Annotated in this window: 48 protein-coding genes (2 of these 48 running past the window's edge); 33 read left to right on the top strand and 15 right to left on the bottom strand. The window is 62.2% G+C overall.

The features are described from left to right. The 5 genes from gor to V1286_RS18625 all read left to right on the top strand — a co-directional run. Positions 1 to 1,119, top strand: partial view of a glutathione-disulfide reductase gene (gor, locus tag V1286_RS18645; RefSeq protein ID WP_334481583.1) — the 3' portion only. Its footprint begins 267 nt before the window's first position; only the last 1,119 of its 1,386 coding nucleotides appear in the window; the start codon falls outside the window, past its left edge; the stop codon is at positions 1,117 to 1,119. 311 nt (positions 1,120 to 1,430) lie between these two features. Beyond that, the gene (locus V1286_RS18640; RefSeq protein ID WP_334481582.1) at positions 1,431 to 2,690 is read left to right on the top strand and encodes an IS110 family RNA-guided transposase; all 1,260 of its coding nucleotides are present in this window, start codon (positions 1,431 to 1,433) and stop codon (positions 2,688 to 2,690) included. A 226-nt stretch (positions 2,691 to 2,916) separates the two neighbouring features. Beyond that, positions 2,917 to 3,231 carry a hypothetical protein gene (locus V1286_RS18635; protein WP_334481580.1) on the top strand — a complete coding sequence of 105 codons (315 nt, stop codon included), beginning with the start codon at positions 2,917 to 2,919 and terminating at the stop codon, positions 3,229 to 3,231. Positions 3,232 to 3,281: 50 nt separating this feature from the next. Further along, positions 3,282 to 3,809 (top strand): hypothetical protein, encoded by a 528-nt coding sequence (locus tag V1286_RS18630; RefSeq protein WP_334481579.1) that lies wholly within the window; start codon positions 3,282 to 3,284, stop codon positions 3,807 to 3,809. A 118-nt stretch (positions 3,810 to 3,927) separates the two neighbouring features. Continuing rightward, positions 3,928 to 4,779 carry a 3-hydroxybutyryl-CoA dehydrogenase gene (locus V1286_RS18625; protein ID WP_334481577.1) on the top strand — a complete coding sequence of 284 codons (852 nt, stop codon included), beginning with the start codon at positions 3,928 to 3,930 and terminating at the stop codon, positions 4,777 to 4,779. Positions 4,780 to 4,874: 95 nt separating this feature from the next. Here V1286_RS18625 and V1286_RS18620 read toward each other — a convergent pair whose 3' ends face one another. Both V1286_RS18620 and V1286_RS18615 read right to left on the bottom strand, forming a co-directional pair. Next, complete coding sequence (locus tag V1286_RS18620; RefSeq protein ID WP_334481575.1) at positions 4,875 to 5,951, bottom strand: flavodoxin family protein; 1,077 nt, start codon at positions 5,949 to 5,951, stop codon at positions 4,875 to 4,877. 81 nt (positions 5,952 to 6,032) lie between these two features. Further along, positions 6,033 to 6,623 carry a cysteine hydrolase family protein gene (locus V1286_RS18615; RefSeq protein ID WP_334481573.1) on the bottom strand — a complete coding sequence of 197 codons (591 nt, stop codon included), beginning with the start codon at positions 6,621 to 6,623 and terminating at the stop codon, positions 6,033 to 6,035. Positions 6,624 to 6,807: 184 nt separating this feature from the next. Here V1286_RS18615 and V1286_RS18610 point away from each other — a divergent pair, with 184 nt between their 5' ends. Beyond that, positions 6,808 to 7,158 carry a C40 family peptidase gene (locus tag V1286_RS18610; RefSeq protein WP_334481571.1) on the top strand — a complete coding sequence of 117 codons (351 nt, stop codon included), beginning with the start codon at positions 6,808 to 6,810 and terminating at the stop codon, positions 7,156 to 7,158. Positions 7,159 to 7,393: 235 nt separating this feature from the next. Here the strand turns inward: V1286_RS18610 and V1286_RS18605 are convergent, their stop codons facing one another. After that, positions 7,394 to 8,299, bottom strand: coding sequence for an alpha/beta hydrolase family protein (locus V1286_RS18605; RefSeq protein WP_334481570.1), 906 nt, complete (start codon positions 8,297 to 8,299; stop codon positions 7,394 to 7,396). Between the two features lie 171 nt (positions 8,300 to 8,470). On the opposite strand from V1286_RS18605, the gene V1286_RS18600 reads away from it, so the two are divergent. From V1286_RS18600 to V1286_RS18590, 3 genes are all read left to right on the top strand, one after another. Next, positions 8,471 to 9,859 carry a class II 3-deoxy-7-phosphoheptulonate synthase gene (locus V1286_RS18600; protein WP_334481569.1) on the top strand — a complete coding sequence of 463 codons (1,389 nt, stop codon included), beginning with the start codon at positions 8,471 to 8,473 and terminating at the stop codon, positions 9,857 to 9,859. A gap of 1 nt (position 9,860) precedes the next feature. Beyond that, the gene (locus V1286_RS18595; protein WP_108513741.1) at positions 9,861 to 10,214 is read left to right on the top strand and encodes a diacylglycerol kinase; all 354 of its coding nucleotides are present in this window, start codon (positions 9,861 to 9,863) and stop codon (positions 10,212 to 10,214) included. Positions 10,215 to 10,359: 145 nt separating this feature from the next. Continuing rightward, positions 10,360 to 12,111 carry an NAD+ synthase gene (locus tag V1286_RS18590; RefSeq protein ID WP_334489729.1) on the top strand — a complete coding sequence of 584 codons (1,752 nt, stop codon included), beginning with the start codon at positions 10,360 to 10,362 and terminating at the stop codon, positions 12,109 to 12,111. A 10-nt stretch (positions 12,112 to 12,121) separates the two neighbouring features. Here V1286_RS18590 and V1286_RS18585 read toward each other — a convergent pair whose 3' ends face one another. Both V1286_RS18585 and V1286_RS18580 read right to left on the bottom strand, forming a co-directional pair. Continuing rightward, positions 12,122 to 13,291: a DUF2865 domain-containing protein gene (locus V1286_RS18585; protein WP_334489726.1), complete on the bottom strand. Its 1,170-nt coding sequence runs from the start codon at positions 13,289 to 13,291 to the stop codon at positions 12,122 to 12,124. Positions 13,292 to 13,531: 240 nt separating this feature from the next. Beyond that, positions 13,532 to 13,855: a hypothetical protein gene (locus tag V1286_RS18580; protein ID WP_334481567.1), complete on the bottom strand. Its 324-nt coding sequence runs from the start codon at positions 13,853 to 13,855 to the stop codon at positions 13,532 to 13,534. 300 nt (positions 13,856 to 14,155) lie between these two features. Here V1286_RS18580 and cysS point away from each other — a divergent pair, with 300 nt between their 5' ends. The 4 genes from cysS to V1286_RS18560 all read left to right on the top strand — a co-directional run bounded on the left by cysS (position 14,156) and on the right by V1286_RS18560 (position 18,324). Further along, positions 14,156 to 15,571: a cysteine--tRNA ligase gene (gene cysS / locus V1286_RS18575; protein ID WP_334481565.1), complete on the top strand. Its 1,416-nt coding sequence runs from the start codon at positions 14,156 to 14,158 to the stop codon at positions 15,569 to 15,571. Positions 15,572 to 15,688: 117 nt separating this feature from the next. Then, positions 15,689 to 16,201 carry a GNAT family N-acetyltransferase gene (locus V1286_RS18570; RefSeq protein ID WP_334481564.1) on the top strand — a complete coding sequence of 171 codons (513 nt, stop codon included), beginning with the start codon at positions 15,689 to 15,691 and terminating at the stop codon, positions 16,199 to 16,201. After that, the gene (cimA, locus tag V1286_RS18565; protein ID WP_334481562.1) at positions 16,198 to 17,796 is read left to right on the top strand and encodes a citramalate synthase; all 1,599 of its coding nucleotides are present in this window, start codon (positions 16,198 to 16,200) and stop codon (positions 17,794 to 17,796) included. Before V1286_RS18570 ends, cimA begins: the two co-directional genes overlap by 4 nt. A 150-nt stretch (positions 17,797 to 17,946) precedes the next feature. After that, the gene (locus tag V1286_RS18560) at positions 17,947 to 18,324 is read left to right on the top strand and encodes a VOC family protein (RefSeq protein ID WP_334481561.1); all 378 of its coding nucleotides are present in this window, start codon (positions 17,947 to 17,949) and stop codon (positions 18,322 to 18,324) included. An 11-nt stretch (positions 18,325 to 18,335) separates the two neighbouring features. Here the strand turns inward: V1286_RS18560 and V1286_RS18555 are convergent, their stop codons facing one another. Further along, positions 18,336 to 18,956, bottom strand: coding sequence for an LOG family protein (locus V1286_RS18555; protein ID WP_334489724.1), 621 nt, complete (start codon positions 18,954 to 18,956; stop codon positions 18,336 to 18,338). Positions 18,957 to 19,168: 212 nt separating this feature from the next. Here V1286_RS18555 and V1286_RS18550 point away from each other — a divergent pair, with 212 nt between their 5' ends. The 3 genes from V1286_RS18550 to V1286_RS18540 all read left to right on the top strand — a co-directional run bounded on the left by V1286_RS18550 (position 19,169) and on the right by V1286_RS18540 (position 22,888). Beyond that, entirely contained in the window at positions 19,169 to 21,172 is a 2,004-nt protein-coding gene (locus V1286_RS18550; protein ID WP_334481559.1) for an ABCB family ABC transporter ATP-binding protein/permease, read from the top strand. A 56-nt stretch (positions 21,173 to 21,228) separates the two neighbouring features. Next, positions 21,229 to 21,927, top strand: coding sequence for a phosphatidylserine decarboxylase (locus tag V1286_RS18545; protein ID WP_334481557.1), 699 nt, complete (start codon positions 21,229 to 21,231; stop codon positions 21,925 to 21,927). A 76-nt stretch (positions 21,928 to 22,003) separates the two neighbouring features. Further along, positions 22,004 to 22,888 carry a CDP-alcohol phosphatidyltransferase family protein gene (locus V1286_RS18540; RefSeq protein ID WP_334481556.1) on the top strand — a complete coding sequence of 295 codons (885 nt, stop codon included), beginning with the start codon at positions 22,004 to 22,006 and terminating at the stop codon, positions 22,886 to 22,888. A 4-nt stretch (positions 22,889 to 22,892) separates the two neighbouring features. Here the strand turns inward: V1286_RS18540 and V1286_RS18535 are convergent, their stop codons facing one another. Genes V1286_RS18535 through V1286_RS18525 form a run of 3 tightly spaced genes read right to left on the bottom strand, consistent with a single transcriptional unit; the run spans position 22,893 to position 27,198 of the window. Further along, complete coding sequence (locus V1286_RS18535; protein WP_334481555.1) at positions 22,893 to 23,897, bottom strand: HupE/UreJ family protein; 1,005 nt, start codon at positions 23,895 to 23,897, stop codon at positions 22,893 to 22,895. Between the two features lie 15 nt (positions 23,898 to 23,912). Further along, positions 23,913 to 24,839 carry a peptidylprolyl isomerase gene (locus V1286_RS18530; protein ID WP_334481553.1) on the bottom strand — a complete coding sequence of 309 codons (927 nt, stop codon included), beginning with the start codon at positions 24,837 to 24,839 and terminating at the stop codon, positions 23,913 to 23,915. A gap of 34 nt (positions 24,840 to 24,873) precedes the next feature. Continuing rightward, positions 24,874 to 27,198 carry a DUF3604 domain-containing protein gene (locus V1286_RS18525; protein ID WP_334481551.1) on the bottom strand — a complete coding sequence of 775 codons (2,325 nt, stop codon included), beginning with the start codon at positions 27,196 to 27,198 and terminating at the stop codon, positions 24,874 to 24,876. Between the two features lie 817 nt (positions 27,199 to 28,015). Between V1286_RS18525 and V1286_RS18520 the strand changes: the two genes are divergently transcribed. The 13 genes from V1286_RS18520 to V1286_RS18460 all read left to right on the top strand — a co-directional run bounded on the left by V1286_RS18520 (position 28,016) and on the right by V1286_RS18460 (position 44,828). Continuing rightward, positions 28,016 to 29,677: a DUF1254 domain-containing protein gene (locus V1286_RS18520; protein WP_334481549.1), complete on the top strand. Its 1,662-nt coding sequence runs from the start codon at positions 28,016 to 28,018 to the stop codon at positions 29,675 to 29,677. Positions 29,678 to 29,916: 239 nt separating this feature from the next. After that, entirely contained in the window at positions 29,917 to 31,026 is a 1,110-nt protein-coding gene (locus tag V1286_RS18515) for an HlyD family secretion protein (protein WP_334481548.1), read from the top strand. 201 nt (positions 31,027 to 31,227) lie between these two features. After that, positions 31,228 to 31,947: an RraA family protein gene (locus V1286_RS18510; protein ID WP_334481546.1), complete on the top strand. Its 720-nt coding sequence runs from the start codon at positions 31,228 to 31,230 to the stop codon at positions 31,945 to 31,947. Positions 31,948 to 31,984: 37 nt separating this feature from the next. After that, positions 31,985 to 32,953, top strand: coding sequence for a Bug family tripartite tricarboxylate transporter substrate binding protein (locus V1286_RS18505; RefSeq protein ID WP_334481544.1), 969 nt, complete (start codon positions 31,985 to 31,987; stop codon positions 32,951 to 32,953). Between the two features lie 191 nt (positions 32,954 to 33,144). Continuing rightward, positions 33,145 to 33,918, top strand: coding sequence for a motility protein A (locus V1286_RS18500; RefSeq protein WP_108513729.1), 774 nt, complete (start codon positions 33,145 to 33,147; stop codon positions 33,916 to 33,918). A 50-nt stretch (positions 33,919 to 33,968) separates the two neighbouring features. Continuing rightward, positions 33,969 to 34,796: an OmpA/MotB family protein gene (locus V1286_RS18495; RefSeq protein WP_334481542.1), complete on the top strand. Its 828-nt coding sequence runs from the start codon at positions 33,969 to 33,971 to the stop codon at positions 34,794 to 34,796. Between the two features lie 158 nt (positions 34,797 to 34,954). After that, positions 34,955 to 36,853 carry a potassium transporter Kup gene (locus V1286_RS18490; RefSeq protein ID WP_334481540.1) on the top strand — a complete coding sequence of 633 codons (1,899 nt, stop codon included), beginning with the start codon at positions 34,955 to 34,957 and terminating at the stop codon, positions 36,851 to 36,853. A 154-nt stretch (positions 36,854 to 37,007) separates the two neighbouring features. Further along, the gene (locus V1286_RS18485) at positions 37,008 to 38,933 is read left to right on the top strand and encodes a potassium transporter Kup (protein ID WP_334481538.1); all 1,926 of its coding nucleotides are present in this window, start codon (positions 37,008 to 37,010) and stop codon (positions 38,931 to 38,933) included. A gap of 260 nt (positions 38,934 to 39,193) precedes the next feature. After that, the gene (locus V1286_RS18480) at positions 39,194 to 39,760 is read left to right on the top strand and encodes a hypothetical protein (protein ID WP_334481536.1); all 567 of its coding nucleotides are present in this window, start codon (positions 39,194 to 39,196) and stop codon (positions 39,758 to 39,760) included. Between the two features lie 390 nt (positions 39,761 to 40,150). Then, positions 40,151 to 41,215: a zinc metalloprotease HtpX gene (locus V1286_RS18475; protein ID WP_334481535.1), complete on the top strand. Its 1,065-nt coding sequence runs from the start codon at positions 40,151 to 40,153 to the stop codon at positions 41,213 to 41,215. Positions 41,216 to 41,695: 480 nt separating this feature from the next. Next, positions 41,696 to 42,430 carry a hypothetical protein gene (locus V1286_RS18470; protein WP_334481533.1) on the top strand — a complete coding sequence of 245 codons (735 nt, stop codon included), beginning with the start codon at positions 41,696 to 41,698 and terminating at the stop codon, positions 42,428 to 42,430. A gap of 98 nt (positions 42,431 to 42,528) precedes the next feature. Beyond that, a complete protein-coding gene (locus V1286_RS18465) occupies positions 42,529 to 42,987 on the top strand; it encodes a hypothetical protein (protein WP_334481531.1) in 459 nt (152 codons plus the stop codon). 17 nt (positions 42,988 to 43,004) lie between these two features. Further along, a complete protein-coding gene (locus V1286_RS18460) occupies positions 43,005 to 44,828 on the top strand; it encodes a S8 family serine peptidase (protein WP_334481529.1) in 1,824 nt (607 codons plus the stop codon). A 149-nt stretch (positions 44,829 to 44,977) separates the two neighbouring features. On the opposite strand, the gene V1286_RS18455 is transcribed toward V1286_RS18460, so the two are convergent. The 5 genes from V1286_RS18455 to V1286_RS18435 form a co-directional block, all read right to left on the bottom strand. Continuing rightward, a complete protein-coding gene (locus V1286_RS18455; RefSeq protein ID WP_334481527.1) occupies positions 44,978 to 45,451 on the bottom strand; it encodes a VOC family protein in 474 nt (157 codons plus the stop codon). A gap of 207 nt (positions 45,452 to 45,658) precedes the next feature. After that, positions 45,659 to 47,443, bottom strand: a complete 1,785-nt coding sequence (locus tag V1286_RS18450; protein WP_334481526.1) for an alpha-amylase family glycosyl hydrolase — start codon at positions 47,441 to 47,443, stop codon at positions 45,659 to 45,661. 379 nt (positions 47,444 to 47,822) lie between these two features. Continuing rightward, entirely contained in the window at positions 47,823 to 48,620 is a 798-nt protein-coding gene (locus V1286_RS18445) for a substrate-binding periplasmic protein (protein ID WP_334481524.1), read from the bottom strand. Further along, positions 48,613 to 48,972: a c-type cytochrome gene (locus V1286_RS18440; RefSeq protein ID WP_334481523.1), complete on the bottom strand. Its 360-nt coding sequence runs from the start codon at positions 48,970 to 48,972 to the stop codon at positions 48,613 to 48,615. Before V1286_RS18440 ends, V1286_RS18445 begins: the two co-directional genes overlap by 8 nt. An 85-nt stretch (positions 48,973 to 49,057) precedes the next feature. Further along, positions 49,058 to 50,797, bottom strand: a complete 1,740-nt coding sequence (locus V1286_RS18435) for a pyrroloquinoline quinone-dependent dehydrogenase (RefSeq protein ID WP_334481521.1) — start codon at positions 50,795 to 50,797, stop codon at positions 49,058 to 49,060. Positions 50,798 to 51,614: 817 nt separating this feature from the next. Between V1286_RS18435 and V1286_RS18430 the strand changes: the two genes are divergently transcribed. The 3 genes from V1286_RS18430 to V1286_RS18420 all read left to right on the top strand — a co-directional run bounded on the left by V1286_RS18430 (position 51,615) and on the right by V1286_RS18420 (position 54,676). Continuing rightward, entirely contained in the window at positions 51,615 to 53,123 is a 1,509-nt protein-coding gene (locus V1286_RS18430; protein WP_334481520.1) for an amidohydrolase family protein, read from the top strand. Between the two features lie 191 nt (positions 53,124 to 53,314). Next, positions 53,315 to 53,842: a nucleotide-binding protein gene (locus tag V1286_RS18425; protein WP_334481519.1), complete on the top strand. Its 528-nt coding sequence runs from the start codon at positions 53,315 to 53,317 to the stop codon at positions 53,840 to 53,842. Positions 53,843 to 53,923: 81 nt separating this feature from the next. Beyond that, complete coding sequence (locus V1286_RS18420; protein ID WP_334481517.1) at positions 53,924 to 54,676, top strand: ThuA domain-containing protein; 753 nt, start codon at positions 53,924 to 53,926, stop codon at positions 54,674 to 54,676. A gap of 46 nt (positions 54,677 to 54,722) precedes the next feature. Here V1286_RS18420 and V1286_RS18415 read toward each other — a convergent pair whose 3' ends face one another. Then, the gene (locus tag V1286_RS18415) at positions 54,723 to 56,111 is read right to left on the bottom strand and encodes an ABC transporter substrate-binding protein (protein WP_334481515.1); all 1,389 of its coding nucleotides are present in this window, start codon (positions 56,109 to 56,111) and stop codon (positions 54,723 to 54,725) included. 220 nt (positions 56,112 to 56,331) lie between these two features. Between V1286_RS18415 and V1286_RS18410 the strand changes: the two genes are divergently transcribed. Beyond that, positions 56,332 to 57,671, top strand: the 5' portion of a protein-coding gene (locus tag V1286_RS18410) for a PAS domain S-box protein (protein ID WP_334481513.1). The gene runs 940 nt beyond the window's last position; only the first 1,340 of its 2,280 coding nucleotides appear in the window; its start codon is at positions 56,332 to 56,334; its stop codon lies beyond the right edge, outside the window.

The raw sequence follows: 57,671 nt of genomic DNA, 5'->3' as shown, positions 1-57,671 counted from the left end.
AAGGAGATTGCCCGGCTGGAAGCCGCCTACGCCGCCAATGTTGAGAAATCAGGCGCGCGCATCGCAAAGACCCGCGCGGTGCTCGAAGACGCCCACACGCTGCAGCTGATGACCGGCGAGAAGGTCACTGCGAAATACATCCTGATCGCGACCGGCGGCGCGCCCAACCACGGGCGGGAAATCCCCGGCATCGAGCACGTCATCTCCTCGAACGAGGCGTTTCATCTCACCGAATTGCCGAAGCGTATCGTGATCCAGGGCGGCGGCTATATCGCGCTGGAATTCGCCGGCATTTTTGCCGGCTACGGTTCCGACGTGACCGTGATCTATCGCGGCGACAACATTTTGCGCGGTTTCGACGAGGATGTCCGCAAGCACGTGCGCGCCGAAATGGAGAAGCAGGGCATCACCATCATCACCGGCTGCACCATCGATAAAGTGGACAGGCACGGCAACGAATTGACGACCCATTTGTCGAGCGGTTCGAGCATTGCGTCCGACAAGGTGATGTTCGCCATCGGCCGGCACCCGAACGTCGCCAATCTCGGGCTCGAGAAGGCCGGCGTCGCCATCAATCCGGCGAATGGTGGCATCGCCGTCGATGAATGGTCCAAAACCTCGGTCGACAACATCTATGCGATCGGCGACGTCACCCATCGTCTCAATTTGACGCCGGTGGCGATCCGCGAGGGCCATGCCTTCGCCGACACCGTGTTCGGCAAGCGTCCCGTCCAGGTCGATCACGCGACTATCCCGACGGCTGTATTCTCGCAGCCCGAGGTCGGCACCGTCGGCCTGACCGAAGCCGAGGCCCGGGCGCAATTCAGTCACGTCGATATCTACAAGGCCGATTTCCGCCCGATCAAGGCGACGATGTCCGGCCGCGACACCCGCGTGCTGATGAAGCTCGTGGTCGATGGCATGACGGACCGCGTGCTCGGCTGCCACATCGTCGGCGACACGGCGGCTGAAATCGTCCAGGCGGTTGCAATCGCGGTGAAGATGAAAGCGACGAAAGCCGATTTCGACGCGACGATCGCGCTGCATCCGACAGCGGCGGAAGAGCTGGTGACGATGCGGACGCCGACGGCAAGGCATGTACGCCAGGCGGCGGAGTAGGCGGGGCCGTAGGATGGGTGGAGCGAAGCGATGCCCATCAATGGCGGCGTAGAACGATGATGGGTTTCGCTGCGCTCCACCCATCCTGTACCCTTTTGAGCGTTCGGCACTAGTCTGGAGATGTAGACTGGTCGCACGGGCCGATCCGCCGGGAGCCGCCTGACCCATCTGTGCCATGAGCACCTGCGTAGGACCCGCGCCCCGGTGGAGCGGCTGCGATCGAGATCCACTAGGAGGTTTGCGCCAAGAGCGCCAGTACAGGGATCGATCGGGATCGCAGTGGCCCGCTTCGCAAGCGAGGAGGTCGAGCAATGGTCGAGGATGTGCATTGGTTTGTCGGGATCGACTGGGCAACGCAGAACCATCGCGTTTGCCTGTTGGATGCCGAAGGAAGACGCGTGGGCGAGCGGGAGTTCGTCCATGGCGGAGCCGGCTTGACGGAGCTGCGAGACTGGCTGCTTGAGAAGACCAAGGCCGCGCCGGGGCGGATCGCCGTCGCGATCGAGATGCCGCACGGTCCCGTGGTGGAGATGCTGCTCGAGCACGGGTTTACGGTCTTTGCCATCAATCCCAAGCAACTCGATCGCTTCCGTGATCGCTTCACGGTCGCAGGCGCCAAGGATGACAGCCGTGACGCTCTTGTCCTCGGCGACTCGTTGCGCACCGATCGGAAAGCCTTCCGGCAGCTTGCCACCGACGATCCGACGGTGATCGAACTGCGCGAGTGGTCGCGCCTTATGGATGAACTGCTGCAGGAACGGACGCGTCTGGCCAATCGCCTGCGCCAGCAGCTATGGCGTTATTATCCGCAAGCGGCCGAACTGACCGACGATGTCGCAGATGATTGGTTCCTGGCGCTGTGGCAGAAGGTGCCGACCCCCGCTGCGGCCGCCAAGGTATCGGAGAAGGCGATTGCGCGCATCCTCAAGGAGCATCGCATCCGCCGTCTCGACGCCACCACCGTGCTGCAGACCTTGCGCAAGGCGGCCTTGTTCGTCGCACCAGGTACCAGGGAGGCCGCGTGCGTCCATATCCGCAGTCTTGTGGCGCGCATGCACCTGATCAATCAGCAGATCAAGGAAGCCGGCGCCGCCCTGGACGGCCTTTGCGACAGCCTCGCAGCACAGGATGAGGAGAACTCGTCGGGGCAGAGCCATGAGCAGTGTGACGTGGCAATCCTGCGCTCCTGGCCGGGAATCGGCAGGATTGTTCTCGCCACACTGCTCACCGAAGCAGCGCAACCGCTGCAGGCACGAGATTATCACGCCTTGCGTGCTCTGGCAGGGGTTGCTCCGGTAACACGGCAAAGCGGCAAGCAACGCTTCGTGATCCGGCGCCTCGCCTGCAACAAGCGGCTGCAGACTGCGGTCCATCACTGGTCACGCGTCGCCATCCAGCGCGACGCAGCCGCTCGGCGACGCTACGACGCCTTGCGGCAGCGCGGCCATGGCCATGCGCGTGCTTTGCGTGGTGTGGCTGATCGCTTGCTTTCCGCCCTGTGCGCGACGCTCACCCACCGGATCCTGTATGAGGCAGACCAGAGGAGTGCTCAGACCGTCGCCACGCCGTAAAGCCTCATTCCTTTGTTCGGCCGCTTGCGACCATTCCTTCGTCCCGACCTGCCGAACCCAACAGCGCCGCGCACAGCCGCTGTCCAGGATGCCATCGGCACCGGCGTAGCCGGCGCGAAGCGTCCTGGACGGCGGCGAGCACGGCGCTACGCTTGTCACCCAAAGAACGAAAGCCCCTTGACCAAGCCCTAGGAGGTCCTACGCCTTTGGCAGAACGGCAGGTCCAATGTCGCGTGAGTTCGAAATTTCCGAGGTAAAAAATCGGCTCGCAGCAGATATGCAATCGCTGCACAGCAACCATCGAACAGCACTCGAACGCGCGTTGATCGATCCGCGCATAGTGGGCGTGAACGACCGGCCTCAAGGATTTGTCGTTGCCGTGGCGGTTCTGGACGGGAAGTTGCTTTATTGGTCAGACATCGAGGAAGGGTGGGAGCTTGAGGCTCCCGACAATCGGGGCAACATCGCGTCGCGTGGCTGCAACCAGTTTGAACTTCGGCATGTTCTCTATCGCGCGCTCGGCGATCCCAATGCCGCCTGAGACCGGGCACTTCATGCGGGCTGCACGCTCGCCAGTTGCTGGGTGAAGCCATGGAAGATCGATTGCTTGGCGCCGGACGGCTGTTTGCAAGCCATTACCAGATCGTTGTGTGCGATGATCCCTCCGCCACGGTCAGCGATGATGCAAACTGGAGTAAAGAGAAGTCCTCCAGAGGCTTTGCCGGCACGCCGACATTTCGAATGATTGGCACGGAGGCAGACCTGAACGATCATTGGGTCGAACTCGTCGCGACCAGCCAGCCGCCCTCATCCGATGAGTGGCAGCGGATTACATGTGTACACTTTTCGTCCAGAGGTGGAAAGATTCACGTGATGTCCGTGGTGGATGACCAGCCGTTGTTGTCCGTGGAAATCGAGCCAGGCGATTATGGGATCTACGCCGCGGCGCAAAATCTCGGCATTGACCAGCTAAGCCTTGGCGAAGATGGCAAGCTGACCGATGCCGAAATTTCGGTGCGCAAGGACTTCGAGTGGTATCGGCTGTTTATTGTGCCCGGCAAGCCGGAAACGGAAGGCCGTCTCATAGATCGCTCGGCCCCATTGAGTCCGAGCGTGTAGGAGTACAGTCCGCCATCAAACAAGCATTGCCGGATGATGCGGGCTAATTGCTGCGGGCTACCGATCGACGCTGCACTCTGCTAACGGTACGACCAGCATCAATAACGGAGTTATCCCCATGATCGAATCAATCGGTATCGTCGGCGCAGGCACCATGGGCAACGGCATCGCGCAGGTGTGCGCCGCCGCCGGTCTTCCCGTCGTCATGACCGACATCTCGGATGCCGCGCTGACGCGCGGCATGTCGGTCGTGTCCAACAGCCTGGAGCGCCTGGTCAACAAGCAGAAGATGACCGATGCCGACCGGCAGGCCGCGCTGGCGCGGATCACGACGAGCACGGACACCGCGAAGTTCTCCACCTGCGATCTCGTGATCGAGGCTGCGACCGAAAACGAAGATTTGAAGGTGAAGATCCTGAAGGATCTCTGCGCAAAACTGCAGCCGCGCGCGCTGCTCGCCACCAACACCTCCTCGATCTCGATTACCAAGCTCGCCGCCGCGACCGACCGGCCGGATCGCTTCATCGGCCTGCACTTCTTCAATCCGGTGCCGCTGATGGCGCTGTTGGAGTTGATCCGTGGTTTGCAGACGTCGGACGATACCCATGCCAAGGCGGAAGCGTTTTCAAAACGGATCGGCAAGGTATCCATCACGGCGAAGAACAGCCCGGGCTTTGCGGTCAACCGCATCCTGTGCCCGATGATCAACGAGGCGATCTTTGCGCTTCAGGAAGGCATCGCCACGGCAGAAGATCTCGATGCCGGCATGAAGCTCGGCTGCAACCACCCGATCGGCCCGCTGGCGCTCGCCGATATGATCGGCCTCGACACCATGCTGTCGGTGATGGAAGTCTTCTATGAGGGATTCAACGATCCGAAATATCGCCCGGCGCCGCTGCTGAAGGAAATGGTCGCCGCCGGCCATCTCGGCCGCAAGACCGGGCAGGGGTTTTATAGTTACGGGAAGTAAACGTCGCGGACGGCGTGTAGGATGGGTGTGCGCAGCGAAACCCATCATTTCTTGCGCGGAGAGGTGACGGGTATCGCTCCACCCATCCTGCGAAGCTACTTTGGCTTGGGCTCCGCAAGACCCTTCGCCGGATTCTCCAATTTCCCCGCGCGCGCGAGCTTCACCGCATTACCAAGCGCGCGGGCGACGTTGATCGTCTCTTCCTGAAACTCGCGGTCCTCGTCGAGCGCCTGGTGCGAGGTGGCGTAGGGCTCCATGTAGCCGACATAGCCGTCGGCTTCGCCGGTCCGCCCGGCCGAGATCAGCGCCATGTCGGTCAGCCAGTCCGAAAGCGAGCGGCGCAATGTCTCCGCGCCTGCGCTGTCGCCGTGCACGACGAGCCCGAAATGCCGCCCGGCCAGATGGCGCGGATAGGGCCAGCCTTTCAGCTCCAGCGCCTTGGCCTGGTCGGCGTGCTTGCCGTGCGTCGACGTCGGGTCGGGATTGCCGCCGTCGGCGCACACCAGCCGGTCCATCATCGCCTTCAGCGCGGTCGGAGCGTGATACCAGTTCACCGGCGCGACGATCAGGATGCCGTGCGCGGCGACCCAGAGCGGATAGATCTCGTTCATCCAGTCGTCGGTCTGGCCCAGCGAGTGGTTCGGATAGCAACTGCAGGGCCAGTGACAGAGCGGCATCGCGGTGGAGACGCAGGACTTGCAGGGATGAATCTGCCGGCCGTATTCCGACGTCAGCCGCGACAGGTCAAGGATGTCGACTGCGAATCCCATTCCGGCAAGCACCGGCTCGGCGATCTTCACCAGCCGCCAGCTCTTCGACATCTCGCCGGGGCAGGTGTGCTCGCTGCGCGCCGAGCCGTTGATGATGAGTATGCGCGGCTGCGTGGCCGCATCGTCGTGCCGCCGCTGCGCTTCAAGAATGGCCTCGCGCGCAGCGAGCCAGTCCACCGAAATCTCGTAGTCCGGATCGCTGAACCCTGGACCCGCCTTGCGGGTGTGCGGCGCCTTTCGCGAATGGCTATAGGCATCCCACGCGGCCGCGACGATGGCGTCGAGTTCGCGCTGCAGCGGCCGGAAGGCCGGATCGACGAAGCGACTGCGATAGCGCTTTTCGAATTCCTCGCGCGACAATTTGACGGCCGGCATTCCCTTGCGAATGTCCGGCTCCGCCATAGGTTTGATCCTCTCGTGCGACCACTGCAATAAAGTCAACGTCGGACGAGCAGCCACAGTTCCCACCGCTCGTCAGAGCGGCTAATCCGGATGCCACATCTCGACCAGCTCCTCGGCGCTGACGAGATCGATCTGTTCGTGAAACCTGGTCCTGTACATGGTCATCAGCGCATCGTGACCGGTGTCCGAGGAGCTGCACAGGGCGTCCTGCACGATCACCACGCGAAAACCGAGATCGACCGCGCCGAGCGCGGTGGACAGCACGCAGACGTCGGTCTCCGCGCCCGACACCACCACCGTCCCAACGTGCCGCTCGACCAGCAAATGACCGAGCCGCGAGCCGAAGAACGCCGAATAGGCGGGCTTGTCGACGATGAGCGCCGGCGGTGAATAGCGCGCAAGCTCAGGCACAATGTCGAGCGCACGGGGGGCGAGATTGCTGCGTGTCGCGCGCTGCCATTTCGTGAAATAGGTCTGCCATTGACCGCGCCGGTCCTGCGGCCGCTCGGGCGTGATGAAGCGTGTGAATACCGTCCGCTCTCTGTAGCGCGCGCAGAGATCCGAGATGACCGGCAATACCCTTTCCATCCAGGGCGTTTCCCACACACCGCCTTTGGCGAAGATGTTCTGCATATCGATGCACAGATGCGCCGCGTCGCGAATGGCTTCCATGAACGGCCTCTCACCTTGCTGGAAGGGCTAATTCGACAAGCAGGAACTGGTTTCAACGGCGTCTCAAGGCCGCCGTGGCGCTCAATCTGCGGCGGACGAATAGCAGTCATGCCGGAACCACCCCGGATCAATCGCGGTTGGCGGCGCGCTTGTCCTCCAGCCATCAACGTTTGTGGAGTAACCCATGTTGAAGCCTCTCGCGGCCGCTTCTGTTCTGCTGTTCGTCTTTTCCGTCGAGGCGAATGCGCGTCCCACCCACCGGCATCACGGTCACCGGGGCTGGTGCGGTAGTTATCTGAGCAAATATCTCGGAAAACCGGATCGCCGTCTTGCGCTTGCGCGCTCCTGGGCGAGCGAAGGCATGAATGCCGGCGGCCCCGGAATCGGCGTGGTAGTGGTCTGGGCGCATCACGTCGGCATCATTACCGGGCAAACACCTGATGGTCAGTGGATCGTTCATAGCGGCAATGATGGCGGCGCGGTCCGCACGCGAGCCCGATCGCTTGCTCGCGCGATAGCGTTCAGGCGGGTGTAATCCGGAAGTTTCGGCTGCACGATCCAGGCATCGGCGATATTTAGCCGGCAGCATTGCAAAAGCCCGACAGTCGATCCGAACTGTCGGGCGGGAGCAAATATTATTTGAAGAGGAATGAGCCATTGTCGAATTTTGATTCGGCGTGGTCTATCCGGAAAACCACGGTTCTGTTGCAGTTCCGTCAGGAGGAACCGCGCGCCCGGCTTCGCTGTTTCGAAAATTGAATCGGAAGAACTTAGTCTGCCGCCTCGATCCATTCCGCTGCGCCAAGCCATAGCGTGCCGCGATGTTCGGGCCGGAAGAATCCCATATGGCCGATCCTGCTCGCGCCGGTGTCGGCGGGCGTCACCGTGATGATCTCGGGCTTGATCGAGGTAAATCCCGCGCACAGCAATTCGACCGCGGGCCGCGTTGCCCAGGGATCGTCGGAGATGCAGAGCGCGCGCAACGCGCCCTGGTACTTCGGAAAATTCTGCAAGGCTTCGAGCCTCGTATCGTCGAACAGATAGCGCGGGCTCATCACCCAGCCGACCCATTGCAGGAACGCGTCCTTCGGCAGGTCCATGCCGAGGCCGGCCTTGCCGGGCATGTAGCCGAGCGCGCGGGTTAAGGGGGCGCCGACAAAATTCAGCATCGCATAAACGCGGTAGCGCTCCGGCGCCGTCATCAATTTCCAGTAGCCGGCCTGGGCTGCAATGAACAGCGCGCGGGAAATCTCCGAATTGTTCGGCAGCAGGCCGAGCGCCTGGCCGCCGAACGAATGTCCGACATAGGCGAAGGGGAGCGCCTTGTAGCGCTCGCGCATCCAGGCGACCGCCGCCGTAATATCCTGTGCGGCCCAGTCCGACATCGAGGCCTTGAAGCCGACCAGCGATTTCGGCTCGTTGTAGCCAGTCAGCGCCTGCTGCCTGCTATCGCCGGTGCCGCGGTAGTCGTAGGTCAAAACCGCGCAGCCGCGCGTGGCGAGGTAGCCGGCAAAGCCCCGGTAGAGCTTGCGGGGGACGGCGGTCGCCGAATTGATCAGGACGGTGTGGCGATTGGTGCCGCGGGGCAGAAACAGCGTCGCGGCAAGGGGATATCCATCCGTCGCGGGCACCGTGATGTCGTCGCTAAATACGTCGTCTAGCTCCGGCTCGGCCACTGCTTCTTCTCCTCAGGTTGCGAGCGGCCACAGCAAAAGCGAAATCGGCTTTTGCCGCAAGGGCTTGTCAGGACTACCGGAAATCTAACTGGCGGTCGGCTAAAGGCCTGTGTATAAACCGGCCCTTAACAATCGCCATTAAGTTGCGGTTTTTGCTCAGGAGTTAACGTCATGTCCGAGCGGTGGACGCCCGATAGCTGGCGCACCAGGCCGGTGCTGCAGGTGCCCGATTATCCCGATGCCAAGGCATTGGCCGATGTCGAGGCGCAGCTCGCCACGTTTCCGCCGCTGGTGTTTGCCGGTGAGGCCCGCAATCTGAAGAAAGCACTGGCCCGCGTCGCTGCGGGCGAGGCCTTCCTGCTGCAGGGGGGCGATTGCGCCGAGAGCTTTGCCGAGCATGGCGCCAACAACATCCGCGATTTCTTCCGCGTGCTGCTGCAGATGGCCGTGGTCCTGACCTATGCCGGCGCGCTGCCTGTCGTGAAGGTCGGCCGCATCGCCGGACAGTTTGCAAAACCGCGTTCGTCGAACACGGAAAAAATCAACGGTGTCGAGCTGCCGAGCTACCGCGGCGACATCATCAACGACATCGCTTTCACGCCGGAAGCGCGCATCCCCGATCCGCAGCGCCAGCTGATGGCGTACCGGCAATCGGCGGCGACGCTGAATCTGCTTCGCGCCTTCGCGACCGGCGGCTTTGCCAATCTCGGCAGCGTGCATCAGTGGATGCTAGGCTTCCTCAAGGACTCCCCGCAGTCGCGCCGGTACAAGGAACTGGCGGATCGTATTTCGGACGCGCTGAATTTCATGCGCGCCTGTGGGCTCGATCTCGAAAGCCACCCCGAACTGCGCGCCACCGATTTCTACACCAGCCACGAAGCGCTGCTGCTGGGTTACGAGCAGGCTTTCACGCGGGTCGATTCCACGACCGGCGACTGGTACGCGACCTCGGGCCACATGATCTGGATCGGCGATCGCACCCGCCAGCTCGACCACGGCCATGTCGAATATTTCCGCGGCATCAAGAACCCGATCGGCCTGAAATGCGGTCCCTCGCTGAAGCCGGATGAGCTGTTGAAGCTGATTGACATCCTCAATCCCGACAACGAGCCCGGACGGCTGACGCTGATCAACCGCTTCGGCTCTGACAAGGTCGGCGACCATCTCGCGCCGCTGATCCGCGCGGTGCAGCGGGAAGGGCGCGTCGTGGTGTGGTCCTGCGATCCCATGCACGGCAACACCATCACCTCGACCTCGGGCTACAAGACCCGTCCGTTCGACCGCGTGCTGTCGGAGGTGAAGTCGTTCTTCGCCATCCATGCCGCTGAAGGCACCCATGCCGGCGGCGTCCATCTGGAAATGACCGGGCAGGACGTCACCGAATGCATCGGCGGCGCGCGCGCCATCACCGACGAGGACCTCAACGACCGCTATCACACGGTCTGCGATCCCCGCCTCAATGCCGAACAATCGATCGACCTGGCCTTCCTGATCGCCGAGCTGCTCAAGCAGGAACGTGCGGGTAAGGAAAAGCCGATGCCGGCCGCAGCGGGGCTTTGACTTGCTGCGACTCTGGCGGGCCACCATCAACACGCGTAACGGCCTCGCCTTTGCGATCCGATCGGAGCAGGCCGTCCGCGAGGAACTTCTTGCGCTGGCGCTTTCGGTGCCGCTGGCCTGGCTGGTCGGCGCGAGCGTGATGCGCCGGGTTGAACTGGTCGCGGCGGTGGCGTTCGTGCTGGTGGTCGAGATCCTCAATACCGCGATCGAGAAGCTGGCCGACCGGCTCACCACCGACCACGATCCGCAGATCGGGCGGGTCAAGGACATGGGTTCCGCGGCGGTCGGCGTCGCGCTGCTGATGTCCGGGGCGTTCTGGCTGTTTGCCATCGCCGAACGCATAGGCGCGTTCTAGATATGCGGTACTGATCTGGATCAGAATCGCATATCTAAGCTTTTGTATTGACGCGTTTTCTTTATGCGAACCGGTTTCCGCTTCGCTCGAAAACGCGATGAAGCAAGCATTGCAGTTTGCTCTTGTGCAAGGCACCATCGCTCCCATGACCGAACCAACCTTCAAGATCACACTGGCGCAGTTGAACCCGACGGTCGGCGACGTCACGGGTAATGCCGCCAAGGCGCACGGCGCGCGCGACAAGGCCAAGGCCGACGGCGCCGATCTGTTGGTGCTGCCCGAATTGTTCATCTGCGGCTATCCGCCGGAAGATCTGGTGCTGAAGCCCGCCTTCCAGGTGGCCTGCCGCGCGGCGATCGAGGAACTGGCGCGCGAGACCGCGGGCGGCGGCCCGGCGGTGCTGATCGGCACGCCCTGGGTCGAGGACGGCAAGCTCTATAATGCCTGCGCACTGCTCGATGAGGGCCGCATCGCCGCCCTTCGCTTCAAGGCGAACTTGCCGAATTACGGCGTGTTCGACGAAAAACGCCTGTTCGCGCGCGGCCCGGCCGCAGGGCCGGTCACCGTCAAGGGCATCCGCGTCGGCGTTCCCATCTGCGAGGACATCTGGCTCGAAGAATCAGAGGAATACGAAAACATCGTCGAATGCCTCGCCGAGACCGGCGCGGAAATTCTGGTGGTGCCGAACGGCTCACCCTACGCGCGCGACAAGAACGATCTGCGGCTGTCGATCGCGGTCGCCCGCGTCACCGAGAGCGGCCTGCCGCTGGTCTATCTCAACCAGATCGGCGGACAGGACGAACTGGTGTTCGACGGCGCGTCGTTTGCGCTCAACGCCGATCTTTCTGTGGCGGCGCAACTGCCCGCCTTCGAGGAGAGCATCGTCACGCTGAACTGGACCAGGAGCGCCGACGGCTGGCGCTGTTCTGGCCCTGTGGTGCCGCTCATCGAAGGCGACAAGGGCGATTACGCGGCCTGCGTGCTGGGCCTGCGTGATTACGTCCGCAAGAACGGCTTTCCCGGCGTGCTGCTCGGCGTCTCCGGCGGCATCGATTCCGCACTGTGTGCGGCGATCGCGGTCGACGCGCTCGGCGCCGATCAGGTTCGCGGCGTGATGCTGCCGTTTCGGTTCACTGCACAGGTGTCGCTCGACGACGCGGCAAAGCTCGCGAAAGCGCTCGGCATCCGCTATGAGGTGCTGCCGATCGCGGATGCCGTGAACGGCTTTGAAAAAATCCTCTCCGGTCCGTTCGCCGGCCTGCCGCGCGATATCACCGAAGAGAATTTGCAGGCGCGCACCCGCGGCACGCTGCTGATGGCGATTTCGAACAAGACCGGCGCGATGGTGGTCACGACCGGCAACAAGTCGGAAATGTCGGTCGGCTACGCCACGCTCTACGGCGACATGAACGGCGGCTTCAATCCGATCAAGGACATCTACAAGACCGAAGTGTTTCGTCTCTCGAGCCTGCGCAACGAATGGAAGCCTGACGGCGCGCTCGGGCCTTCGGGCGAGGTGATCCCGGTCAACATCATCACGCGGCCGCCGACGGCGGAGTTGCGCGAGAACCAGACCGATCAGGATTCGCTGCCGCCCTACGAGATGCTGGACGGCATCCTCGAACGGCTGGTCGAGCGCGAGGAGCCGCTGGCCACGATCATCGCAGCCGGCTTCCCGGCCGAAATGGTGACGCGGATCGACCGGTTGCTCAACATTGCCGAATACAAGCGCCGGCAGGCCGCACCGGGCGTCAAGGTGACGGAAAAGAACTTTGGCCGCGACCGCCGCTATCCCATCACCAATCGCTTCCGCGACAATGGCAAGGCGCTGCCCGCGCCCGACGAGAAGTTGGTCGCGCGCGCCGGCCGCGCCTCGGTGGACGCCTTCGAAGGGTAATTTCGCTAGACTACTGCTTCGGCGGGATGAAGGTCGGGCCGACGGTGCGGATCTTGTCCTTGTCGGCGGCGGTAGCGGTCGTGTCGGCCGGGGCTGCTGTCGCAGCCGGCGCGGCGGCGGTGCCGGCAGGCGCTGCGCCTTTCTTGGGCGGTGGTGGCGTCGCGCCCTTCGGCTGCGCGCGCTGCTGCATGCGCCGCGCGCTCTCCTCGGTAACGATGATGTCGCCTTGTTCGACGCCGGCCCTGTCATCGACTGACTTCAGCGCTTCCGACCAGGTCTGGCCTGCGGCCTTGCAGGCGCAGGACGGGTTGAACTCAGAGCGGAATTTGAATGCGTTCGGCAGCGACGAGTAAGGCTGGCCGTTGATCGAGACCGCCTGATTGATGTCCTCGCCGGGATTGCGATAGGTGAACAGCGTCGCTTCCGTCGCCGGGCAAAGTGCTTTGCAGGTCCTCTCGTCGTCCTGGAATCGCTGCTGGTAGGTGGCGAACGACACCGGGAAATAACCGCCGTCGCAGGTGCGGACGCAGACGGTGCGGAAGGTGCCGGACGGCGCGCCGAGATCGGCACTCGGCGGCGGGAGCGTTTGGTTGTTGTTGCCGAACAGACTGTCGATGAAGTTGCCGGGACCGCGCGCGGCCGCGGCATATTGCGGGCCGCAATTGTTCTGCGCGAGCGCGGTCAGCACCGAGCGGCGCTGGTTTTCGCGGTCGGCGCCGCCGATACCGCCGCTGCGCAGGCGCTCCAGGCTGGTGGTGATCTGGTCGAGATTGGCGCGCATCTGCTGAATCTGGTTGTTGACCGGACCGCACTGGGCCGAGCGGCCGTTGAACAGCGAGAAGAAGCCCGAGCTTTCGCAGCCCATGCGCTTGGCCTGCAGCGTGACCCGATCGAGTTCGGCCTGCTGCTTGGCCTGGGCTTCCTGATAGCGGCGGACCTGTTCATCCTTGGCGGGGTCGCCGGTGCCGGCGCCGCGGTCGATAGTCGCCAATTGCCCTTCGAGCCGGATGCAGATCGGATTGGCCTGCGCGCCCTGCGGTGGCGGGGCGTCCTGGTTCATCTGCGCCATGGCGTCATCGTTCGACTGCGCCAAAGCGGGTGCGCCCGGGGTGGTGATGCCGAGCAGGATGGCGCAGGTCAAAATCCGAAGGGAGAGGGGCGCGTTGCGAATTTCCAGCATATCCGGCCATTGAGGGCTGATCCGCGCGGCTTGAAAGCCTGATGGCGCGGCCAAGGCAGCATTCTGCGGCCAAGGCCGCATCCAATACCCCCTTCTCAGGGCAGCGTCACGTCGTTTCCGGGGCGCGGATGTGGCAGCCAGCCCTTGATATTCCGCGATAATCGCCTCCATGGCGCTTTCGAGCGAGAGCCTGCCTCGTGCGTGAATCCCGGTTCTGATTCAACCGGAACCGAAAAGGCTCTAGCGCTGGCAGGTGATGGCGACGTATTCGCCGCAACCGTGGCCGGAGCATCTATCGCCGCCGTCTTTCGGAATCGCGCCGGTGACTTCCTCGGGATCGACGCGGCGGTAGGCGGTGGCCTGTGCAAATTCCCGTGACTGGCAGTAGGAGCGGGCGGCGTGGGCGCCGCATTTTTCGCCCCTGGCGAGGCATTCATCGACGCCGTAACCATCAGCCTGGTTGGCAACGATGAAAACGCGGCTGTCGGCGGAAGCGGCCGAGGCGGCAAGCAGGAAGGCACCGGCCAGGAAGGCGCAGGCAATGATTGCGGAGGAAAGTCGCATGGATGACACCGGCAGGGATGAGGAACCGCCCTCAGGAATGGCCCAAAGTGTTAATAATGATTAACCATGAGCCCGCGGGGCGGCAGCGAATGGCGGGGGTTCGGCGCCTGATCAGCCCTAAATTGGGCACGAGCAAGGCTTGACGCCGTCCGCCCGATACCGCAATGGTGGAACCATGAACGGTCTCCTCGCCATCTGCAGCATTTGCCGCGAGATTATTAGCTAGCGATTCGCTGGCTGAGGCCGTCTTTTCTCCCAACCGAGATCACTGGACGCCCGGCCGCAACGGATGGGTATGCCATGGAATTACGTCTCTACGATACGTTGACGAAGGAGAAGCGGCCGTTTGTGCCGCTTAATGCCGATAACGTCGGCATGTATGCCTGCGGACCGACGGTCTACGACTTCGCCCATATCGGCAACGGCCGCGCGGCGATCGTGTTCGACGTGCTGTTCCGCGTGCTGCGCCATCGCTATGGCGCAGAGCACGTGAAGTACGTCCGCAACATCACCGACGTCGACGATAAGATCAACGTGCGCGCCGCGCGCGACTATCCCGGCGTGCCCTTGAACGAGGCGATCCGCAAGGTCACCGAAGAGACCTATCAGCAGTATCAGGACGACGTCACCGCGCTCGGCTGCCTGGCTCCGACGGTGCAGCCGCGCGCGACCGAGCATATCCCGGAGATGCGGGCGATCATCGAGAAGCTCGTGGCCGGCGGCTTTGCCTATGTCGCGGAAGACCATGTGCTGTTCTCGCCGCAGGCGATGAACGAAGCCAATTCCGTGATGCCGCGCTATGGCGCGCTGTCGAAACGTTCGCTCGACGAGATGATCGCCGGCGCCCGCGTCGATGTTGCGCCGTATAAGCGCGACAGTACCGATTTCGTGCTGTGGAAGCCGTCGAAGCCGGGCGAGCCGTCATGGCCGTCGCCATCGGGCATCAAGGTGGAAGGCCGCCCCGGCTGGCATATCGAGTGCTCGGCGATGGCCTGGAAGCATCTCGGCGAAAAATTCGACATTCATGGCGGCGGCATCGACCTGGTGTTCCCGCACCATGAGAACGAACTCGCGCAGACCTGCTGCGCCTTTCATTCCGACCGCATGGCGAATGTCTGGATGCACAACGGCTTCCTGCAGCTCGAGAGCGAGAAGATGTCGAAGTCGCTCGGCAACTTCTTCACGATCCGCGAACTGCTCGCCGATTGGCCGGGCGAGGTGCTGCGCCTGGGCATGCTGAAGACGCATTACCGCTCGCCGCTCGACTGGACCCTGAAGGGTGCGGAAGAGAGCGCGAAGACGCTCGACGACTGGTATGCGATCGCGGCCGACGCCGAGGGCGGTCAACCGTCGCCGATAATGGTCGAGGCGCTGTATGATGATCTCAACACGGCGCAGGCCATGGCTGTCCTGCACGGCCTGCGCAATGCGGCGGCGTCCGGTGGCGCGCGCGAACGCGGCGAGTTTGCGGGCTCGCTCCGGCTGCTCGGTTTTCTCTCGATGAGCGCTGCGGCATGGAGGGGACGCAAGCAGCAGGCGAGCGGCATTGACGCGGAGCAGGTCGATCGCCTGATTGCGGACCGCACCGCGGCGCGCGCGCGAAAGGATTTCAAGGAGTCCGATCGCATCCGCGACGAACTCGCCGCGATGGGCGTTGCCATCAAGGATGGCAAGGATGCCGACGGAAAGCCTGTAACCACCTGGGAGATCGCGTGATGGACAAGCCCGATACGCCGTTCCCAAAGCACTGGCGTTATTACATCTTCATCAAATGGGCGTTAATCGTTGCCGCGGTCGTGCTGGCCTTAAGACTGTTCGGAGTGATTTGACGCGATGGGACAGGCATTGCCCAAACCTGGCTTGCGGCCGTTTTTGCCGGCGGATGTTCCGATGCTGGCGGCGATCTTCGTTGCTGCCATCGAGGGGCTGACCGGCGATGACAACAGCGAGGCGCAGCAGGCAGCCTGGGCTCAAGCTGCCGAGGACGAAGAAGCTTTCGGCAAGAAACTCGCCGGGCAGTTGACGCTGATCGCGACCATACAGAACGCGCCGGTCGGCTTCGCCTCGCTGAAAGGGGCTGACCATATCGACATGCTTTTCGTCCATCCGAGCGTCGCCGGGCAGGGCGTCGCCTCGATGCTGGTCGACGCGCTGGAAAAACTAGCCGGCGCGCGCGGCGCAAAGACCCTGACGGTTGATGCCAGCGACACCGCGGAGCCGCTGTTTCGGAAGCGGGGCTATGCCGCCAAACAGCGCAACACCGTCTCGCTCAACGGCGAATGGCTCGCCAACACCACGATGCAGAAGACGCTGGCTGACAATGCCGCGCCGGGAGTTCCGTCATGAGCCGCGAACGCCTTTATCTCTTCGACACCACGCTGCGCGACGGCGCGCAGACCAACGGCGTCGATTTCACGCTGCATGACAAGCAGATCATCGCGCAGATGCTGGATGAACTCGGCATCGACTATGTCGAGGGTGGCTATCCCGGCGCAAATCCGACCGACACCGAATTCTTTGCTGAAAAGCCCAAGTTCGAGAACGCCAAATTCACCGCGTTCGGCATGACCCGCCGTCCGGGCCGCTCGGCCTCGAACGATCCGGGGCTTGCGGGGCTGATCGAGGCCAAGGCCGATGCGATCTGCTTCGTCGCAAAGTCCTCCGCCTATCAGGTGCGGGTGGCGTTGGAGACCACCAACGAGGAAAACCTCGCCTCGATCCGCGACAGCGTCAGCGCGGCAAAGGCTGCGGGCCGCGAGGTGATGGTCGATTGCGAGCACTTCTTCGACGGCTACAAGGAGAACGCCGATTTTGCGCTCGCCTGTGCGATGGCGGCCTATGAATCCGGTGCGCGCTGGGTGGTGCTGTGCGACACCAATGGCGGCACCATGCCGCACGAGATCGAGACCATCGTAGGCGCCGTGGCAAAACATATCCCGGGCAGCCATGTCGGCATCCACGCCCATAACGACACTGAGCAGGCGGTCGCCAATTCGCTGGCCGCGGTGCGCGCCGGTGCGCGGCAGATCCAGGGCACGTTGAACGGGCTCGGCGAGCGCTGCGGCAACGCCAATCTCTGTTCGCTGATCCCGACGCTGCGCCTCAAGAACGAATTCTCCGACGCCTTCGAGATCGGCGTCACCGCGGAGAAAATGACGACGCTGATGAAGGTGTCGCGGACGCTCGACGACATGCTCAACCGCGCGCCGAACCGCCATGCGCCTTACGTCGGCGAAAGCGCCTTCGTCACCAAGGCCGGTATTCACGCCTCGGCGATGATGAAGGACCCGCACAGCTACGAACACATTTTGCCCGAATCGGTCGGCAACCATCGCAAGGTGCTGGTGTCCGACCAGGCCGGCCGCTCCAATGTGATGGCCGAACTGGATCGCGCCGGTATCACCTACGAGAAGAGCGATCCGAGGCTGGCGCGTCTGGTCGAGGAGTTGAAGGAGCGGGAAGCGGCGGGCTACGCCTATGAATCCGCCAACGCCTCGTTCGACCTGCTGGCGCGGCGCACGCTCGGCCGAGTGCCGGAATATTTCAAGGTCGAGCAGTTCGACGTCAATGTCGAGCAGCGCTACAACGCCAACGGCCAGCGCGTCACGGTGGCGCTGGCGGTGGTCAAGGTCGATGTCGCGGGCGAGCGGCTGATCTCGGCGGCGGAAGGCAATGGTCCCGTCAACGCGCTCGACGTCGCGCTGCGCAAGGACCTCGGCAAGTACCAGAAATATATCGAGGGCCTGAAGCTGATCGATTACCGCGTGCGTATCCTCAATGGCGGTACCGAAGCGGTGACGCGGGTCCTGATCGAGAGCGAGGACGAGAACGGCGACAGCTGGATCACGGTCGGCGTCTCACCCAATATCATCGATGCTTCGTTCCAGGCGCTGATGGATTCGGTGGTCTACAAGCTGGTGAAGTCAGGCGCACCGGCGTGAGCCAAGACCGTAGCCCGGATGGAGCCAATGGGTCGCGCGAATGCGCGCCCGATGACAGGCTCCGCGCAATCCGGGATTCTCGCACGTCGCTTGACTGCCCCCGGATTTGCGCTGCGCTCCATCCGGCTACAAGTGACGGAGGAGCATGAAATGATCGACCACATCTCCGTCGGCGTCAGTGACCTCGAACGCTCCGCGCGCTTCTATGAAGCGACGCTTGCAGCCCTCGGCCTGTCGCGTCTGGTGACACGCCCCGCAACCATCGGCTTCGGCAAAACCTACCCCGAGTTCTGGATCAACCTGCGTGCCGGCATGGCGCCGGTGCCGCCCGAGAGCGGTACGCACATCTGTCTTCGCGCCAAAGCAACTGGTGATATCGATGCGTTCCATGCGGCGGCGTTGAAGTCCGGCGGCCGCTCCGACGGTGCACCGGGCCTGCGCCCGCATGATCGCGTGAAGTACTATGCGGCGTTCGTGATCGATCCCGACGGCAACCGCATCGAGGCCGTGACGTTTCCAAGCGAGTGAAGCGAGGAGGCTTAAAGCTTCCGCGCCAGTTCCGGCGCCATTTCCTTGCTGCCTTCGGGCGCACGCGCTGCGGCGGCGCGCAGGCGCGGCACGATGTCCTCGACCCGTTCAGCCTTGAGGATGTCGATGTCCAGTGACGGGCGGATGAACTCGGTTTCGCGCATGTGCGCCAACAGCGCCATCAGCGGCTCCCAGAAGCCGTCGATGTTGGCGAGCAGAACCGGCTTGGAGTGACGGCCGAGCTGCTGCCAGGTCATCTGCTCGACCAGTTCCTCCAGCGTGCCGATGCCGCCGGGCAGGGCGACGAACGCATCGGAATGTTCGAACATCAGCCGTTTGCGTTCGTGCATGTCGGGCGTGACGATCATCTCTTGCACGCGCGTCAGCATATTTTCGCGGGATCGCAAAAAATCCGGAATGATCCCGGTGACCAGGCCGCCGTGATCCAGCGTGGATTTGGCGATCGCGCCCATCAGCCCGACTGACCCGCCGCCATAGACGAGGCGGATATTGTTCTCGGCAAACGCTTTTCCCAAGGCTTGGGCCGCTTCGACAAAGCGGTGGTTGGAACCGGGGCCGGAGCCGCAATAGACACAGACGGTTTTGATTTGTTCGGTCTTGATTTGATCCATGGAGATCATGTGGCACTGCACCCGGTAAAGCTCAAGTCTGGTTGTCTTCGCTCATGCAGCAGAAATAGGTCCGAAATCAAACCAAACGGGGGAAAGATTTATCTTTCAAGGCTGTACGGCAGAGTTAAAGGCTCTATATGACGGGCATATGCAGATCATCAGAAACCATCTGACGGCGGCCGGTGCGCCATCTTGCGTTGGGCGCGACAGCGATGGCTGATCCTGATTCGCCTGATCGTGCCGCCCAACCTCCCGCCGGCAACTCTCCCGAAAAAGCGACCCTGATCGGGACGCTGGTGCATCTGTGGCCCTATATCTGGCCCGGGGACCGCGCCGACCTGAAGATGCGCGTGGTCTGGTCGATGGTGCTGCTGCTGGCAGCCAAGCTCGCGACGCTGACGGTGCCGTTCACCTTCAAATGGGCGATCGATGCGCTCAACGGCATGGGCACCGCGCCGGTCGAAGCGTCGAACTGGATGCTGTGGCTGATCGCCTCGCCTTTGTTGATGACCGCGAGCTACGGCGCGATCCGCGTGCTGATGGCGGTGCTGACGCAGTGGCGCGACGGCATCTTCGCCCGCGTCGCCATGCATGCGGTGCGCAAGCTCGCCTACATCACCTTCGTCCACATGCACGAATTGTCGCTGCGCTTCCATCTGGAGCGCAAGACAGGCGGCTTGACGCGCGTACTGGAGCGCGGCCGCACCGGCATCGAGGTGATCGTGCGGATGGTGATCCTGCAGCTGATCCCGACCATCGTCGAGGTGTCGCTGCTGATGGCCGTGCTGCTGTGGCAGTTCGACTGGCGCTACGTGCTGGTCACCGCGATCACGGTCGTGATCTACATGTACTACACTTACATCGCCACCGAATGGCGGATCGAAATCCGCCGCAAGATGAACGATTCCGACACCGAGGCGAACACCAAGGCGATCGACTCGCTGCTCAATTACGAGACGGTGAAATATTTCAGCGCCGAGAGGCGCGAGGCCGAGCGCTACGACCATTCGATGGAGCGCTACGAGCGCAACAGCGTCAAGACCTATACCTCGTTGGCGGTGCTCAATACCGGGCAGGCGGTCATCTTCACCATCGGCCTCACCGCGACCATGCTGATGTGCGCGCTCGGCGTCCGCAACGGCACCAATACGGTCGGCGATTTCGTCATGGTCAACGCCATGATGATCCAGCTTTACCAGCCGCTGAATTTCATGGGCATGGTTTATCGCGAGATCAAGCAGGCGGTCATCGATATCGAGAAGATGTTCAACGTGCTGCAGCGCAATCCCGAGATCAAGGATATCCCGGGCGCTGCGCCACTCGTGGTCAGCTCAGGCAATGTGCGCTTCGACGACGTGCGCTTTGCCTATGATGCAGAACGGCCGATCCTCAAGGGCCTCAGCTTCGAGGTGCCCGCCGGCAAGACGGTGGCGATCGTCGGTCCCTCGGGCGCCGGCAAGTCGACGATTTCGCGATTGCTGTTTCGTCTTTACGACGTCTCCAGCGGAAAAATCCTGATCGACGGTCAGGACATCCGCAACGTAACGCAGGCGAGCCTGCGCGCCTCGATCGGCATGGTGCCGCAGGATACCGTGCTGTTCAACGACACCATCCGCTACAACATCCGCTACGGCCGCTGGGACGCCGGCGATGCCGAGGTCGAAGAGGCGGCGCAACTGGCGCAGATCGACGCATTCATCCGCATGTCGCCGAAGGGGTACGAAACCCAGGTCGGCGAGCGCGGCCTGAAACTGTCGGGCGGCGAGAAGCAGCGCGTGGCAATTGCGCGCACGGTGCTGAAAGCGCCGCCGATCCTGGTGCTGGATGAGGCGACATCCGCGCTCGATAGCCACACCGAGCATGAAATCCAGGAAGCGCTGGAGCGCGTCTCGCGTGGCCGCACCTCGCTGGTGATCGCACACCGGCTGTCGACCATCGTCGGCGCCGATGAAATTATCGTGCTGGATCAAGGGCGCATCGCCGAGCGCGGCACCCATGTCAGGCTTTTGGCGTCTGGCGGGCTCTATGCCAGTATGTGGAACAGGCAGCGCGAAGCCGAGGAGGCGCGGGAGAAGCTCGCCCAGATCGACGACGACAACGAAGCGCCGAACCGCGCCCCGCCGCCGGTCGATGATCCGCTCAACGAGCAGCCCAGGGATCCGCCCAAATCCAAAGATCCCTTGTCTAAAGATCCCTTGGCAACCGCCGCGGAATAATCCAAATACGGCGCTACTTCCGAAACGGGAAGTCGGCCAGATAACAGCGAGCCCTAATGTCGATTGCTAATTCCATCCGCGCGCAGATCCCGCCGATCCATCCCGAGGGCTATCCATTCATTGGCGGCTTCGCGCTCGTCAGCCTGATCCTGTTCTGGATCTGGACACCGCTGGGCTGGATCGGCTCGCTTTTGACCGTCTGGTGCGCGCTGTTCTTCCGCGATCCCGTCCGCGTCACACCGGTGCGCGACGGCATCGTGGTGGCGCCGGCCGACGGTCGCGTCTCCATGGTCGCGCAGGTGTTGCCCCCGGCCGAACTCGGCCTCGGCGACCGGCCGCTGCCGCGCATTTCGATCTTCATGAGTGTGTTCAACTGCCACGTGAACCGCAGCCCGGTGGCGGGCCGCATCGATCGCATCGCCTACCGGCCCGGCGCCTTCATCAACGCCGAGCTCGACAAGGCCAGCGAAGACAATGAGCGCAATTCGCTGGTCATCTCGACGACGAACGGACGGATCGGCGTGGTCCAGATCGCCGGCCTGGTGGCGCGGCGGATTGTCTCATTTGTGCGGGAAGGCCAGTCGATCGGCGCCGGCGAGCGGTTCGGCCTGATCCGTTTCGGCTCGCGTCTGGACGTTTATTTGCCCGAAGGCACGCGATCGCTGGTTTCCGAGGGCCAGACGGCCGTGGCCGGCGAGACGATTTTGGCCGATTTCGGGTCGAGCGAGCAGGGGCGGACGTTTCGGGCTGATTAACCGCCCTCTGGCCGCCTAAAGGCTAGGCCGCCGCCAATGGTGAACCGGACCGGCGCTTGCTATATAATGGCAAGCCATGACGCCATTTGATCCCAAATACCCTGAACTGCGCCGCCGCCGGTTTCGCCCGATCCCGGTGCGGATGCTGGTGCCCAATGTCATCACCTTGCTCGCGATCTGCGCCGGGCTGACGGCGATCCGCCTGTCGATCGAAGGGCGGATGGAGCTCGCGGTCGCCGCCATCGTATTCGCGGCCGTGCTCGACGGGGTCGATGGCCGTGTTGCGCGCATGATCAAGGGCCAGTCGAAATTCGGCGCCGAACTCGACAGCCTTGCGGATTTCGTCAATTTCGGCGTCGCGCCCGGCCTGATGCTGTACTTCTGGCAGCTGCAGGAATTGAACAATGGCGGCTGGATCGCGGCGATGGTGTTTGCGATCGCGGGCGGCCTGCGGCTGGCGCGTTTCAACGCGAGCATCGACGATCCGAACAAGCCTGCCTTTGCGGCGAATTACTTCACCGGCGTGCCGGCGCCGGCCGGCGCGATCCTGGCGATGCTGCCGTTCTATCTGTCGTTTCTCGGCGTCCCCAAGCCGCCGGCGATGCTGACTGCGGGCTATATACTTCTTATCGCGTTCCTGATGGTGTCGCGGCTGCCGGTCTTTTCCGGCAAGACGGTGCGGATGCGGGTGCCGCCGGAAATGGTGCTGCCGGTCTTCGTCTCCGTCGTGTTCTTCGTCGCCCTGCTGATCGGCTATCCCTGGCACATCCTGTCGATCGGCTCGGTGCTCTACCTCCTGAGCCTGCCCTGGGGGTGGAAGTCCTATCGCGATCATGAGCGCAAGGCGACCGCGGCGCAGCCGTCGGTAGCGACGGAGGCCGCCGGACCGTCAACACCGTCGCCGGCCTTTGCGCCGGCTCCCAGCGACCCTGAGGACGAGCGGCCGGCGCGGCTGAACTGAGCGCTCAGGCGGTAAACCCGGCTAATCGCTCAATGAACCAGTACGCAGCCATGATCCCGATCGCATAGGTCGTCGCCAGCCTTGCGTGGCGTTTGACGAAAACCGGAAACTTGATCCATTTGGTCAGTCGCAAGGCGCCCAGAACGGCCGCGATGAAGATCAGTTGTCCGACTTCAACGCCGACATTGAAGGCAAACAACGCAAGCGGAATATCCCCCTGGGGCAAGCCAATCTCCGTCAGCGCGCCGGCAAAGCCAAATCCGTGCAAGAGGCCAAACGAGAAGGCAACGAGCCACGGCCATTGCGCGGTCAGGCTTGGCTGCCCCCGGTCCGATCGGATGATCTCACAGGCGAGGAGCAGAATGCTCAGCGCGATCGTTGCCTCGACCGGCGGTCCGGGGACGTGCACCACGCCCAGCGTTGCAAGGCTCAAGGTGATGGAATGAGCGATGGTGAAGGCAGTGACCGTGATCAGAAGGACGCGGCCGCGGCGCACGATCAGGATCAGGGCCAGCACGAACAGCAAATGGTCGTAGCCGAGCAGGATGTGCTCGATGCCGTGCATCAGATAGGCGAAGGCAACCTCCAGCGAGCTGCGCGAGGTTGCGATCTCGATCCAGGGTTTTGACGGGCGCACCAAGGTGGTGGAATAGGTCCCATCGAGCAACTGCACGCGCACCAGCGCGTCGGTGATTGTCGCCTGCAGCCCGACGATTTCGATGCGCGCGCCGGTGAGCCCCTTGTCCAGTTCGACCAACCTGCGTTCGATCAGCGAATCCGAAAGTTCGCGCAGTGTCGGCTCGGTGACGTTGCGCGCTGTCTCCGGCAATCGGAGCGCGACCGGAAGCCGCATGCCAGATAACAGCGGGGTGCGCCAGACAATCTGATATCGGTGCGGCGCTATCTCGGTCACTTCCATATAGGCCGGACGGGACTCGTGTGCGGACGCGGTACTGAAAAGTCCGAACGTCACGAAAAGAATACCGAGAAATGCCGATCGTAAACTCAAGGTTTTCTCCGCCGGCTAATTTGGCAGCTTCTCCGGCAGCACGACCTGATAGCGTGCTCGCATCGTCTCGTAGGCATTTGCCTTCGCCTGAGCGCGCTGGTCAGCGATCCAGCCTGCTTTGATGTCCGACTCGATTTCTTCGAAGGCGGGTACTCTGCTCGGAGCGGAAGAATCGACAAAAATCAGGTGCCATCCGTACCCGGATTCCACCGGCCCCTGCCACGAGCCAGGCTTGGTGCCCACCAGCACTCGAGCAAAATTCAGCCCGAACAGCTTCGCGATATCGTCGAAGGACCGATCGCCGTAGTGATCCTGGTACATGAAGGGGTCACCAAGAGCCGCAACGTCCTTAGCTTCGCCCGATTGGTCAGCGATTTTCTCCAGGGCTTTCGCGGCAGCTTCCCGTGTGCGCTCACCATGTCGATCGGAAGAAAAATAAAGATGGCGGAAAGAGACGCGCGGCAAGAGAGCAAATCGCTGCTGATTGTCCGTGAACCAGGCCCTTAGCGTATCGGTCGAAGGGTCGTTATCGACTGCAGCACCCTCGGCCAGAAATTCCATTTTCTGCGCCATGCGCCGCTTGACGATCGTGTCATCCTTGTCCAACCCGAGCGCCTTTGCCTCCCGAAACAGCACTTCCTCCCGAACCTTGAGTTCAATGAGGTTCTGCATTTGCTCCGGGGTCGGCGGTGGCCGGCCCTTCGCCAGCCAGGCCACACTTATCTGAACAAGATCGTCCGGCGTCACGACAATCCGGTTGGAGTCGGATGCGGTCTCTGATTTTGGATTCAAGACGCTGTAGCCAGCAAACAGGGCCATGCCGATCATAACAAAATGAACCAGGGGTTCGTGCAACCAACGTCGCAGCGACAATGGCTGAGCCGGCACGGCTGCGTCCGGATTCTTGCCGGGCGCAGCGTTCATATCAGCTTGGCGATCCAACGACACCTCACAATCTCTTGCCGGCAATGCCACTTCACAACGGAGGACGCTCGGCTTGACCCGAGCTGAGATTCTCCAGATTTATCGGTGTCGGAACGATCTCATAATTGGCGTAGCCGTATTCATTGCTGCGCGCGCCGAAGTACTTGTCGCCCACCTTGTAGACGGTGACCTCATAAGGCAGGTTTCCGAACGCGGTGACGATCTTGCCATCCTTGATGGAATAGGACGAAGGCGAGCCAAGTTCGCCGCTATGCATGACATCGCCGATCTGCCCCGGCTGCGGCAGCGTCCCGTCGACATTGGTGATCAGGCGCCGGCCGGCCGAGCTCCAGATGACCTGGAAGACGCTGCCGGTCGCGTTGTTGCGGATCCATGTCGACTTGCCGACGATCAGGTCCTTGAGCTCTGCATCATTCAGCGCTGCCGCGCCTGGTTGCTGTTGCAGGCTGGCGACGGTGGTGCCCGGTTTTGCGGTCACGCGCGCCTGTTCGGTCGGCGTGTACCAGATCGGCGAGGCCCACGCGCGCTCCTGTACCGTGGCCGACACGATCTCGGGCGGATTGATCCCGAGATTCTTGGCCTGAATCGTGGTCCACCGCGGCGTCGGGATTTCGAGTGCCCGGGCGTAATAGAATGCGTTGAGACCGGGGTCGAATTCCGGATCGCTCCATACAGCCTTCAGTTCGACCGCGCCGATCGTGTTCTTGTAGGTCGCTTCCTGAATGTTGACGGTGCTGCCGATCGGCGGGACCTTGCCCGTGACCGGATCGGGCGTGCGTTTGCCCGCCCAAACCACATCAAAGACCTTTTCGAAAGATTGGCCGTCCTTGGTCCACCCCTTGACGATTTGAATGCGGTCAAGGTTGCCCGATGTCGGGTCCTTCACCGCCCACACCGCAAAGGAGGGTGCCTTCTTTTCGGCCGGCATAGACGGCAGGTCGCCTCCCATCGGCACGCCCTGCGCATAGGCGGTGCGGACCCACAGCCGGTCCTTCAGCCAATCCGGAACGATGTTCCAGATTTCCCTGTTCTTTACGTCCTTTGCGTCCTGGCTGTAATCCCACCCGCCAAAGAAGCGCAATTGGATGCGCGGTCCGCTGGTGGCAAAGGTTTCCTTGCGCTGCATGGCATTGAACAGCGCGGCACGGGTGTTCTCCTCGGCCCACAGGCCGGTGAGGCCGGCGGGATTCTCGAGACGAACATCGAGGCCAGCGAAGACGTGACCCGACATGCGCTGCTTTTCATCGCCGTCGTTGCGGGCGTGGCCGCCGTAGAAGTTCTCCTGGCGATAGGGGACGCCGGTATTGTGCGAGTCGGAGCCGCCGACGATGCCGAATTTGTAAGGGTTGTAACCTCGCGAATCCTGCATCGCGATGCCGGTCTTGTAGGCGTCGCGAATGTAGCTGCCGGGGATAGTCGGGAAACGTCCCGCGGGATCGCCGAGCAGATAGGTCAGCACCTCGAAATTCGCGAACTCATCGTTGGGCGACAGGCTGGGATGCGTCTCCGACTGCCCCTTGATCTGCTTGATCTCGGACAGCTTCTCATTGCGCTCGCGTGACTCGGCCCACGCCTTGTCGATCGGCCGTCCCTTGAAATCGACCTCCGTCGGGAACATGATTCCGTCGGAGAGATTCGCGTTATGCGAGATCGCAAGCAACTCGCTGCCGGCCTTGCGCTGGACGTCCATCCAGTCCCACAGATCTTCTGGAGCCGACGAGTCGATGGCGCTGAACGGCAGCTCCGGCACCTTGGCGCAGTCCTTGAAGAAGACGTTGCGGTGCATGTTCCGGTTGTCGGGCGTCGACGTCCATTCATAGGAACAGAACGCCGTAAATTTACCGGGCTTGTTGAAGCGATCCGCAATCGCATTGTTCTCTTTCCAGATGTTGCCGGCGACTTCCGGGCTGATCAATTCCTTGATCGGCTTCTTGTCGACGATCGTGTAGCCGAGCCAAAGATATATTCTCTGAATATCGGCTGGGCTGCGAACCTTCAGCTTCTCTGCGATCGGCAGCTTGCTCAGGGCGGAGCCGGGAGTATTCGCCAGCTTGACCGTCCCGACATATTCGGAGTGATCGGTCACGCCCATCCAGTCCAGCGGGGTCGTGATCTTGATCGGATAACCCATTGGGTGTTGGATGATCTGCCCCGTCGCATATTTGTAGGCTTCCTCCGGCCCGGTCTTGGTGTTGCCGAAGATGTAGGCGTCGAACGACCAGCCGGTATGGACGTGGGTCTCCCCGAAATATGCGTTGCGCTCCGGCGTGGTTTGGGCGAGCGCCGGCGATATGAGCGCTGTGGAAGCTGTAAAGGCGAACAATGCAATCCAGTTGCGGCGGTCGAGATGCTTCATATCCGTGCCCTCCGTTCAGCTAATTCATTCCAGATCGACTCCTGGTGCGGCCGCCATCCTTCTCTCAGTATTGGGGTGGAGAGCCGGCAATCTTGGAATTTGATTCAATTTTGTGCATGACATCGACTCCTCTTCTTCACACAGAAGTTCGATCGGCGTCCCAGCGCTTTCGCTTCACGCGAGAGGTCGTAACAAAGACAAGCAATTCACACTGCAGTTTACGCCGCATAGCGTCTGCAGAATCAAAAACGCGCGCTGGAATTAAATTAAAGGTTATGGGCCTCGTTATCTTTAAGGTGCTTTGAAAGAAAATACTTCTGCTACCTCCACGGGAGTTACATTAGCACAACCGGAGAATGACGACCAGCGTCTGCGATGGCGGGCCGCGCGGTTTCGCCGGGTACATGCTATTCGACGCCTCAAACGTGACGGCCTGGAATACCAGACTGCCGTTTTTCGATGTCGCCAATGATGCCCCGCACCTCCGACCAATTTCATTGATTTAAGTCAAACCGAGCATTTTCTACCTTCGCGAGAACGTCAGAAGATCATGAAGGTCGCTGGATGATTTTTCGTTGTCGCGTGCGTCAGCGCGCGATAGTCTTCTCCCATCGTCTGGCAGTGACGTGTCCTGGTGCACGGAGTATTCGGTGCAAAGTGGCGGGGAGCAGAACGCGGTCGTCAGCGATCTTCGGCGTGCGGTTTTTTCGCCACGCCGCGCTTCAACACATAATCCAATATTTCATTCCGGTAACTGGTGTGCCGCGCTCCGGCAGCGATCGGAGCCGGCGCAGCGTCGTGTAGAGGAGACCAAACCATGAAGCAGTCGTTTCGAGTGTTTGCCGCAGTCACGGCCTGCGCCGTGTTGTCATTTCCCCGCCTGGCCGCTGCTCAGACGCCATCCGGAATCCCTCCGGGGCTCATCACACCCGACCGGGTCGAGACCCGGATCGGTACCCTTGAATTCAAGGACGGCGCACCGACTGTGGAAACCGCAGAGAAGGTGCGCGACACGCTGGACTTCACACGCGCCCTGAACGCGTACAACAACAGCTTCCGTGGTGCATCGGCGTATGCCTTGGGCAAGGGTTTCCAGAGCATCGGTGCTGAAGACAACACCCCGATCATCTTCTCCGATTTGATGGACGCAAAGTCGCTGTTTCTCACCGCCAACGCCGACACCATCTACTACATGGCGGTTGTGAACCTGTCGAAAGGCCCAATGGTGGTCGAGCAGCCGCCGATGGGCCTAGGCACCATCAACGACATGTGGTTTTCGTGGATCGTCGACATCGGCTTCCCGGGGCCGGATCGCGGCGAGGGCGGCAAGTACCTCATCCTACCGCCCGGCTACGAAGGGCCGCTGCCCGAAGGCGGTTTCTACATCGCGCGCTCGAAGACCAACCGCGTACTGTACGCAGCGCGATCGTTCCTGACCAACAATGATCCCAAGCCAACCGTTGAACTGATCAAGAAGCATCTCAAGATCTATCCCTACACACCGGGCGGTGTCGGTACGAGCATCGCGACAGCCCTGGAAGGCAAGGTACGGCTCGCCAAGAACCCACCTGCTCCTGAAACCAGGTTCGTCGAGGCCAGCGGCAAGGCGTTCAACACGATTCCGCCCGGCGATTACGGCTTCTTCGAAATGATCAACGAGAACGTTCAGCAGGAGCCCGCGACCAGTTACGACGTAGAACTCTCCGGGCAACTGGCCGCCATCGGCATCGTGAAAGGCAAGCCGTTCAAGCCTGATGCGCGGATGAAGAAGATCCTCACCGATGCTGCCGCCGTTGGCAACGCGACCGGCCGCGTGCTGAACTGGCGCTCCGCCGTGCCTCATCCGGAATGGGCGTACTACCCCGGCTCGATGTGGGCCAGTATGCTGTGGGAAGGCGGCGCCAACTTCGAGACGCCGCCGCCGGAGTTCACCAAAGAGGGCATGTTCAAGCCGCTGCTGCCGACCGGCGCACGGACTCTGGATTCGCGGACCGCGTTCTACTACGGCTACACGCTGGATTCGCCGGGCATGATCATGCGCATTCCCGACGTCGGCTCGCAGTATCTGATGGGTTTTGTCGATTCCGCCAATAACCCCTTCGACGGCGGCAAAACCTACAAGGTGACGCTGCCCAAGAACATCCCCGCGCGGGCGTTCTGGTCCTTTACGCTCTACGACAACCAGACGCGATCGTTGCTCGACACGCCACAGCGCTTCCCGCGCGCCGGCAGCCAGACCTATCCCTCGCCCGCTGCCGAAGCCAGCGCCGACGGCTCGACGACCATCTATTTCGGTCCGACGCAGCCGCAAGAAGTGCCGCGCGGCAACTGGATTCAGACCACGCCCGGCAAGGGCTGGTTCACGATCCTGCGCCTCTACAGCCCGCTCGAGCCGTTCTTCACCAAGGCGTGGCGGCCGAGCGAGATCGAACTTGCTGCCGCTCCGACCGAAACGATCGGGCGTCAGGACAAGCGCTAGGGGTGTTGCAAACAGGCAGGAAGCTTGGTGCGACTGAGCGCCTTCGGCTCATCGGGCGGTGTGTTCGATAGACTGCGTCGGCCGACATGGATGGCAGGCCATTCGAGCGCATCAATTGCTCCCGGCTGCCTGCAGAGGTGAGGAAAAGGCGCGGGCGGGCGCCTTGACCGCATAACGTGCGTCATGCGGGTCCGCCAGTCGTTCGTGCCTCGACCAATGGCAGATGCCGGAGTGCCGTCATGTTCATTATATTGTTGCTTTACGTGGTCCTGCTGTGGCTCGTTTTCTCGAAGCTCAAGCTGGTGCGGTGGGGATGGGGCTCCGGCACGGTGGCCGTGCTGATCGGCGCGTCTATCCTCGCGGTATTCCTGGCCATGTTCAATTACCTCACTCCCTCGGGAAGCTTTGTCGTCATTTCCCGCGTCGCGGAGATTACCCCCAATGTTTCCGGTCAGGTGATCGAGATACCGGCCAAGCCGAATGAGCCGGTGAAAGCCGGAAGCGTCCTGTTCCGCATCGATCCGGCACCGTTCCAGTACAAGGTCAGCCAGCTCGAGGCGTCGCTCGCTCAGTCACGGCAGCAAGTCAAACAACTTGCGGCGAACTACGAGCAAGCAACGGCGAACGCTGAAGGACTCGCCAAGCAGCTCGCCTATCACAGGCAGCGGCTTGCGGATTACAGCAAGCTCGCCGGCGAAGGCGCGCAAACCGAGTTTCGTTTGCAAGACACCCAGGTGCAATACGAGACCGTGGAGTATCAGCTCCAGGCGGCCAAGGCCGCGCAGTTGAACGCACAGCTCGCCATGGAATCGGAGGTCGGCGGCGTCAATACGACGGTTGCCCAAATCCAGGCCCAGCTCGACAATGCCAAATGGGAGCTCGACCAAACGACGATCCGTGCGCCCGCGGACGGCACAGTAACGGTGATGGCGCTCGCCGTCGGCGACCGCGCCGTGCAGGCGCGCTCCGTGATGTCGTTCATCGTCGCCGATGAGATCGTCATCGTCGGCATGTTCTCGCCCAACGGATTTAAGACCATCAAGCCCGGCGCCCGGGTGAAGCTCGTGTTCGACGACGACCCCGGCCGCATTCACGACGCGACGATTACCGAGATCCCGCAGGGCGTGGGGCAGGGCCAGATTGCGGTCTCGGGCACGCTGGCCCGGGTGGGCTCGATCAGCGGCGTCAAGGTCTATCCGGCGGCCATTTCCATACCGAAGGACATCGACCGCAGCCAGCTCAGGCTCGGAATGCCGGGCACAGCCACCGTGTTTGCAGAGAACGCCGGCGTCATCGGCCTGATCATGTCGATCCTGGTCTGGATCAGCTCCTACACGGCCTATCTCTAGTCGCCGGTCGGCTCAGGGAAGGTGAGCCGTGCTTCTACAAGCTCGCCTCCACTGGCACCCCTGATTCAATAATTTTAGAGCGCGGTCGGGCGCCAAAAGCCTGTTTCCACTTTTGCTGATCGCGCTCTTCTCGGCTATACGGCTTGTGGATGCACGGCTTTTCAGGAACAGCCGGCCCGAAAAAGACCAGGAGAGAACGCCGTGAACAAAGCCGTTACCGCCCCGCTGCCTGCTTCCGTCCTCGAGGCGCTGGCGCGCTATGACACGCCGACGATCTGCAATGCGATGGAAATCGTCGCGCCCGAACGCCGCCTGATCGGCTACACCACCAAGCCGCTGGTCTGCCCGTTCCCCGATTTGCCGCCGATGGTAGGTTATGCCCGCACCGTGACGATCCGCTCGGTGCTCAAATCCACCCTTCCGGCTGACGAGCAGGCCAAGCGCCGCATCGCCTATTACGAATATGTCGGCACCGGCTTCGGTCCGCGCATCACCGTGATCCAGGATATCGACGGAGCCGATGCCGGTTACGGCGCGTTCTGGGGTGAGGTGCAGAGCAACGTGCACAAGGCGCTCGGCTGCCTCGGCGTCATCACCGACGGCTCGATCCGCGACATCCCGCAATGGGCGCCGGGTTTCCAGGCGCTGGCCGGTTCGGTCGGGCCGTCGCACGCCTGGGTCCATGCTGAACACTGGGGCGGCGAAGTGCGCGTCGCCGGCATGACGGTGCATTCCGACGATCTGATCCACGCCGACCAGCACGGCGCCATCGTGATCCCGACAGATATCGCGACGCAGATTCCGGAAGCCGCCGAACTCTGCGGCCGGCGCGAGACGCCGATCCTGGAGATCGCGCGCAGCCCGGACTTCACGCTGGAAAAACTGAAAGAGGCGTTGAAGCGTTCGTCCGAGATCCACTGACAAAAAGTCAGGGTTCAACAAACAGGGGGAAAGCGTCATGAAGAGGTTCTGGACCGCGCTGTCATTCTTGATCCTCTTCGGTGCTGCGGCTGCGCAGGCGCAAACCTATCCTTCCCGCCCGATTACGCTGGTGGTGCCTTTCCCGCCGGGCGGATCGACCGATGCCGCCGCCCGGATCATGGCCGAGCGGATGCGCGCAACGCTTGGGCAGTCCGTCGTGATCGAAAATGTCGGCGGCGCCGGCGGCAGCATTGGTGTCGGGCGCGTCGCCCGCGCCGCGCCGGATGGCTACACCTTCGACATCGGCCAGTGGGACACCCATGTCGGTAGCATCATCTACAAGCTCGACTACGACCTCGAAAAAGATTTTGAGCCGATCGCGCTTGTTTCCAACAATCCCCAGCTCATGGTCGCCAAGAAAGACCTGCCGGCCAACACGCTTGCCGAACTGGTCGCCTGGATGAAGGAAAACCCGGGCAAGATCAATTTCGTCAACCAGAACGCGGCGGCGAACGTCACCGGCGTGATGTTCGAGAACCTGACCAAGCAGAAGGTGCAGTTCATTCCCTATCGCGGCGCAGGCCCTGCGATGACCGACCTGATCTCCGGTACGGTGGATCTGCTGGTTGTGCAGGGCGCGGTGGCGCTGCCGCAAATCCGCGCCGGCAAGATCAAGGCACTCGCCAACCTCTCGGCGACGCGCTCGGCCTCGATGCCTGACATTCCGACCGCGGATGAGACCGGCGTGCCCGGCCTCTATATGTCGGGCTGGTTCGGCTTCTGGGCGCCGAAAGCCACGCCGAAGGATGTCATCGCAAAACTCAACGCCGCGACGGTGGAAGCGCTGGCTGACCCTGCAATCCAGAAGCGCTTTACCGAACTGGGCCTCGACGTCGCGCCCCGTGCGCAGCAAACGCCGGAAGGATTGGCCGCTTTCCAGAAGGCCGAGATCGAAAAATGGTGGCCGATCATCAAGGCCGCCGGCATCGGCGCGCAGGCGCAGTGAGCGCCAAACGCTATGGTTAGTGAATCCTTGAGATGAGCGGGTCGCTGACCCGCAATTCTACGACCGCGCTTTAGGTTTAACCTTTACGCCTCTTTAATGGCGCAGTCGTAGGGTGCCTCCTGCGCAGCTCCGGATGAGCCGCGCGACCGTCCAGGACGGCCGGTAGTTCGCGTGTGCGTTCGGAGTGCAGAATGGATATCACCACGCTCGTTGGCCTGGTCGCCGGCATCATCGTCCTGTCGACGCTGATCCTGATGGGCGGTGACTTCCGGATGTTCTACGACATCCATGCCGTCATCATCATCTTCGGCGGCTCGACGGCAGCGACGCTGATCCGTTTCCCGCTCAGCGCGATCCTGCACGGCATGCCGCTGGGTGCGAAATTCGCCTTCACGATGAGCCGTCTGTCGGCGCGCGATCTGGTCGACGAACTGGCGCGGATTGCTGAAATCGCCCGCAAGCAGGGTCCGGTCGGCCTGGAAAAGGTCGAGACGGATGAGCCTTTCCTCGCCAAGGGAATCCGCTACGTCGCCGACGGCTACGATCTCGAATTCATCCGCGACAACATGGAGCGCGATCGCGACAATTTCCTGATGCACCTGAACGAGGGCTCGAAGATCTATCGCGCCATCGGCGACTGCGCGCCGGCGTTCGGCATGATCGGCACGCTGCTCGGCATGGTGCAGATGTTCTCGAACATGTCGGACCCTTCGAAACTCGGCCCCTTCATGGCGGTCGCCCTGCTGGCGACGCTTTACGGCGCGCTTGTCGCAAACCTGATCTGTCTGCCGATCGCCGACAAGCTGCATGGCAAGCTGATCGACGAGGAAACCAACCGCACGCTGATCATCGACGGCATCCTGATGATCCGCGACTCCAAGAGCCCGGCGCTGGTGCGTGAAATGCTGCTGGCCTACTTGCCCGAAAAACATCGCCACGAGGAAGGCGAACTGGTTCCGGCCTGACCGGCCGTCGGCATCCAGGCGCGGACATCATCCAGGCGCGGACATAAAGCATGGCCAAGAAAAAACGCGAAGAGGCACATGGCGGTCACGGCTGGTTCGTGACCTTTGCGGATCTGATGGCGTTGCTGCTGTCGTTTTTCGTGATGCTGGTGGCGTTCTCCACGCAGGATTCGGCCAAGCTGAAGATCGTCGCGGGTTCGATGCGCGATGCGTTCGGCGTCCAGACCGAGTCCCGATATTCGGGAATGGTCGAAGCCGACGGCCTGCCGACGCGGCCGAAGCTGAAGAATGTCGAGCATATTTCGCCGGAGGATTCCTCCAATACGCCAACGCCCGACGACAAGGACCGTCAGCGCGAATCCGGCGCCCGCCTGAAGGTCGATCGCGAGTTCGCGCTCGCTTCGGCCTCATTGCGCCAGGCGCTGCAGGACATGCCGGAACTGACCGAAATGTCCCGGCACATCATCTTCGAAGAGACCAGCCAGGGCCTCAATCTCGAAATCGTCGACCAGGACGGCCGCTCGATGTTCGCCGACGGCTCCAAGGTTCCCTATGACCGCACCCGCCGGCTGATCCAGAAACTGGCCGTGCCGTTGAAGGCGACCCCGCTGCGGGTCAACATTGTCGGCCACACGTCGGCCGGCTTCGTTCCGGCGCGCAGCGAATATGGCGCGTTTGATCTGTCGGCGGACCGCGCCAACGTCGTGCGCCAGATCCTCGAACGCGAGGGGCTGCCATCATCCCATATCTACGCCGTCGGCGGCAGGGCCGACAGCCAGCCATTGTTTCCCGACGATCCGACATTGCCGGCAAACCGTCGCGTCACCATCACATTGATGCGCGAAAATCCGCCGCTTCCGCCAAACCTGAAGCCGTAATACGCCGGAACTACCATAATACCACCTCTCTATTTCGATCTGCTTTGCGTGAGCTCCGCATCGCCCGCGGTGTTATGCTTGCCCGATGATTGACAGGCGGCGCGGAAGCGTCGATAGCCGCCCGGATCAATTCAACGACGAGAACGTTCCTCTCCATCATGGCTGTCAGCGTCACATCTACCGAAGCCCATGAGGGGCACGCAACCTCAGGCTTTTTGGCCCTGACGCTGGGCAGCATCGGCGTCGTGTTCGGCGATATCGGCACCTCGCCGCTGTATGCGTTCCGCGAGGCCGTCACCCACGCCGCGAATGGGGCGCCGGTGTCGCGTACCATCGTTCTCGGCGTGCTCTCGCTGATCCTGTGGTCGTTGTTCATCGTCGTGACCGCCAAATATGTGCTGCTGCTGTTGCGCGCCGACAACAACGGCGAGGGCGGTACGCTGTCGCTGATGGCGCTGGGACAGCGGGCGTTGGGCCGGCGGAGCTGGCCGTTGCTGGCGCTCGGCGTCGTCGGCGCCTCGATGTTCATCGGCGATTCCATGATTACGCCGGCGATTTCGGTGTTGTCTGCGGTTGAAGGTCTCAAGCTAGTCACTCCTGCGCTCGAACATTATGTGGTGCCGCTGACGATCTTCATTCTGGTCGTGCTGTTCTCGGTGCAGAGCAGCGGCACCGCGCGCGTCGCCTCGGCCTTCGGGCCGGTCATGGTGGTCTGGTTCGCGACATTGGCGGTGTTGGGCCTGATCCACATCAGCGACGATCCCACGGTGCTCTACGCGATCAATCCCTGGTACGCGATCCAGTTCATGCTTTCCCATGGCGTCATCGGCCTGGTGACGATGGGCTTGGTGTTTCTGGCCGTGACCGGCGGCGAGGCGCTTTATGCGGATCTCGGCCATTTCGGACGCAAGCCGATCCAGACCGGCTGGTTCTATTTTGTGTTGCCCGCGCTCCTGATCAATTATTTCGGGCAGGGCGCGCTGGTGCTGGCCGACCCGGCGGCGATCGAAAATCCGTTCTACCGGTTGGTCCCCGGAGTGCTCTTGCTGCCGCTGGTCGTGTTGGCGACCGCGGCGACCGTGATCGCAAGCCAGGCGGTGATAACCGGTGCCTTTTCGCTGATCCGCCAAGCCGTGCAGCTCGGCCTGCTGCCGCGCTTCGAGGTTCGCTATACCTCGGAAACCCATGCCGGCCAGATCTATTTGCCGCGCGTGAACCGGCTGCTGCTGATCGGCGTCGTGCTGCTGGTGCTGTTGTTCCGCACCTCGAGCGGTCTGGCTTCGGCTTACGGCATTGCCGTCTCCACGACCATGGTGGTCGATGGCATCATGGGTTTTGTCGTGGTCTGGAAACTGTGGAACTGGCGCGCGGCGACCGCGGCGGCCGTGATCGTGCCCTTTGTGATCATCGACATGAGCTTCTTTGCCGCGAACCTGTTGAAGCTGCTCGAAGGCGCATGGGTGCCGCTGCTGTTCGGCGTTGCCGTCGCGGTGATGATCTGGACCTGGCGCCGCGGCGCGGCGATTCTGACCGCAAAGACACGGCGCATCGAGGTGCCGCTGGCGGACCTGATCAAGAGCCTGGAAAAGCGGCCGCCGCACATCGTCAAGGGAACGGCGGTGTTCCTGACCTCCGATCCGAGCTTCGTGCCGACTGCGATGATGCACAATCTCAAGCACAACAAGGTGCTGCACGAGCACAATGTAATCCTGACCATCGAAACCGCCCAGACGCCGCGCGTCGATCCGGCCGAGCGCGTCAAGATGGAAACCATCAGCGAGAAGTTCTCTCTCGTGCGCCTGCGGTTCGGCTTCATGGAATCGCCGAACGTGCCCAAGGCGCTGGTGATCGCGCGCAAGCTCGGCTGGCAGTTCGACATCATGGCGACGTCGTTCTTCGTGTCGCGGCGGTCGCTAAAACCTTCGGCGCAGTCGGGCATGCCGCTATGGCAGGATCATCTGTTCATCGCGATGAGCCGGTCGGCCAACGATGCCACCGACTACTTCCAGATCCCGACGGGGAGGGTAGTGGAGGTCGGAACTCAGGTAACTATCTGACCAACCAACGAGATTCCTCAGGTAAGGCCCTCCGATCTATGCGTTGGACGCATAGCAAGGGCCCAGATACAATATAACCTATGCGTTCGCGGTAGGAGTATAGCCCTGCCGTCCTGAATTGTGCGTTGCAATAAGCAATCGAGGCGCAAATCCCATGTCATCTGTAAGTGCGGTCACCGCGGCGGAAACGCCCGCGGCCAACGGTCATGGCGAAACGCATTCCACCGCCGGCTTCAAGGCCCTGATGCTCGGCAGCATCGGTGTCGTCTACGGCGACATCGGCACCAGCCCGCTCTACGCGTTGCGCGAAGCCATCGTCGCGGCCAGCGGGCACGCGGGCACCGCCAGCCCGCAGGCGGTGCTGGGCGTATTGTCGCTGATCCTGTGGGCGCTGATCGTCGTGGTGACGCTGAAATACGTCGTCATCCTGCTGCGCGCCGACAACAACGGCGAGGGCGGGACGCTGGCGCTGATGGCGCTGGCGCAGCGTGCGGTCACCAAGGGCGGCGGTGCCATCGTGCTGCTCGGCATCATCTCTGGTGCGCTGTTCTACGGCGACGCAGTCCTGACGCCGGCGCTATCGGTATTGTCCGCGATCGAGGGCATCAAGCTCGTCACGGTGACCTTCGAACACTATGTCGTACCGCTGACATTGGTCATTCTGGTTGCGCTGTTTGCGGTCCAGTCCCACGGCACCGCGCGCGTTGCCGCATTCTTCGGACCGATCATGTGCGTGTGGTTCGCTGTCATCGCGATCGCTGCCGTGCCGCAGATCATGCTCCATCCCGAGGTGCTGTCGGCATTCAATCCGCTTCACGCGGTTTCCTTCATGCTCCATCACGGCATGATCGGCTTCATCACGCTCGGCGCGGTGTTTTTGGCGGTCACTGGTGCGGAAGCGCTTTATGCCGACCTCGGCCATTTCGGAAAGCGGCCGATCCAGACCGCGTGGCTCTTCATCGTGCTGCCGTCGCTGGCGATAAATTATTTAGGGCAGGGCGCGCTTCTCATTGCCGATCCCAAGGCGATCGAAAATCCGTTCTTCCTGATGTTCCCGGACTGGGCGCTGATCCCGATGGTGGCGCTGGCGACGGCGGCGACCGTAATTGCGAGCCAGGCCGTCATCACCGGCGCCTATTCGCTGACGCGGCAGGCGATCCAGCTCGGCCTGATGCCGCGGTTCGAAATCCGCCATACGTCGGAAGCCCATTCCGGCCAGATCTACATTCCGCGCATCAACATGCTGCTGTTCGCTGCGGTGATGCTGCTGGTGGTCCTGTTCCGGTCGTCGAGCGCGCTGGCTGCGGCCTACGGCATCTCCGTGACCGGGACCATGGTGGTCACGGCCATGATGGGCTTTGTCGTGATCTGGCGGGTCTGGAAATGGTCGCCGCTTGCGGCCGCAGCCCTGATCGCGCCGTTTTTGTTCCTCGACATCACCTTCCTCGCCGCCAATCTGTTGAAGGTGTTCGAGGGCGGCTGGGTGCCGTTGGCGCTCGGCGGCATCGTGATGCTCCTGATGTACACGTGGCGTCGCGGCAGCAAGCTGTTGTTCGAGAAGTCGCGCAAGCTCGAATTCCCGCTGGCCGACCTCGTGGCGATGCTGGAGAAGCGCCCGCCGCAGCGAGTGCCCGGCACGGCGGTGTTCCTGACCTCCGATCCCGAATGCGCGCCGACGGCGCTGATGCACAGCCTGAAGCACTACAAGGTGCTGCATGAGAAGAACGTCATCCTCACCATCGAGACCGCGCCGACGCCGCGGATCGACGATAGTGAGCGGGTGCGGATGGAGCAGCTCAGCGAGACGTTCTCGCGGGTGACGCTGAAGTTCGGCTTCATGGAATCGCCTAACGTGCCGAAGACGCTGGCGATCGCCCGCAAGCTCGGCTGGCAGTTCGACATCATGTCGACGTCGTTCTTCCTGTCCCGCCGCGCGCTGAAGCCGGCCGCGCATTCGGGCATGCCGCGCTGGCAGGACCTGCTGTTCATCCGCCTCAGCCAATCTGCCAACGACGCCACGGATTATTTCCAGATCCCGACCGGGCGGGTGGTGGAAGTGGGAACGCAGGTCACGATCTAGGAGGGGGAGCCCGCAAGTTCCGCCTGATTTTGTCGCCGGATGGCAACAGCTTGATTGTTTTTTTGGGCGGAACAGAACATCTGACTCCACACGCATCCCGGTTTGGATCAGTCTTCTGATGCCGGGGGTCGGCGGATCGGAGTTTTACCCGGCGGGCCGCAGGGCGCGAATGCCTGCGGCATTTCATGCGGACTTTGCTCGGAAGCCTTGAGTGGCAATATTCCGATGCGACGATCTGACATTGTGAGGAGTAGCGCAAAATGAGTTTCAGCGCGAACGACCATTCCAACTCCGATAATGCGGAAGATCCGCTGTACTACGCACCGCGCTCGGCGCGCGGCATGGCGAACCCGCGATCCAACGCGGCACCGCAGACGAGATCAGACCATTTGCATCCCACGCCCCCTTTGTCTCATTATGATGAGATGCGCGAGGAAGCTTTCGCCAAATCCACCCGTCCGCTGGAGTCCCAGTTCGTTTACGAACGCCGTCCACGACGCGGACTGCTCGCCACTGCGGGCGCAATTGCCGCGGCGATCGGCGTTACTGCGATCCTGGCGCTCGTTTTGTTCAACGTGTTTCCAAGGTCAAAAACTGATCCCTCGGAGATCGCCGTCTCCATTTCAACCCCTGCATCGGCGACGCCGGCCCCGGTGACGACCGAAGACTCCCAGGCGCTGCTTCAAGGATTCAAGCAGTTTCAAAGGATACAAGAAGGCCAAGACCCGGCTGTTTCCGAACCAGCCTCCGCTGGAACGGCTAAAGAGGCGCCCGAAAAATCCCAGGCTCTGCTTGAAAAATTCATGCAGTGGCAGCAGAGGAAATAGCGTCAGGCGCAGGGAAGGCCGGCCGGCGCGATCGTCCTGAGACCGCAAATGGACGCCGCCGGACCTTAGTCTAGCCATTTCGACAGCCTGGCAGCCGTTTCCGAATAAAGAGGCAGCCGTCGCAGGAAGTATCAGTCTCGCAAAATCTGAGGCAACGGGCTGCGTGCCGACCGCGGCTCTCGCGGGCCCGACTCGATCAGAAGATCGATCTAGTCTAGCTCACCGGCGGGTTCCAGTACGCCACGCAACCAAAGCCGGTTCCCGTTAATACCGTAGTATCCCTTGTGCATTCCGCAAGTTTCCTGTGTCTATGGCATGTAATTGGCATGACAGGGCGCAAGTTGATCCGTAACCTTCGCGTTGGGCGTGCATCAGGGGGCAGGAACAGGGGTGTTTGTCGCTGGCATAAGCTGGACAGCTTTACATAGTCATCGGCCGCGGCGGGATGTCGTCGTCGACCTCACGCCAGGCATTTCACTTGCTTTGGTGCGCTGCGCGCTGCCGATGCAAATGCTGAGCGTTTCCCGGTGCGGTACTACCGTGGAGATTTATTGGCCGTCGGGTGAGGCAGGCGTTTACCTGCGATGCCGTATCGAGCTGAACTCGAAAGATCGGGACCTGTTGCGGCATCGGCGGCTCGCCCATCAGACAGCGAACTATCAATCATCGGCACTGGCGATCCTTGCAATGATGTTGCTGCTCGCGATGTGTGGTTGGATCGTCGGTGGGACTGAGGGCATGCGGCGCGCGTTACAGGGAACCGCCCCCCGCCCCGATGGCACGGTCATCTCGCGCGAGAGCATGTATCGCTGGTTCGGCGCCCGCCTGCTGTCCCACGCCCAGGTGCCGGAGTTGTTCGCCATTCTGACGAGGGTTTGCGGCCGAGCCGGCTTGGCTCGAGTGCCGGAGCTTTATTGTCTACCGGCGCCAAGCGATATGAATGCCTACGCGCTCGGCGGACCGGAACGCAGCGCCATCGTCTTAACTGAAGGGCTGTTGCGCGGCATGACGCGCGAGGAGATTGCCGGGATCTTGGCCCACGAAGTGGCGCATATCCGCAACAATGACACCTGGACGATGAGCTGGGCGACTGCATTGCGTCGTGCGATCGATTGGACCTCGCTCGCCGGTCTCGCCCTGCTGCGAACGCGACATAACCACGGCGCGATGAGGGTAAGCCAGCCATTGGCTGCGCTGCTGAGCGCAGCTCCGACGCTCGGTCAGCTGCTTGGACTGGCGCTGTCGCGCGTCCGCGAACTGGATGCGGATGCAACCGCGCTAGAATTGACCGGCGACTCGCGGGCACTCATCGCCGCACTCGATAAGCTGGAGCGCCATCATACCGGCTCTGCGCCAATGGCTGTGCCTGCATTCGGGCATGATCCCATGCGCTTGCTTCGCAGCCACCCCGCTACCTCCGAGCGGGTCGGTACTCTACTCAACCTCACTTTTTAGCAATCGCGTGAGCCGAAGCAGATGCGCTTCGGCAAGAGGGCTGGCTGACAAGATCCGCGCGTCCTGGAATTTTCATAGAGTTGCCACCAAAATATCGCCGCGTGTCCGCGAAACTATTCGCGCTTGAGCGCGTTCGGGGAAAAATCAGTGATCAATCGCAGAGCGTCTGAGCGGACGTAAGTAGCTGGCCTCCAGGAGATGGCTAGTAAGAAACGACAAACCCGCTCCTGCATCTCTCAACGGCTTTGTTTTGCCGCCTTATGCTTCTCATTCGTTTGTTGCCTTGAGGAACGCAGTTCGCGTGCCTCAAGGCAGACATGACCTATTGCTGCGATTTGTCCGGCGTTGAGCATTTGAATTTGAAAAATGCAAAGCCGTCACAAACCGGCGTGACGGACTGTGCCACCGAAGGACCTCGCATGCTGAGGCTCTACAAAGGACTTTGGGCTGAGGGCACCAACCATCGCAAGGAGAACGGCGATGACCTACTTTGATTACCTCGCGCATAATCCGCAGTTCGGACAGTTCGGCCCGCAACAACAAGGGGGATGGGGAGCATTAGGTTCGCAAGGCGGTGTTGGACTCGGACAGGCGGCCTACGGCCAGCAATATGGGCAATACGGCGGTCAGCAGCCCTTCGGCGCATTCGGATATAGCCCCGGCTGGGGCGGGCAACCGACGGGATGGGGCCAGCAGTGGGGCGGCCAACAGCGCCAGCTTTCGCAACAAGACGTGAACGAGGTCGTGCGTCAACTGGTACCGGCGCTGCCTCAAATGCTCGCGCAAGCACAAAATCCGTTCGGCGGAATCGGCTACGCGGCCTACGGCCAAGCGCCGCGGCAGCTGAGCCCGCAGGACGTGAATGAAGTCGTGCGGCAAATCCTGCCCATCGTTCCGCAGATCGTTGGAATGCTGCAGAGCCAGCAGCAACCTCACTATGCGGCCATGCAGGGCGGCCTCGGTCAGGGTCAGTTCGGAGGCCTCGGTCAGCAACCCGGAGGCCTCGGCCAACCTGGTCTCGGCCATCCAGCGCAAGCCTGGGGCACTCAGTTTGGCGCACCTCAGTTCCAGTCAGCGTTCGGCGGTCCCATGGCCTTTGGCCAGCAGCGACAACTGACGCAGCAGGATATGGCCGACATTACGCGCCAGCTGATCGGCGTCATTCCTCAGGTCATAGGTAACCTTCAGGCCTATAGCCAACAGCGGATGATCTGAGCGCAATTCGCGGCCAGTCCGCAAGGTAATCAGCGACCGTCGCCCAAAGCGGCGGTTGCGCTCGCTGCCGTTATGCTTCCCTCCGGAGGAGAACATCCATGTCCGATTCCAATCCTTCTGGCGCAACTGCGTCACAGCCACGCCCGGCAGACATTCAGCAGCTCGTCGCGCTGCTCGGCAATTTGATGCCGCTTCTCATGCGCCTTCAGTTTCAACCATTTGAGCAAATGTTCCAAACCATGCCCGGTAGCCTGCCGATACCGAACCCGGTCCTCGATCGTCAGGCTGCGGAGAACATGATCGGCGATATGGTCGCGGAATCGCTGCGCTCGCTTTCCGCCTTTCTCGCAGCCAACGCAGCACAGCATGCCGGCCTGGAGAACTGCGTGCCGATCGTGACCCAAGCCGCGCACAGGTTTGCCGCGCGGGACTATGCGCAGGCCTTCGACCTGATCGGGCAGGCCTATCGCATGATCGAAATCGTCCGCGCAGCTGATCCGCGCGTTCCGCTGGTGCGACAGGCTTCGACCGATCAGACTCAACCCTCAATCCACTAAAGGTGGGAGGCGACACCATGGCAGCAAGCTCAGATGATGCGCGCTCCACGGCGAGCGGCGACCGACGCAAATCATCACGTGACGCGCGCTCGGCGCCGGCCGGTGATCGACGCAAACCGGCCCGCACCAGTCAGTACATGATCGCGCCGGCGGGACCTGGCGTAAGCGGTCAAGAGCTGGCCGAGCAACTCAACCAGTTCGGCAACATCGAGATCCTGCGGACCCGTGAGCGGCGCGACACCACTGTCCCGCCGATTGCGGTCGTGCGCATACCTGACGACGCCGCCACCGCACTGCGCCGCTCCGCAGCCGGCAGCTTGATCATCGAGCCGGACCTCCATCTGCGAGCTGCATCATTCGCTGGCGCGTCATCGGTTCTCCCGACGGCTGCGATGATGACCGCGTTCGGGCCGGATTTGAAGGTGACGATCCGGATCGTGAGCGAAGCCGGCACGCCCGTGGAGCAGGCGGCGGTGCGGCTCATCGGCGAGCAGGTGTCAGTTCAGGGACTGACGGATAGCGACGGCAGAGTAGATCTGACGCTGCAAGGTGAGCAGCCGGACACGGTCGCTGCCATATTTGTCAACCCGCGCTCCGGCTTTTGGGGCCTGTGGCAACATCGGCCTCATCTCGACGCCGATGCGGTGAACATCTTCACCCTAAAACCGTTGTCGCTGTCGGAGGCGCTGGATTGGGGGGGCGCAGCCATGCAGCTTGACCGGATCCCGAAGCAATGCCGCGGCGCCGGAGTCAGGATCGCTCTGATCGACAGCGGCGTTGCGACCAGCCACAAGCGATTGACCGGGATCGATCACGGTATCGACATCAGGAGCGCCGAAGCAAAATCCTGGTCGAAGGACGCAATCGGCCACGGCACGCCATGCGCGGGCCTTATCAGTGCCGCGCCCCAGACAGCGCACGGCGTACGGGGTTACGCGCCGGACAGCGAGCTGCATGTCTGCAAGCTTCCGTCCGATGCCTATTGCAGCGATCTGATCGTGGCGCTCGACTATTGCCTGCAGAACGCCATCGACGTGGCGTGTCTGGGATTCGGTTGCGAGCGCGGCTCGGCTCTGGTTGAGCAACGCATCGCTGAGGCAAAACAGCATGGCATGAGCCTCATCGCGGCTGCCGGAAATTCCGCAGGAGCGGTGCCGTTTCCGGCTTGCTCCCCGAACGTCATGGCGGTTGGTGCGGTCGGACAAGCGGGAAGCTTCCTGGAAGACAGTCCGCAGGCGGCACAAGCGGCGGCAGCCATCGCGCTCGCCGGCGGGTTCTTCGTACCGCCGTTTTCCTGTCGCGGGCCCGAGCTCGACCTCTGCGCGCCTGGCGTTGCGATCATTGCCTGCCAGTCCCCTGACAGTTACGCGGTCTGTGACGGGACCTCGCTCGCGGCTGCCCACGTTACCGCACTCGCAGCCCTGATCCTCGCCGATCACAGTGATTTCAAGGGCAGTTTCGCTGCCAGAGATTTGCAACGCGTCGAACGGCTGTTCCAGATTCTCAAGGATACCGCGCAGCCGATCGGTCATCCCTGGCAGACCGGGGCTGGGCTACCGAACGCGGCGCGTGCGCTTGGCATCTGGTCTGAGCAGCGAGCGACAGTCGTGCCGCTGAATGTCGGATTGGGTCAGATGCGCAGCGCCATTCGGCAGCTCGATCAGATTCAGTTCGGCGCAAGCGACGTGATGCCGTTCGAGCTGCCGCGTGGTCCGGCCAGGGTGAGTAGCCTGCCGCTGAGTTCGGGACCTCTGGCGTTCCAGGCCGACGGCGGCGAGAAAGCAAGCATCCACGAACTCAAGGCAGCAATGGCGTTCGCTGGTTTGGCGGCAGAACGCTAAAGCGCGATCGCTCTAAGTCGAATCGCAATCGCGCTTTAGTCGGTTGCGTCCGTCGCATTTAAAATAGCGTCAGGACCAAGGACGGTCGAACCGCAGCGATCGTTCTGAAACCGCAAACGGACGCCACCAGATCTTACGGCGCGTGAACATCAGCCGCGTCGCGCCGCTTTGATCGCGGCGACGTCGATTTTCTTCATGCCCATCATGGCATCGAATGCGCGCTTTGCTTCAGCGCCGCCGGCCGCCAGCGCCTCTGTCAGCACGCGCGGCGTGATTTGCCAGGAGACGCCCCACTTGTCCTTGCACCAGCCGCACGCACTCTCCTGGCCTCCATTGCCGACAATGGCGTTCCAGTAGCGGTCGGTCTCCTGCTGATCATCGGTGGCGATCTGAAACGAGAAAGCTTCGTTATGCTTGAACGCGGGACCGCCGTTGAGACCAATACACGGGACGCCGGCGACCGTGAATTCTACCGTCAGCACGTCGCCCTGCTTGCCGGAGGGGTAGTCGCTGGGTGCCCGGTGGACGGCGCCCACGGCGCTGTCGGGAAAGGTTTCGGCGTAGAAGCGGGCCGCAGCTTCCGCGTCCTTGTCGTACCACAGGCAAATCGTGTTCTTGGCCATTGCTCGTCCTTTCGCTGGGCTTGCGCGCCGTTCTATCGATGCCGTGCTGTCTCGGCCGCTCTTCATCCTTAGGCTCTCCCAACGCAAGAGGCGAAGTCGGGTTCGATGAGAATCCTCGGCTTTTTGGGAACGGAGGTCACGAGCTACGGCGAGAACGTATAGTAGAGAATGAGCCGCTCACGCCCGCAGAACAGCTAGCGGATACACTCAGGTCAAGGCATAGACCTTGGCCTCCCAGGGAAAGATCGGCTCCCGGTGGACCCATTCGGGCGGCACGTCGCGATTCTGCGTAATCTCGCGCCAGCGCATGCCCGGCGGGGTCATTGGCCAGTTCGGCACGCGGTATTCGGAAGCTGGGGCGAACGGCAGCGCGGTTTCAAAATCCGAAAAATTCGCGACGACGATCACAGGGTGGTCGATGCCCGGCCGGCCCCGCTGCCAGACGAGCACGCGTTTACCCTCCTCGAAATCGACGTGGATGAACTGCGTGTCGTTGACAGCAAGTGCGTCAGACCTCGTGCGAAAACGGACGAGGCGGGCGCAATATTCGAATACGCGCCGGCGCCAAGGGTCCTGCAGGCGATCGAAGTTCACGGGATCGATCTGCTTTTGCGGATGGATGACCGCGAGGTCATGCTGGTCGGCGAACTCTTCGCCTGCGAAAATCATGGGTATGCCGACGGCAGTCATCAGACAGACGAAGGCAAGCTTGATCCGTCGCTCCGTATTCCAAACGCCATTGTTGTTGAGAAGATTGTACAGGCGCTCGTTCCTGACGCCCTCAACATCGTGCGAGGTCACGTAGTTGATCGCTTGAGACCCATCGGCGAAGCCAAGCAGACGGCAGTCGATCAGTTTGCGCACCGTCCACTCGAAACTCGGCTCCTTTTCGTCATTTTGTCCGATGATTGCATACCGAACCATCCGCTTGAACTCTTCGTTCCACAGGCCGTCGAGGCGGTTCTGGCGCAGAAGATCAATCGGCACCGCCAGATCCTCTCCGACGACGAGGAAGCGTTCGTCGGCACCCTGTGCCGGCAGGCCCTGCGCCAGCCACCGCGAGCGCCATATGTTTCGGGCAAGATCCTTGTACTCCTGTACGAAGTCCCAGTTCATGATGTTGGGCACGCTGTCCATCCGAATGCCATCGACCCGAAAGTCGAGCATCCAGCGCGCAAGGCAGGTTAGCATGAGGCGACGCGCCGGCACGAGGCGCGCGGGTCCCCCGGTGATCGGGTCGTAGGCGTCGGTCAAGAAGTTATACTTGAAGAGGTCACCGCCAAAGTCGTCCCGGGCGTCCTCCTCCGGATCATCAGTCCCACGGTGGACGTGGAAGTCGAGGAAATTGACGTACCGATAAGCATACCGTGTCGCGAAGGCCATCACGACGTCGGTGAAGAACCGAAGGCGGTGTCGATGGCAGGCGGTAACAAGCGCCGCAAGATCGGCGGACGCCGTCGGCGAGGCATGGCCTCTCGGAAATCCCAAATCAAAATCGGCGGCGAAATAGTTGCTCGTCGCGTAGCCCCACTCGCGGTTGACGAAGCTGTCGGCCGGAGGCAACAGCTCGAGAGCGTTGACGCCGAGGTCTTCGAGATGTGCCTCGCCGGGTGCGAGCGCAGCTACGCCCGCGAAATTGGTCGGTGCCGCGGTCCGCTCCACGAGCGCAAGGACGTCACGGAAAGTCCCGCCGGCGATGCTGACGGTGCCCTCTGTCTCAATCCGGCTCCAGCGCGTTGGCAGCTCGTAGATGACGAGACGGTTGTTGGCGGGGAGGGTGTCGAGCCGCGGGTCGTTCTGCCAGTCCGGTTCGTCGCCGGCGGGATCGCAGGGCACCAGCTCGTTTTCCCGCCACTTCACGACGGCCGCCGGGCCGCGGTCGTCGTCGGTGAACGGGAGCGGCAGTGCCGGTGCGCGCAGTCGCCAATCCACCGTCCAGGCGGTCGGGTCCGTGCACAGGATGCGGGCCGACACCGGCGTCTTCGGGTTCACGTTGGTGACTTCAAACCAATAGTGATAGACGCGGCTGTCCGCCAGCCCGCAGGCTGCGGCCGCTATTTCCCATAGATCGGCCGAGACCGGTGAAACCGCCAAATCGAACCTGTTCAGCGGCTGAAAGCTCGGCGGGTTTCCCTCGAGGAACGTGCCGATGACAAGGGCAGGGGGCGGGTTCACGCTCCCTGGGCGCCAGAGCATGAAATGGCTTCGCTTCCTCTGCAGAAGATCAAAGGGCATCGGACTTATCCCCCGGATGTCTGCGGCACCGCGCCGCCCACGGCATGCGCCTGCCGATCCGCCGTGATCGGGACGCTGGCTGCCGAAATCATCCCGCGCCGGTAAGTCGTCCTGATGAACATAACGCGATACCGCCCTACTGCGGAGATCGCAGCTCGATGCCGTAGCGGGCGTAGATCCGCGCGATGGTGCCATCGGCCAGCAGGGCCTCGATCGCCGCATCGACACGCTGCCGCAGCTTGTCGTCGGGGCGAAGCAGCCCGGCCGCAATATTCCAGTTCAGATCCTGGTCGTTGTCGAACGCTGGAATCAGGCGCAGCGGCTTGTCGGCATGCTGCAGGTTGAACCAGCCGACCGTCATCGGTGTGACGGCGGCGGCCTCGATCTCGCGATTGGCCAGTGCTGCAACAATATCGTCCTCGAACACGAACGGAGATGTCGCGGCGCCCCCCTTGGCGAGCGTCATCGAAACCAGCGAGCCGACCGGTACTCCGACCCGCTGATCGGAACCGAGATTGGCCAGCGACGAGGCGTGCGAATCGCTGCGCACCGCGAGCACGACGCCGCTGCGATGGTAGGGACGCGAAATCCGCACGCCGCCCGCGGGCGGCGTATCCTTGCGGGCGATGACGTCGAGCACGAGGTCGCAATCGGCGCGGCGATACTGGGTCGCACTGACCACCCACTCCCGTGTCAGCTTGACACCGAGTTGCTCGGCAATTTTCTCGCCGAGCTCGATCTGAAACCCTGGGACCGGTCCGGTCTTGCTTGCAAACGGCAGCGCATTGGGGCTGGCGCAGAGCGTCAATGCGCCGCGCTCGATGACGGTTTCCAGCGAGCGGGCATCCGCCGGCGCGTTCCAGAGCATCAGCAGCGAGAGGCTGGCCGCGTATCGGGCGAGCCGATATCGCGGTTTCCACGCCGCGCTAGTCATCGAGCCCCCGAATGTAGGCCAGGATCGCGATGATCTGGCCGTCAGTGAACACCGACCCATAGGCGGGCATGGCGCCGACCTTGCCCTTCTTGATACGCTCGATGAGGTATTCGTCGCTGCGCTCGGACTTCGACAGCTTCGGACCTTTGCCCGCATGGCGGCCGCCATCCTGGTGACAAAAGCCGCAGGTCGTGGCGAACATTTTCCCGCCTTCGATGTCGTCCGGCGAGGCTTCGGCTTGCGGCAGCGGATTTGCAGCGTCCGGCGAGGTGGACTGTTGGGCAAACGAGGCGGTCGACAGCCATGGCCATATGATGGCCAGGGAAACAACAATTACAAACGGTATTCGCATTCCGGCATCCGCATTCATCGCAAGGGCGGCAGGGTCTTGATCGCAAGGGCGGCAAGGAGATCGATCCCTGCCGCCCACGCTATCGTCATTGTCTGAGCGTGAAGACAACCAGGGCACCGGTATTCTTCGGCATGCTCTTGAAGGGCTCGCCAAAGAGCCCGACAAATTCGTCGCCCACCAGGGTGCCCCAGCCCGCCGGTACGGCGATGTACTGCTTGCCACCGGCCATGTAGCTGATGATGCCGGCATTATGCCCGATGCCGTTGTTGCGCGACCAGAGCTCTTCGCCGGTGTCCGCATTGTAGGCGTGCACGATGCCTTCGGCGTCCGGCACGAATACCAGATTGCCCGCAGTGGCGAGAACGCTGGCGAGCGGCGGGTACTTGTAGTTGACCTCCCACTTCTTGGCGCCGGTGACCGGGTCGCGGGCGCTAAGATGACCACGGGCCGGTCCGTCCGGAGGCGCCACAGGCTTGAACGTGGCGCCGAGGTTGAGCTGGGCCATCGGCTCCAGGATCGGCGTGGTCTTCTCGACGGTCAGCTCCATGCACCACTCCTGCCCGATCCGGTAGAACAGCCCGTTCTTGGGGCTGTAGGCGCCAGAGTTCCAGCTGATGCCGCCCATGATCGCCGGGCACAATGGCGGGTCGACCTTGCCTTCCGAGAGGTCACGGCGACCGATCAACTCGCCGGTCTTCGGATCGATGCTCTTGACGAAGTTGATGTTCTTTACCAGCGGCCAGACATTCTCGATCTTGGCGTTGGAACGATCATAGACGAAGATGTGTCCGCCCTTGTTGGCGTGCACGACGAGCTTCTTGCCGCCACGCTCGATCATCACGAATTCGCCGACGGAAGAGTCGAAGTCCCAGGCGTCGTGCGGCAGCTCCTGATGGTGGAATTTGAGCTTGCCGCTATCAGGATCGAGCGCGATGACCGATGTCGTGTAGAGATTGTCGCCCGGCCGCGGCCCGCTCTTCTTCCAGTCCGCGCCCGCCCAGTCGTAGAGCGGCGCCGGGTTGGCGGTGCCCCACCACACCGTATTGCTTTCCGGATCGTAGGTTCCGGGCATCCAGCCGCCGCCGCCGCCGGTCCGCCAGGAATCACCACCCCAGGTCTTCATGGCCTCTTCGGTGCCGGCGACCGTGAAGAACTCCCATTTCTTCTGTCCGGTCTTGCCGTCCACGCCGAAGATCGGTCCGCGATGGGGCCATTCGCCGCCCTGGGCACCAATGATCACCTTGTCCTTCACCACCAGCGGCGCGCCGGTGAAGCCGACCGTCATCCTCTTGGAATCCAGCAGCTTGGTGTCCCACACCGGCTTGCCGTCCTTGAGATTGAGCGCGATCAGGCGCCCATCGACCGTGCCGACGTAGAGATTGCCGTGGCCGATGGCGATGCCGCGGTTGTACGGCGAGTGCGTTTGCTTGGCGACCAGTTCCTCGTCTAGCTCCGGCGCGAAGGCCCAGATCGTCTTGCCGGTCGCGCCGTCCAGCGCGTAGACGCGGCTGTAGGAGCCCGAATAGTACAGCACGCCGTCAAGGGCCAGCGGCGTTGACTGAATGCCGCGGGTGGCGCGCTCCGGAAAGTGCATCCAGGCGACCTCGAGATTCTTGACGTTGCCGGTATTGATCTGGTCGAGGCCGCTGTAATGGTAGGACTTGTAGGTGCCGTGGTACGTCGGCCAGTCGTTCTGGGCAGCCTCGGCATTCAGCGCCGCGTCTTGAGGCTGCGTCGGCGCTTGAGCGTGCGTCGGTGAGACGGTGACCAAGGCAGCCACCGCCAGCACAGCGCAGCCGGCGAGATATCGTTCGTGGAAAGTCATCTGCGTCCTCCCTTTGTAGTTTGTTTGTTGGGCCGAATTTTCGTCCGCGACCCTTGGCAGGATGTCGTGGCGTCAACGCCTCCTAGGGTCGGAAGTTCGAAATAGATGGCATGGGCCGGCGGGGCCGCCATCGCGAAGAAGCGACAGCACGTCTTGCGGTCCGAGTGAGAAGCGGGCAGAGGATCGGGCGAAGGATTGTCTTCGAAGAGGGCGCCATGTCAGAGCACGGCGGCACATGCGATCACTGCCAGCGCTTGCCTGCCCCATGCTGCCCCCGGCGATGTCGGTGCACTGCACCATGACATGTCCCTCGATGCGCACGCCCATTAGTTGACCGGATTGTTGTTTTTTTGTGGAGCGCCTGTCGGGCGGTGGCAACCTTGAGCTGAAGCCGCAGTCACTCCGGCCACGGCGCAGGAGGACAAGCGATGGCGCCGCGCAAGCGTGTCGAGCACAGGATCACCACCGAGCACTACGGCAGCGGGTTGCGCTCATTCCGGTAAACCCACCGGTCGCAACGAGAGCGGCGTTTGGACAGTGTGACTGTCGGATTACATCGCTTGCGCCAATCGAGGTTTGGGCATTGAATTGCGCGATCATACGCCACCACCGCAAGTAGTTTTCTCAGTGTGCCTGCACTCGTGCAGTGACACGATGAGAGAGGGGTGTGGGCGTGAAGCGAGTGTGATGGCTCCACTCGCAGCTTAAGCGGAAGGTACGCCTCATGGTCATCTGACTGATCGGGAGTAGGCCGAACTCGCAAGCCTCATGCGCGCACTGACCAGCACTGTCGACGCCAAAAAAAGGGAGGAGAACGATGAGCACCTGGCTTAGTGAACGAGAGCAGCGCCTCGTTGCGGGCGCCGAGGCGGCATCGGCCGCAACGCCGATTCCCACCCAGATTGTTTCCAACGGCGAGTATCTCCCGCCCCCGCAGAGCGAGACCCAGAAGAAGGTCGAGGCGCGGATCAACGAGCTCGCCGACGTGAACGGCAAGCACCTCGGCTTGAGCCGCAGGCAGTTCCTTCACACGAGCTGCGGCATGGCGGCGGCATTCCTCGCCATGAACGACATCTACGGCAATGTTTTCCAAGTCGCATCTGCAGAGGCCCGCGAGCCCGAGCTGATGCTGGCGCGCGCGCAGGGCCTCGCCGGCCAGTTCATCTTCGACGTTCAGACCCATTTCGTGCGCGACGAGTTCGATCACAAGGAGCTGTTGGGTCTGGCGGACTTTGCGAGCCAGCACTGGAATCCGAAGATGAAGGAGGAGGGCGTCTCCTCGCTCGCCCGCTACAAGTTCCAGAATTATGTGAAAGAGATCTACTACGACAGCGACACCAACATGGCGCTCTTGAGCGGCGCGCCGTTCGACGATCCGAGCTGGTGGCTTCTTTCCAACGAGCAGATCGTCAAGGCGCGCGAGCTGATCAACGACTTCGCGGGCTCGCGCCGCCTGCTGGCGCACAGTGTCATTACCCCGAAGCAGCCCGGCTGGATGGAGGAGGTCGACAAGGCAATCGAGGTCTACAAGCCGGATTCCTGGAAGTCCTACACGATCGGCGACCCGCTGGCGCCCTCGAAATTCCCATGGCGGCTCGACGACGAGCAGGTGATGTATCCGTTCTACGAAAAAGCGGTGAAGGCCGGCATCAACACGTTGTGCATCCACAAGGGGCTGCTGCCGCCCGATTACGAGAAGTCGTTCGCCGGCGTGTGGGAATACGCAACCGCGTGGGACATCGGAAAGGCGGCAAAGGACTGGCCGCAGATGAACTTCGTGATCTATCACTCGGCGCTGCGGGCGTTCCTCGAACTGCCGGACAAGGCATGGGCGGAGTTCGAGCAGACCGGCCGCATCCAGTGGGCTACGGATCTTGCGGAAATCCCGCAGAAGTTCGGCGTCACCAATGTCTATGCCGAGCTCGGCACTTCCTTTGCCAACTCGGCGGTGGCGCATCCGAAGTTCTGCGCCGCGCTGGTCGGCACGCTGATCAAGGGCATGGGGGTCGATCACGTCATGTGGGGGACCGACTCGGTCTGGTACGGCTCACCGCAGTGGCAGATCGAAGCGCTGCGCCGCCTCGAAATTCCGGAGGACATGCAGAAGAAATACGGGTTTGCGCCGCTCGGCGATGCCAATAGCGGCGTCAAGCAGCTGATCTTCGGCGGCAACGCCACCAAGTTCTACAAGATCAGGCTGAAAGCGGCTGACAACACCAGAATGCCGGCCTTTTCCGCGGACCGTCTCGCTTCGCTCAAGAACGAGTATGCGCTGGCAGCCGAGGGGCCCTCGAACCTGCGCTACGGCTACGTTCGCGCCGCGTAAATGTCCAACGGCTGCGCCGGCGGAGTGGGCAAGCTTCGCCCGGCGCGGTCGACGCGCGGCTGCGGTGACCAGGATGTAGATCGCCAAATGCAATTTCGGCTTCGAAACCAAAGGACGGTGGGAACTTCCAGGCGACCGCGGGGGCAGGTTTGTAAGGCCCCGCGCGGCAAGGAAACGAAGGGAGCGAAAAAATGGTCGACCCTTATGAATACACCGATAGTATTTTGAAACAATGGGGGCCAGGCGGGACGGCATATCAAGGCGGGCGGCAGCTTCCTGCACCTGGCGATCCCAGAAAAGTATTTGTCTCGCACGGCCATGACGACAAAGCCAAAGCGGACGTCACGTCATTCCTTGAGAGCTGCGGTCTCGAGCCGATCGTTCTAGCGGATCAGCCGAGCGGAGGCCGCGCAATTCTTGAAAAGTTTGAAGCCTACAGGGACGTCGGATTTGCGACCGTTCTTCTAACGGCCGACGATCTCGGCCGAGCCAAATCCGATACAGACCTGCAGCCGCGAGCGCGCCAAAATGTTATAATGGAGATGGGCTACTTCATGGCCAAGCTCGGAAGGGGCCGGGTGTGCGTACTGCTACAGGTCGGTGTTGAAATCCCTTCGAACATATTGGGCATCGTCACTATCGGCTATCCCCACGATAGCGAATGGCCAGATGAACTGAGGCGCGAACTGAAGTATGCCGGACTGAAGCTTCGATCCTAGATCGTCATTAGAGGCAGGCCAACCGTCTTGCTTGGTGGACATGGGTACAGCGCAAGATTGGTTGGGTTTCGCGGAGGGATCGTGAGACGACGTGAGTTCATCGCGCTCCTCGGCGGCGCGGCGGCAATCCGGCCATTCGGCGCGCACGCGGAGCGCCCGCCTGCGCGCATCCTCTATTTCACATACTCGGCCGGCTACCGGCATGATGTCATACCGCTTTCCAAGGCTATCCTGACCCGGCTTGGAAGCAATTCGGGTGTCTTTGAAGTCACGGCAACGGAAGACACATCTGAATTTTCCACCGAAAACCTCGAGCGCTACGCCGCGGTGATGTTCTACACGTCAGGAGAGCTTCCGATGAGCGGCGCGCAAAAGGTAGCGCTTCTCAATTTTGTGCGCTCGGGCCGCGGGTTCCTCGGTGTTCATTCGGCGACCGACACATTCTACAATTGGCCGGACTATCTCGATCTGGTCGGCGGCTACTTCAATGGTCATCCCTGGCATCAGGCCGTGACAATCCAGGTTGATCCCAGCGATCCCCTCGTGGCTTTTCTCGGGAATTCGTTGCAAGTCGAGGACGAGATCTACCAGATCAGCGACTTCGACCATCGTGGATCACGCGTGCTGCTGCGCCTCGACCCAGGCTCGGTGGATCTTGGCAAGACCGGCGTGCATCGACGATTCTATGGTTGGCCTCTTGCATGGACGCGATACTACGGCGAGGGACGCGTATTCTATACGGCGCTGGGCCACGAACCGTCAGTCTGGCAGGACGCCCGCTACCAGCGAATCCTGGCGAATGCTGTCCTCTGGTCGATACGAAGGTCGCCCTAGCAGACGCCGTCGCGGCCGCCATTCGTGCGAGGCGGGAACGGCTCTGCTATCCGCGGATCGCCGCATTGGCCTTCGCGGCGGCGTTGGTCATCGCAATCTTCGCTGGATTCGCTCCGGTGACCACTTCATTCACGCCGATCATGAATGCGTCCATGATCGGTCTCGATTGCGGATGGAAAAGGATCGCCTTGGCGCGGTCGACATCGGCATTCTGCAAGTTGGTCAGCGCCGCCTCCGCGGCTTGTGCGCCGAACGCTTTCTTGAAGTCCCCGCTCGACCAGGCCGACACCCGTGTCGTCGCCAGCCCCGCCGCGGCGGTCCGCATCGATGTCGGCTTGCTTGTCGCCCACAGCAGAAACAGGAACGCCGCCCGCTTGTTTCGTGACCTGGAATTGATGCAGGCCTGCCAATGCGACATGAAGGGCACGGACGTGCGACCGGTGGCATGCGGAAAGGCGGCAAACACGGCCTTCCCGGCAACGAGGCTTCTTGCCGGATTGGAGATGTCGGTCGCGAAATTGCTGCTGTCGATCGCCATCGCCGTCCTGCGCTGAAGGAAGTCGTCCAGCACGTGGTACCATTCGTAGCCGCTCACACCGCCAGGCCCGGCTTGACTGAGCAACTTTCCAAACATCTCGATGGCCGCGATTGCTTCGGGGCTTGCGAAAACAGCCTTGTTGTCGCTGACCATGGCCCCGCCATAGGAGAAGACGAAGCTCATGGCCGCCACCGATGAATTGCCGCCGGCTTGAGCCCGCATGGCTATCCCGGACATCTCATCGGTCTTGAGCGCGTTCGCAGTAACAAGCAGCTGCTCGAAAGTCTGCGGAACCGGCAGGTTCTTGGCTGCCAGCGCATCGCCGTTGATGAACAGGGTCACTGCCTCCGAAGTGATCGGCATGGCGTAGCGTTCGCCGTCCCGCCACAACGGAAAGGCCCGGGCTGTCTTGAGAAGGTCGCTCTCGTCATACCAGCCGAGATCGGTCAGCGACTTGTCGGCATAATAGGCGTTCAGCGGCTCGAGCCATCCTGCCGAGATGCCCTGGCCATAGGTCGTCCACATGAAGACGTCGGGGGTGCTGCTGCCACGGTTGAGCTGGATCGGCAGCGCGCCCAGGTACGTCGTCTCCAGCCGGAAGTCGGGAACGACGCTAATACCGGTGAGCTCGGTGAAATCGGGCAAGAGTGGAGTAATCGCGTTCGACCAGGGATGGATCGCGCCCGCGAGCGCGATCGTCTGCCCCGCAAATTGTTTCCAACCTATCGCGGCATTGGCATAGTTCGCCGCGGCATCCTGTACGAAACCCCACCGCGGCAACATGGCAAGGGCCGGCAAAGTTACGCCCGCCGCGCCCAATCCCTTGACGAAACTGCGCCGGCTGGCCGACGCTGGACCGCTCGGCAACTTTCCACGCAACTTTCCACTTGGAGCCATGTGCTCCTCCCGGGGAAGCCGCCTTCACGTGGGCCGGGCCTAACCGTGACGTTCTGGCCCCTTGCGAGGGGCGTAACGGGCCGTTGTAATCTGCGCGTTGAGGGTGCCGGTTCCCGTCTTACCCATGCGACCGTGGCTGCATTTACATTATAATACTGGCAATACTCTGCGTCGGCATTAGAAATCAGCCGCTCACGCGAGCATCGAAGACTTAACGCCAATGTCAGTCCCTCTGAGGCAGTCCTTTCGGTGGTTTGCTCGTCCGCTGGCGCTGGTGGTCGCGGTTCTTCTAACTGTGGTTGTTGCGACCGGGTTTCTCGGTCTCCGATACTTGCAGGAGCGACAAGCGGCAAATCTTGCGCAGGAGCGCAACCGCCAGGTGCTCGAGACGCTGGATCGGCTGAAAGCGGTCATCGCCGACGTGGAGGCCCATAGGCGCGGCTATCTGCTGACTCTCGATCCGCAATACCTCAAGGCCTACGGCGTCTCCGATGAAAGCGTACGGCGGGACGCGCAGGCGCTCCAGGCTCTGGTCGCGGGTGATCCATTGCAGAGCCATCGTGCCGAACATCTGGCGCTGACCGTTGCAGCGAAGCTGCGCGAGATCGATGAAATCGTCAAAACGGTCCGCACCTATTCCGGGCCGGCCGCGCTGGCGATGATCCGCAGCCTGGACGAGATAAGGTCGCAGATCGACCAGATGGTGGACCATGAGCGCTTCCTGCGCGTGGATCAGGAAAGGCGCGCCGAGGCACTCGAACGACGCAAGGCCTGGCTGATCGCGGCCGCGATCGTCATTGTCGCAGTCCTGGCCGGGGTGGCGCTGGCGCTCGCACGGCTCGAAGCGAAAAGGCGGCGTAAGGCGATCGCAGAGAACATCGCGCTCCACGGCGATCTCCTGGCGCGGGACAAGAAGATCCGGCGCCTGGTCGACTCCGACATCGTCGGGATCATCATCTGGGATCTCGAGGGTCGCATATTTGAGGCCAACGATGCGTTTCTCCATATGTTGGGTTACGACCGGGCGGATCTTGCCTCGGGGCGGGTGAACCGGACGGACCTGACGCCGGCGGAATGGCGCGACCGCGACGCACGCACCGTGGACGAGCTGAAGCGGATGGGGACCGTCCAGCCATTCGAGAAAGAGTACTTCCGGAAAGACGGCAGCCGCGTGCCCGTGCTGATGGGCGGAGCAATGTTCGAACAAAGCCAACATCAAGGTGTTGGCTTTGTGCTCGATTTGACCGAGCGCAAGCGGGCGGAAGAGGCGCTGCGGCGGAGCGAGGAGCGCTTTCGCACCCTCGTGCAGTTTTCCTTCGACGTGTACTGGGAGACCGATGCGCAGCATCGCTTCATTCACCAGGAGTTCGCGGAGAACCTTGCCGACGCGCCGGGGTTGGGCTCCGAGATCGGGAAGACACGTTGGGAAGTGCCTTACCTGGAGCCTGATGAAGAGGCCTGGCGCAAGCACCGGGAGATGCTCGATGCCCACCTGCCGTTCCGTGATTTTGAGCTCGCACGGCTGGCTCCCGACGGCAGCAAGCGTTACGTCTCCGTCTC

Source organism: Bradyrhizobium algeriense (genome assembly GCF_036924595.1).
Taxonomy (GTDB): domain Bacteria; phylum Pseudomonadota; class Alphaproteobacteria; order Rhizobiales; family Xanthobacteraceae; genus Bradyrhizobium; species Bradyrhizobium algeriense.
The sequence above is the reverse complement of the archived record's forward strand: the minus strand, read 5'-3'. Positions and strand labels throughout refer to the sequence as shown.

Bases quoted from the DNA above. Each gene is read 5' to 3' on its own strand.
- V1286_RS18640 (WP_334481582.1), top strand. From the start codon at position 1,431: ATGGTCGAGGATGTGCATTGGTTTGTCGGGATCGACTGGGCAACGCAG.
- V1286_RS18635 (WP_334481580.1), top strand. From the start codon at position 2,917: ATGTCGCGTGAGTTCGAAATTTCCGAGGTAAAAAATCGGCTCGCAGCA.
- V1286_RS18630 (WP_334481579.1), top strand. From the start codon at position 3,282: ATGGAAGATCGATTGCTTGGCGCCGGACGGCTGTTTGCAAGCCATTAC.
- V1286_RS18625 (WP_334481577.1), top strand. From the start codon at position 3,928: ATGATCGAATCAATCGGTATCGTCGGCGCAGGCACCATGGGCAACGGC.
- V1286_RS18620 (WP_334481575.1), bottom strand. From the start codon at position 5,951: ATGGCGGAGCCGGACATTCGCAAGGGAATGCCGGCCGTCAAATTGTCG.
- V1286_RS18615 (WP_334481573.1), bottom strand. From the start codon at position 6,623: ATGGAAGCCATTCGCGACGCGGCGCATCTGTGCATCGATATGCAGAAC.
- V1286_RS18610 (WP_334481571.1), top strand. From the start codon at position 6,808: ATGTTGAAGCCTCTCGCGGCCGCTTCTGTTCTGCTGTTCGTCTTTTCC.
- V1286_RS18600 (WP_334481569.1), top strand. From the start codon at position 8,471: ATGTCCGAGCGGTGGACGCCCGATAGCTGGCGCACCAGGCCGGTGCTG.
- V1286_RS18590 (WP_334489729.1), top strand. From the start codon at position 10,360: ATGACCGAACCAACCTTCAAGATCACACTGGCGCAGTTGAACCCGACG.
- V1286_RS18585 (WP_334489726.1), bottom strand. From the start codon at position 13,291: ATGCTGGAAATTCGCAACGCGCCCCTCTCCCTTCGGATTTTGACCTGC.
- V1286_RS18580 (WP_334481567.1), bottom strand. From the start codon at position 13,855: ATGCGACTTTCCTCCGCAATCATTGCCTGCGCCTTCCTGGCCGGTGCC.
- cysS (WP_334481565.1), top strand. From the start codon at position 14,156: ATGGAATTACGTCTCTACGATACGTTGACGAAGGAGAAGCGGCCGTTT.
- V1286_RS18570 (WP_334481564.1), top strand. From the start codon at position 15,689: ATGGGACAGGCATTGCCCAAACCTGGCTTGCGGCCGTTTTTGCCGGCG.
- cimA (WP_334481562.1), top strand. From the start codon at position 16,198: ATGAGCCGCGAACGCCTTTATCTCTTCGACACCACGCTGCGCGACGGC.
- V1286_RS18560 (WP_334481561.1), top strand. From the start codon at position 17,947: ATGATCGACCACATCTCCGTCGGCGTCAGTGACCTCGAACGCTCCGCG.
- V1286_RS18555 (WP_334489724.1), bottom strand. From the start codon at position 18,956: ATGGATCAAATCAAGACCGAACAAATCAAAACCGTCTGTGTCTATTGC.
- V1286_RS18550 (WP_334481559.1), top strand. From the start codon at position 19,169: ATGGCTGATCCTGATTCGCCTGATCGTGCCGCCCAACCTCCCGCCGGC.
- V1286_RS18545 (WP_334481557.1), top strand. From the start codon at position 21,229: ATGTCGATTGCTAATTCCATCCGCGCGCAGATCCCGCCGATCCATCCC.
- V1286_RS18540 (WP_334481556.1), top strand. From the start codon at position 22,004: ATGACGCCATTTGATCCCAAATACCCTGAACTGCGCCGCCGCCGGTTT.
- V1286_RS18525 (WP_334481551.1), bottom strand. From the start codon at position 27,198: ATGAAGCATCTCGACCGCCGCAACTGGATTGCATTGTTCGCCTTTACA.
- V1286_RS18520 (WP_334481549.1), top strand. From the start codon at position 28,016: ATGAAGCAGTCGTTTCGAGTGTTTGCCGCAGTCACGGCCTGCGCCGTG.
- V1286_RS18515 (WP_334481548.1), top strand. From the start codon at position 29,917: ATGTTCATTATATTGTTGCTTTACGTGGTCCTGCTGTGGCTCGTTTTC.
- V1286_RS18505 (WP_334481544.1), top strand. From the start codon at position 31,985: ATGAAGAGGTTCTGGACCGCGCTGTCATTCTTGATCCTCTTCGGTGCT.
- V1286_RS18500 (WP_108513729.1), top strand. From the start codon at position 33,145: ATGGATATCACCACGCTCGTTGGCCTGGTCGCCGGCATCATCGTCCTG.
- V1286_RS18495 (WP_334481542.1), top strand. From the start codon at position 33,969: ATGGCCAAGAAAAAACGCGAAGAGGCACATGGCGGTCACGGCTGGTTC.
- V1286_RS18490 (WP_334481540.1), top strand. From the start codon at position 34,955: ATGGCTGTCAGCGTCACATCTACCGAAGCCCATGAGGGGCACGCAACC.
- V1286_RS18485 (WP_334481538.1), top strand. From the start codon at position 37,008: ATGTCATCTGTAAGTGCGGTCACCGCGGCGGAAACGCCCGCGGCCAAC.
- V1286_RS18480 (WP_334481536.1), top strand. From the start codon at position 39,194: ATGAGTTTCAGCGCGAACGACCATTCCAACTCCGATAATGCGGAAGAT.
- V1286_RS18470 (WP_334481533.1), top strand. From the start codon at position 41,696: ATGACCTACTTTGATTACCTCGCGCATAATCCGCAGTTCGGACAGTTC.
- V1286_RS18465 (WP_334481531.1), top strand. From the start codon at position 42,529: ATGTCCGATTCCAATCCTTCTGGCGCAACTGCGTCACAGCCACGCCCG.
- V1286_RS18460 (WP_334481529.1), top strand. From the start codon at position 43,005: ATGGCAGCAAGCTCAGATGATGCGCGCTCCACGGCGAGCGGCGACCGA.
- V1286_RS18455 (WP_334481527.1), bottom strand. From the start codon at position 45,451: ATGGCCAAGAACACGATTTGCCTGTGGTACGACAAGGACGCGGAAGCT.
- V1286_RS18445 (WP_334481524.1), bottom strand. From the start codon at position 48,620: ATGACTAGCGCGGCGTGGAAACCGCGATATCGGCTCGCCCGATACGCG.
- V1286_RS18440 (WP_334481523.1), bottom strand. From the start codon at position 48,972: ATGCGAATACCGTTTGTAATTGTTGTTTCCCTGGCCATCATATGGCCA.
- V1286_RS18435 (WP_334481521.1), bottom strand. From the start codon at position 50,797: ATGACTTTCCACGAACGATATCTCGCCGGCTGCGCTGTGCTGGCGGTG.
- V1286_RS18430 (WP_334481520.1), top strand. From the start codon at position 51,615: ATGAGCACCTGGCTTAGTGAACGAGAGCAGCGCCTCGTTGCGGGCGCC.
- V1286_RS18425 (WP_334481519.1), top strand. From the start codon at position 53,315: ATGGTCGACCCTTATGAATACACCGATAGTATTTTGAAACAATGGGGG.
- V1286_RS18415 (WP_334481515.1), bottom strand. From the start codon at position 56,111: ATGGCTCCAAGTGGAAAGTTGCGTGGAAAGTTGCCGAGCGGTCCAGCG.